The sequence below is a fragment of the Streptomyces sp. KM273126 genome (assembly GCF_004337435.2).
Classification (GTDB): Bacteria; Actinomycetota; Actinomycetes; order Streptomycetales; family Streptomycetaceae; genus Streptomyces; species Streptomyces acidicola.
Genome location: NZ_SJXB02000001.1, coordinates 2,529,148 through 2,585,774, shown reverse-complemented (window position 1 = coordinate 2,585,774; position 56,627 = coordinate 2,529,148). Strand labels below are relative to the sequence as shown.

Annotated in this window: 53 protein-coding genes and 1 pseudogene (2 of these 54 only partly in view); 24 read left to right on the top strand and 30 right to left on the bottom strand. The window is 70.5% G+C overall.

The genetic code is table 11. The features are described from left to right. Nucleotides 1-478 carry the 5' portion of an ATP-binding protein gene (locus E0500_RS11110; RefSeq protein WP_131567441.1) on the bottom strand. 62 nt of this gene lie to the left of the window's left edge, so only the first 478 of its 540 coding nucleotides appear in the window; its start codon is at nt 476-478; its stop codon lies beyond the left edge, outside the window. 187 nt (nt 479-665) lie between these two features. Here E0500_RS11110 and E0500_RS11105 point away from each other — a divergent pair, with 187 nt between their 5' ends. The 5 genes from E0500_RS11105 (at nt 666) to E0500_RS11090 (ending at nt 3,923) form a co-directional block, all read left to right on the top strand. Continuing rightward, nucleotides 666-1,580 carry a helix-turn-helix transcriptional regulator gene (locus E0500_RS11105; protein ID WP_131567438.1) on the top strand — a complete coding sequence of 305 codons (915 nt, stop codon included), beginning with the start codon at nt 666-668 and terminating at the stop codon, nt 1,578-1,580. Beyond that, nucleotides 1,543-1,674 (top strand): DUF397 domain-containing protein, encoded by a 132-nt coding sequence (locus tag E0500_RS43715; RefSeq protein WP_309505023.1) that lies wholly within the window; start codon nt 1,543-1,545, stop codon nt 1,672-1,674. Before E0500_RS11105 ends, E0500_RS43715 begins: the two co-directional genes overlap by 38 nt. Before the next feature lie 96 nt (nt 1,675-1,770). Beyond that, nucleotides 1,771-1,989 carry a DUF397 domain-containing protein gene (locus E0500_RS11100; protein ID WP_165935108.1) on the top strand — a complete coding sequence of 73 codons (219 nt, stop codon included), beginning with the start codon at nt 1,771-1,773 and terminating at the stop codon, nt 1,987-1,989. A 281-nt stretch (nt 1,990-2,270) separates the two neighbouring features. Beyond that, on the top strand, nt 2,271-3,176 hold the full coding sequence (locus E0500_RS11095; protein WP_131570395.1) for a hypothetical protein: 906 nt from the start codon (nt 2,271-2,273) through the stop codon (nt 3,174-3,176). A 21-nt stretch (nt 3,177-3,197) separates the two neighbouring features. Next, nucleotides 3,198-3,923: a DUF433 domain-containing protein gene (locus tag E0500_RS11090; RefSeq protein ID WP_131570393.1), complete on the top strand. Its 726-nt coding sequence runs from the start codon at nt 3,198-3,200 to the stop codon at nt 3,921-3,923. Nucleotides 3,924-3,980: 57 nt separating this feature from the next. Here the strand turns inward: E0500_RS11090 and E0500_RS11085 are convergent. Both E0500_RS11085 and E0500_RS45380 read right to left on the bottom strand, forming a co-directional pair. Continuing rightward, a pseudogene (locus tag E0500_RS11085) lies at nt 3,981-4,319 on the bottom strand (substrate-binding domain-containing protein); the annotation flags it as partial. Next, nucleotides 4,235-4,426 (bottom strand): LacI family DNA-binding transcriptional regulator, encoded by a 192-nt coding sequence (locus E0500_RS45380; RefSeq protein WP_131570389.1) that lies wholly within the window; start codon nt 4,424-4,426, stop codon nt 4,235-4,237. The gene E0500_RS45380 and the pseudogene E0500_RS11085, both read right to left, overlap by 85 nt. 228 nt (nt 4,427-4,654) lie before the next feature. Between E0500_RS45380 and E0500_RS11075 the strand changes: the two genes are divergently transcribed. After that, the gene (locus tag E0500_RS11075; RefSeq protein WP_258572742.1) at nt 4,655-6,556 is read left to right on the top strand and encodes a hypothetical protein; all 1,902 of its coding nucleotides are present in this window, start codon (nt 4,655-4,657) and stop codon (nt 6,554-6,556) included. Nucleotides 6,557-6,733: 177 nt separating this feature from the next. Here the strand turns inward: E0500_RS11075 and E0500_RS11070 are convergent, their stop codons facing one another. The 5 genes from E0500_RS11070 to kdpF all read right to left on the bottom strand — a co-directional run bounded on the left by E0500_RS11070 (nt 6,734) and on the right by kdpF (nt 12,156). Further along, on the bottom strand, nt 6,734-7,417 hold the full coding sequence (locus tag E0500_RS11070) for a response regulator (protein WP_131570399.1): 684 nt from the start codon (nt 7,415-7,417) through the stop codon (nt 6,734-6,736). Nucleotides 7,418-7,482: 65 nt separating this feature from the next. Then, nucleotides 7,483-8,151: a potassium-transporting ATPase subunit C gene (locus E0500_RS11065; RefSeq protein WP_131570387.1), complete on the bottom strand. Its 669-nt coding sequence runs from the start codon at nt 8,149-8,151 to the stop codon at nt 7,483-7,485. 5 nt (nt 8,152-8,156) lie between these two features. After that, on the bottom strand, nt 8,157-10,259 hold the full coding sequence (kdpB, locus tag E0500_RS11060) for a potassium-transporting ATPase subunit KdpB (protein ID WP_131570397.1): 2,103 nt from the start codon (nt 10,257-10,259) through the stop codon (nt 8,157-8,159). 119 nt (nt 10,260-10,378) lie between these two features. Further along, nucleotides 10,379-12,058 carry a potassium-transporting ATPase subunit KdpA gene (kdpA, locus tag E0500_RS11055; protein ID WP_131570385.1) on the bottom strand — a complete coding sequence of 560 codons (1,680 nt, stop codon included), beginning with the start codon at nt 12,056-12,058 and terminating at the stop codon, nt 10,379-10,381. A gap of 8 nt (nt 12,059-12,066) precedes the next feature. After that, on the bottom strand, nt 12,067-12,156 hold the full coding sequence (gene kdpF / locus E0500_RS11050) for a K(+)-transporting ATPase subunit F (RefSeq protein ID WP_016434100.1): 90 nt from the start codon (nt 12,154-12,156) through the stop codon (nt 12,067-12,069). A gap of 636 nt (nt 12,157-12,792) precedes the next feature. On the opposite strand from kdpF, the gene E0500_RS11045 reads away from it, so the two are divergent. Then, the gene (locus E0500_RS11045) at nt 12,793-13,011 is read left to right on the top strand and encodes a hypothetical protein (RefSeq protein WP_131570383.1); all 219 of its coding nucleotides are present in this window, start codon (nt 12,793-12,795) and stop codon (nt 13,009-13,011) included. A gap of 128 nt (nt 13,012-13,139) precedes the next feature. Here E0500_RS11045 and E0500_RS43710 read toward each other — a convergent pair whose 3' ends face one another. From E0500_RS43710 to E0500_RS11025, 5 genes are all read right to left on the bottom strand, one after another. Then, nucleotides 13,140-13,262 carry a hypothetical protein gene (locus E0500_RS43710; protein WP_258572739.1) on the bottom strand — a complete coding sequence of 41 codons (123 nt, stop codon included), beginning with the start codon at nt 13,260-13,262 and terminating at the stop codon, nt 13,140-13,142. A 59-nt stretch (nt 13,263-13,321) separates the two neighbouring features. Next, nucleotides 13,322-13,627 carry a hypothetical protein gene (locus tag E0500_RS11040; RefSeq protein WP_131570381.1) on the bottom strand — a complete coding sequence of 102 codons (306 nt, stop codon included), beginning with the start codon at nt 13,625-13,627 and terminating at the stop codon, nt 13,322-13,324. A 94-nt stretch (nt 13,628-13,721) separates the two neighbouring features. Then, entirely contained in the window at nt 13,722-14,333 is a 612-nt protein-coding gene (locus E0500_RS11035; protein ID WP_181586955.1) for a hypothetical protein, read from the bottom strand. Between the two features lie 86 nt (nt 14,334-14,419). Beyond that, nucleotides 14,420-15,424, bottom strand: a complete 1,005-nt coding sequence (locus E0500_RS11030; RefSeq protein ID WP_131570596.1) for a M56 family metallopeptidase — start codon at nt 15,422-15,424, stop codon at nt 14,420-14,422. Between the two features lie 8 nt (nt 15,425-15,432). Further along, nucleotides 15,433-15,858, bottom strand: coding sequence for a BlaI/MecI/CopY family transcriptional regulator (locus E0500_RS11025; protein ID WP_131570598.1), 426 nt, complete (start codon nt 15,856-15,858; stop codon nt 15,433-15,435). A gap of 201 nt (nt 15,859-16,059) precedes the next feature. Between E0500_RS11025 and E0500_RS11020 the strand changes: the two genes are divergently transcribed. Next, a complete protein-coding gene (locus E0500_RS11020; RefSeq protein ID WP_309505022.1) occupies nt 16,060-16,854 on the top strand; it encodes a GNAT family N-acetyltransferase in 795 nt (264 codons plus the stop codon). After that, nucleotides 16,851-17,642 (top strand): M15 family metallopeptidase, encoded by a 792-nt coding sequence (locus E0500_RS11015; protein WP_309505021.1) that lies wholly within the window; start codon nt 16,851-16,853, stop codon nt 17,640-17,642. The genes E0500_RS11020 and E0500_RS11015 overlap by 4 nt, the downstream gene beginning before the upstream one ends. Nucleotides 17,643-17,666: 24 nt before the next feature. Here the strand turns inward: E0500_RS11015 and E0500_RS11010 are convergent, their stop codons facing one another. Continuing rightward, on the bottom strand, nt 17,667-18,026 hold the full coding sequence (locus tag E0500_RS11010) for a metalloregulator ArsR/SmtB family transcription factor (RefSeq protein ID WP_131570602.1): 360 nt from the start codon (nt 18,024-18,026) through the stop codon (nt 17,667-17,669). 224 nt (nt 18,027-18,250) lie between these two features. Between E0500_RS11010 and E0500_RS11005 the strand changes: the two genes are divergently transcribed. Then, nucleotides 18,251-19,615 carry an MFS transporter gene (locus tag E0500_RS11005; RefSeq protein ID WP_131570604.1) on the top strand — a complete coding sequence of 455 codons (1,365 nt, stop codon included), beginning with the start codon at nt 18,251-18,253 and terminating at the stop codon, nt 19,613-19,615. 62 nt (nt 19,616-19,677) lie between these two features. Here the strand turns inward: E0500_RS11005 and E0500_RS11000 are convergent, their stop codons facing one another. Further along, on the bottom strand, nt 19,678-20,898 hold the full coding sequence (locus E0500_RS11000) for an FAD-dependent oxidoreductase (RefSeq protein WP_131570606.1): 1,221 nt from the start codon (nt 20,896-20,898) through the stop codon (nt 19,678-19,680). Between the two features lie 229 nt (nt 20,899-21,127). After that, complete coding sequence (locus E0500_RS10995) at nt 21,128-21,697, bottom strand: hypothetical protein (RefSeq protein ID WP_131570608.1); 570 nt, start codon at nt 21,695-21,697, stop codon at nt 21,128-21,130. 223 nt (nt 21,698-21,920) lie between these two features. Between E0500_RS10995 and E0500_RS10990 the strand changes: the two genes are divergently transcribed. Further along, entirely contained in the window at nt 21,921-22,124 is a 204-nt protein-coding gene (locus tag E0500_RS10990; protein WP_131570610.1) for an antitoxin, read from the top strand. Between the two features lie 75 nt (nt 22,125-22,199). Here E0500_RS10990 and E0500_RS10985 read toward each other — a convergent pair whose 3' ends face one another. Further along, nucleotides 22,200-23,603: an aminotransferase class I/II-fold pyridoxal phosphate-dependent enzyme gene (locus E0500_RS10985; RefSeq protein WP_131570612.1), complete on the bottom strand. Its 1,404-nt coding sequence runs from the start codon at nt 23,601-23,603 to the stop codon at nt 22,200-22,202. Nucleotides 23,604-23,837: 234 nt separating this feature from the next. On the opposite strand from E0500_RS10985, the gene E0500_RS10980 reads away from it, so the two are divergent. The 6 genes from E0500_RS10980 to E0500_RS10950 all read left to right on the top strand — a co-directional run bounded on the left by E0500_RS10980 (nt 23,838) and on the right by E0500_RS10950 (nt 29,237). Beyond that, nucleotides 23,838-24,848, top strand: a complete 1,011-nt coding sequence (locus E0500_RS10980) for a hypothetical protein (protein WP_309505020.1) — start codon at nt 23,838-23,840, stop codon at nt 24,846-24,848. 262 nt (nt 24,849-25,110) lie between these two features. Continuing rightward, nucleotides 25,111-25,944 (top strand): nitrilase-related carbon-nitrogen hydrolase, encoded by an 834-nt coding sequence (locus E0500_RS10975; RefSeq protein WP_131563708.1) that lies wholly within the window; start codon nt 25,111-25,113, stop codon nt 25,942-25,944. 1 nt (nt 25,945) lies between these two features. Next, a complete protein-coding gene (locus E0500_RS10970) occupies nt 25,946-26,890 on the top strand; it encodes an ABC transporter substrate-binding protein (RefSeq protein ID WP_258572738.1) in 945 nt (314 codons plus the stop codon). 48 nt (nt 26,891-26,938) lie between these two features. Beyond that, nucleotides 26,939-28,033 carry an amino acid ABC transporter permease gene (locus tag E0500_RS10960; protein ID WP_309505019.1) on the top strand — a complete coding sequence of 365 codons (1,095 nt, stop codon included), beginning with the start codon at nt 26,939-26,941 and terminating at the stop codon, nt 28,031-28,033. Between the two features lie 116 nt (nt 28,034-28,149). Continuing rightward, nucleotides 28,150-28,902 carry an amino acid ABC transporter ATP-binding protein gene (locus E0500_RS10955; RefSeq protein ID WP_131563729.1) on the top strand — a complete coding sequence of 251 codons (753 nt, stop codon included), beginning with the start codon at nt 28,150-28,152 and terminating at the stop codon, nt 28,900-28,902. Between the two features lie 101 nt (nt 28,903-29,003). Beyond that, the gene (locus E0500_RS10950) at nt 29,004-29,237 is read left to right on the top strand and encodes a hypothetical protein (RefSeq protein ID WP_181586954.1); all 234 of its coding nucleotides are present in this window, start codon (nt 29,004-29,006) and stop codon (nt 29,235-29,237) included. 86 nt (nt 29,238-29,323) lie between these two features. Here the strand turns inward: E0500_RS10950 and tatA are convergent, their stop codons facing one another. Then, the gene (tatA, locus tag E0500_RS10945; protein WP_131563709.1) at nt 29,324-29,608 is read right to left on the bottom strand and encodes a Sec-independent protein translocase subunit TatA; all 285 of its coding nucleotides are present in this window, start codon (nt 29,606-29,608) and stop codon (nt 29,324-29,326) included. 155 nt (nt 29,609-29,763) lie between these two features. Here tatA and E0500_RS10940 point away from each other — a divergent pair, with 155 nt between their 5' ends. Continuing rightward, nucleotides 29,764-31,347, top strand: coding sequence for an LCP family protein (locus tag E0500_RS10940; protein WP_131563710.1), 1,584 nt, complete (start codon nt 29,764-29,766; stop codon nt 31,345-31,347). A gap of 83 nt (nt 31,348-31,430) precedes the next feature. On the opposite strand, the gene mgtA is transcribed toward E0500_RS10940, so the two are convergent. From mgtA to E0500_RS44920, 3 genes are all read right to left on the bottom strand, one after another. Then, a complete protein-coding gene (mgtA, locus tag E0500_RS10935; RefSeq protein ID WP_181587228.1) occupies nt 31,431-34,178 on the bottom strand; it encodes a magnesium-translocating P-type ATPase in 2,748 nt (915 codons plus the stop codon). Between the two features lie 31 nt (nt 34,179-34,209). Continuing rightward, nucleotides 34,210-34,572 carry a metalloregulator ArsR/SmtB family transcription factor gene (locus E0500_RS10930; protein WP_131563712.1) on the bottom strand — a complete coding sequence of 121 codons (363 nt, stop codon included), beginning with the start codon at nt 34,570-34,572 and terminating at the stop codon, nt 34,210-34,212. 132 nt (nt 34,573-34,704) lie between these two features. After that, entirely contained in the window at nt 34,705-35,814 is a 1,110-nt protein-coding gene (locus tag E0500_RS44920) for a TerD family protein (RefSeq protein ID WP_131563713.1), read from the bottom strand. Nucleotides 35,815-36,056: 242 nt separating this feature from the next. On the opposite strand from E0500_RS44920, the gene E0500_RS10920 reads away from it, so the two are divergent. Continuing rightward, entirely contained in the window at nt 36,057-36,323 is a 267-nt protein-coding gene (locus E0500_RS10920; RefSeq protein ID WP_131563714.1) for a GlsB/YeaQ/YmgE family stress response membrane protein, read from the top strand. A gap of 665 nt (nt 36,324-36,988) precedes the next feature. Next, nucleotides 36,989-41,152: an AAA family ATPase gene (locus tag E0500_RS10915; RefSeq protein WP_131563715.1), complete on the top strand. Its 4,164-nt coding sequence runs from the start codon at nt 36,989-36,991 to the stop codon at nt 41,150-41,152. A 166-nt stretch (nt 41,153-41,318) separates the two neighbouring features. Here the strand turns inward: E0500_RS10915 and E0500_RS10910 are convergent, their stop codons facing one another. Beyond that, a complete protein-coding gene (locus E0500_RS10910; RefSeq protein ID WP_131563716.1) occupies nt 41,319-42,116 on the bottom strand; it encodes a glycosyltransferase in 798 nt (265 codons plus the stop codon). Between the two features lie 154 nt (nt 42,117-42,270). Here E0500_RS10910 and E0500_RS10905 point away from each other — a divergent pair, with 154 nt between their 5' ends. Continuing rightward, the gene (locus tag E0500_RS10905; protein WP_131563717.1) at nt 42,271-42,894 is read left to right on the top strand and encodes a UTRA domain-containing protein; all 624 of its coding nucleotides are present in this window, start codon (nt 42,271-42,273) and stop codon (nt 42,892-42,894) included. A gap of 56 nt (nt 42,895-42,950) precedes the next feature. Here E0500_RS10905 and E0500_RS10900 read toward each other — a convergent pair whose 3' ends face one another. The 3 genes from E0500_RS10900 to E0500_RS10890 form a co-directional block, all read right to left on the bottom strand. After that, the gene (locus tag E0500_RS10900) at nt 42,951-44,207 is read right to left on the bottom strand and encodes an amidohydrolase family protein (RefSeq protein WP_131563718.1); all 1,257 of its coding nucleotides are present in this window, start codon (nt 44,205-44,207) and stop codon (nt 42,951-42,953) included. A 214-nt stretch (nt 44,208-44,421) separates the two neighbouring features. Further along, complete coding sequence (locus E0500_RS10895) at nt 44,422-47,211, bottom strand: FG-GAP-like repeat-containing protein (RefSeq protein ID WP_131563719.1); 2,790 nt, start codon at nt 47,209-47,211, stop codon at nt 44,422-44,424. Between the two features lie 246 nt (nt 47,212-47,457). After that, a complete protein-coding gene (locus E0500_RS10890) occupies nt 47,458-49,281 on the bottom strand; it encodes a prolyl oligopeptidase family serine peptidase (protein ID WP_181586953.1) in 1,824 nt (607 codons plus the stop codon). A gap of 116 nt (nt 49,282-49,397) precedes the next feature. Between E0500_RS10890 and E0500_RS10885 the strand changes: the two genes are divergently transcribed. After that, nucleotides 49,398-49,823: a nuclear transport factor 2 family protein gene (locus E0500_RS10885; protein ID WP_399118942.1), complete on the top strand. Its 426-nt coding sequence runs from the start codon at nt 49,398-49,400 to the stop codon at nt 49,821-49,823. A gap of 86 nt (nt 49,824-49,909) precedes the next feature. After that, nucleotides 49,910-50,719 carry an SURF1 family protein gene (locus E0500_RS10880; protein ID WP_131563720.1) on the top strand — a complete coding sequence of 270 codons (810 nt, stop codon included), beginning with the start codon at nt 49,910-49,912 and terminating at the stop codon, nt 50,717-50,719. Here the strand turns inward: E0500_RS10880 and E0500_RS10875 are convergent. After that, nucleotides 50,716-51,444, bottom strand: coding sequence for a hypothetical protein (locus tag E0500_RS10875; protein WP_131563721.1), 729 nt, complete (start codon nt 51,442-51,444; stop codon nt 50,716-50,718). The genes E0500_RS10880 and E0500_RS10875 overlap by 4 nt on opposite strands. A 186-nt stretch (nt 51,445-51,630) precedes the next feature. Between E0500_RS10875 and E0500_RS10870 the strand changes: the two genes are divergently transcribed. Continuing rightward, nucleotides 51,631-52,350, top strand: a complete 720-nt coding sequence (locus E0500_RS10870; protein WP_131563722.1) for an SDR family oxidoreductase — start codon at nt 51,631-51,633, stop codon at nt 52,348-52,350. Between the two features lie 62 nt (nt 52,351-52,412). Here the strand turns inward: E0500_RS10870 and E0500_RS10865 are convergent, their stop codons facing one another. The 4 genes from E0500_RS10865 to E0500_RS10850 all read right to left on the bottom strand — a co-directional run. Then, nucleotides 52,413-53,681 carry a hypothetical protein gene (locus E0500_RS10865; RefSeq protein WP_258572735.1) on the bottom strand — a complete coding sequence of 423 codons (1,269 nt, stop codon included), beginning with the start codon at nt 53,679-53,681 and terminating at the stop codon, nt 52,413-52,415. Beyond that, nucleotides 53,678-54,253 carry a SigE family RNA polymerase sigma factor gene (locus E0500_RS10860; protein ID WP_131563733.1) on the bottom strand — a complete coding sequence of 192 codons (576 nt, stop codon included), beginning with the start codon at nt 54,251-54,253 and terminating at the stop codon, nt 53,678-53,680. The genes E0500_RS10865 and E0500_RS10860 overlap by 4 nt, the downstream gene beginning before the upstream one ends. Before the next feature lie 403 nt (nt 54,254-54,656). Next, nucleotides 54,657-55,733 carry an aspartate-semialdehyde dehydrogenase gene (locus tag E0500_RS10855; protein ID WP_131563723.1) on the bottom strand — a complete coding sequence of 359 codons (1,077 nt, stop codon included), beginning with the start codon at nt 55,731-55,733 and terminating at the stop codon, nt 54,657-54,659. Further along, nucleotides 55,733-56,627: the 3' portion of an aspartate kinase gene (locus E0500_RS10850; RefSeq protein WP_131563724.1), read on the bottom strand. Its footprint extends 398 nt past the window's final position; 895 of the gene's 1,293 nt are visible here — the last part of the coding sequence; its start codon lies off the right edge, out of view; its stop codon occupies nt 55,733-55,735. The genes E0500_RS10855 and E0500_RS10850 overlap by 1 nt, the downstream gene beginning before the upstream one ends.

Here is a 56,627-nt window from a genome sequence, read left to right as displayed (position 1 = left end):
TCTTGCCCACGGGATGCCGTGGCGTCGAGCCCCAGCGCTCAGCCAGGACGTCCACCAGGAGCAGGCCGCGGCCCGACTCGCCGTCGGGGTACGACGAGGGTGGGGCGGCGGGTGGTCGCTTCGCGGCAGCTGCGTCGGCGACCTCGATCCGGATCAGGTCCAACGCCTCGTCGAGGGCGAGCCGGAGACCGAAGTCACGTCCCGGAACGCGGCCGTGCTGCACGGCGTTCGCTGCGAGTTCCGCGACGACGAGGGCGACCGTGCACGACACGTCCGACGCCGGCGGGTAACCCCACTCCTCCATGCACCGCACGGCCAAGCGCCGGGCGAGCCGCGCGCCTCGCGGCGAGGAAGCGAACTGCGCGGTGAGCGGCGGGCGTTCGGCGGCTTCTCCGTCGAGCAGGACGGCTTCCGCCACGGGAGCTTCGGCGACGCTCCTTCGCGGTTCTTCGTCCGAGGTGGTCGTTCCTGTCAGCACAGCGTTTCCGTTTCCGTTCTTCTTGCCTGTCGAGCCCTGAGTCGTCCCGCGATGTAGTCGAGTCATCACGTTCCGCACTTAAGGTTCGACTCACAGCCCTACGCTCGGAAGGTGACGCAGCCTTACCTTTTGGTTCGTAAGGGACGGAAGTGACGCCTTGGCCAACGGAATTGATCCCAGTACGTCGATGGCGGCGCTGTTCGGCGCGCGCGTACGCAGGCTCCGTACCGCCGCCGGGCTGACCCAGGCCCAACTCGGCGCGAAAACACACGTGGTGAGCACCCGGATCACGCAGATCGAGCGTGCCTCCGGGGCGAAGCCGACGCTGGAGCTGGCACGTGCGCTGGACGCCGCGCTGGGTGCGGACGATCTGCTGGTGGAGCTGTGGCCGTACGTGTACCGGGAGGCATTTCCGGACTGGTCGCGGAAGTTCATGGGGTACTCGGAGCGGGCGGTGTCCATCAGGCAGTACGCGGCCCATGTAGTGCCGGGTCTCTTGCAGACGGAGGACTATGCGCGAGCGGTTCTCAGTCTGGACGCGCTACTCGACAGCGAGGAGCAATTGGAGGAGCGGGTCACTGCCCGCATGGGACGACAGGCACGACTGGGTTCGGCCGACCGGCCCGAGCTGTGGGTGATCCTGGATGAGGCGGTGCTGAGACGACCGATCGGCGGTCACGCTGTGATGCGACGGCAGTTGGAGCGGCTGCTCGACGCGGCAACGGAGCGTCACATCACGGTGCAGGTACTGCCGTTCGACCAGGGCGAGCATGAAGCGATGGGCGGATCGCTGACGATCCTGACCCTCCCGGAGGGCTCCGAAGTGGCCTACACAGAAGGAGCGGACTACGGCCAACTCATCGAGGAACCGACCAACGTCGGTCGCTACAAGGTGATTTACGATCGGCTGCGGGCGGCAGCCCTGCCCCCGCTCATGTCCCTCGACATGATCCGGTCCGCGATGGAGGGCAACTACCGTGGCACGAATGTCCCGTCCCGATCTGAACGGCGCCGCCTGGCGCAAGAGCAGCTACAGCAATCAGGCGGGGGGCGACTGCGTCGAGGTGGCCGACGGGTTCCGGGGCGTCGTCCCCATCCGTGACAGCAAGGTCCCTCACGCCCCCGCTCTGTCTTTCGAGGCCCGCTCCTGGGAGGCGTTCATAGGCGAGTTGAAGGCCGGGCACCACCGTCCCTGAGGCGGCCGGGCCCCGGCCGCCGTTCGACTTCCGGGCCCTTGTCCGCGAGGGTCCGGCGGGCCACTGACCTCCCCAGAGAACCCGAGGACAACCACCGTGGAGCGAATCTCCCGTCCCGATCTGAACGGCGCCGCCTGGCGCAAGAGCAGCTACAGCAATCAGGAGGGCGGCAACTGCGTGGAGGTGGCCGACAGGTTCCCCGGCGTCGTGCCCGTCCGTGACAGTAAAGTCCCGCACGGTCCCGCTCTGTCCTTCGAGGCCCGCTCCTGGGCAGCCTTCATAGGTGAGTTGAAGGCCGGTCAACACCGCGTCTGAGCCAGCCAGGTCCCGGCCGCGTTCCGTCTTCCGGGCCCGCCGGTTCCTCGTCCGCAAGGGCCCGGCGGGCCACTGACCTCCCCAAAGAACCGGGGGAAAGAACTACCCGCCCACCCACCCTCCCTGGCCGTGAAGCCCCCGTCACCCGTCCGGGTGACCAGCTTGCAGGCGGGGGATACGGACGGTTACGTTCGCCGCGACAACCGCAAGCAGATACGGCCCCCGGCCGGGACTGGCATCCCGAACGAGGGCCTGACCGATCAGGAAGCGAACCCTTCCCGATGGCTGACTCGCAGTCTAACGCGCGCCTGCGCGCCGACGCCGGGACTCCGACCTCCGGCGTGATCCACGTACGCACCCGGCTCACCGCCGACTTCACCGTGATCTCCAACGCCCTCGCGCAGCGACGCGGCAGTGCCGTCACGGTCGGCGTCGCGGCGTACATCTCCTCTCTGCCCGACGGCTCACCCGTGAGCATCGCCGCCCTGTGCGAACACTTCAGCGAGGGGGAGATCCTGATCTCGCGAGCGCTCAGGGAGCTCGAAGCAGCCGGATATCTGGAGCGGCGCCGCGAGCGCCTGTCCACCGGGCAGATCCGTACCCGGACGTACTTCTACGACGTACCCGACGGCGGCCCGGACCTGGACGGGCCGCCGGAACCCAAGCCGCCGAGGCCTCCGCGTTCACGGAGGCGGCCCGTAGGCGAGGAAGCCGTGCCCCCTGCGACAGTCACCACTGACGCGATGCCCACGCCCGCCCGGGAGCAGACGGAGAAACCGGCGGTGGCCCGCCAGGCGCTCTCCGACGCCGACCCGCAGGCAGTCGCCGTTCTGACCTCACTCCGCCGGATCGATGCCCGCCTCGTTCTCTCCGAGCAGGAGGCCGTGCGGCTGGCGCCAGCCGTCGCCCAGTGGCTCGCCGCCGGTGTCGCGCCCTCCCAGGTCACCGCGCTGCTCACCGCACGGCTCCCCGACCACTTCCTGACCCGTCCAGCGGGCATCCTCGCCTTCCGCCTCCGGGAAACGCCCCTGCCCGCGCCGCCTCCGCACCCGCTCCCCGATGACGCGACGCGCCCCGTGGTGCTGCCCTTCCAGACCTGCGACGGCTGTGAGCGGGCCTTCCGCGCTCCGGAACCCGGGCGCTGTCGTGGCTGCCGATCGGGGAACCGTCTCCGAGCGGCCAGCTGAGGCGATGGGTGAGTGTGGGGCATGGTCGACAGGTTCAAGGACGGACTTCTGACTCCGACGGAAACAGCCTCCTGTCTGGAGATTCCGCAGTCGACTCTCACCTCGTGGCTGAAGGGCAAGGCCGCCGGAGCACCACTGGTCCACCAAGTCGAGCCCGTACGGAAGGGGCAGCCCTCAGTACCCTTCATCGCGGTGGCCGAGGCGCACGTCCTCCGTTCCCTGCGGTCCCTGGGGTTCCGCATGAGCGAGATCAGGGAAGCCGCTGCCGCCGTACGGGACGCCTTCGACACCCCCTACGGCCTCGTGTCGAAGCGGATCGCGACGGACGGCGTGGACATCTTCGTCGAACACGGCCTCGGGGATGTGCGCAGGGCCCGAGACGGTCAGGCCCCCGTCCAGGAAGTCGTCTCCGACTATCTTCGCTACCTGACCTGGGCGCCTGACGACGACTTCCCCTCCGGCCTGCGGCTGAGGCAGTACCCGGAATCCGTTCCCGTCGTGATCGATCCGAGGTTCGGTCACGGTCGTCCCGTGGTGGCCGCCAATCGCGTCGCGGTCAACGCGATCACTGACCTGCGAGAGGCCGGGGAGAGCATCGAGGCCATCGCGTACGACTTCGACATGACGCCTGAGCACGTCGACGCGCTGTGCCGTGCAGTGGTACGCCTTGCCGCCCGAGCCATTGAGAAAGGCGGTCCAGCGGCCTACGCCGTGCGACATGACCGTATCGAGCGCACATGGCCCTGACGGGCGGGCACGGGGGCGAGGCCGCGCAGGTGCCCGGCTTGGGCGAGGGCGGGACCGTCACGGTTCCACGTGGTGGCGGACCGAGTCGCGTACGACGATGTGGGTGCCCAGGAGGACGTGCTGGGCGGCGTTGGGCGGATCGGGGTTGAGAGCCAGGCGCACGGCGGTGCGGCCCAGTTCCTCGTGTGGGACGTGAACGGTTGTCAGGTCGATGTCCGCGGCCGGAGGAAGGTCGTCGAATCCGACCATCGAGACGTCGTCGGGGATGCGCAGGCCGCACTCGCGCAGTGCGTCGCGTGCGCCGACGGCGATCAGTTCGTTGACCGCGAACACGGCGGTGAAGCGTACGGCGCGCATGACCTTGGCGCGGGTGGCGGGGCGCTGGGGTAGGTGCCGGAGAGGATCCGGGAGACGGTGGCGACCGAGACGCCGGCGTGTTGGGCCACGTCGCGGATCGCCGTCAGGCGGGGCTGCCCATCGTCGGGCGCGGTCCGGCGAGGCATTGGGCCTCCTGCGCCCCCACCCCTATGTAAACGTTTCCGCTCGGTGGTCGCGTATACGGCCAGGTACGTCAACAGGGAGCTCCGACAGCCTTGACGCGTACCTAGCACGGTGCTTCCATCGCAGATGTGTAAACGGTTTAACTCTTCGGGATTTCCGGCCTGGGTCGAGGGCGGGTGCCGGTCCAACCACACCGCCGCGCACCGCAATCACAAGGAGGAAGACTTGTCATGCCCATGAAGAATTGGCGGGCCGCCCACCGTCCGGCCGTCACCATCCCGGCACTTCTGGCCGTCTGCGCCGCACTCGCCGTCGGCCCCGCAAGCCCAGCCTCACCCACCGCAACCATCGCCACGACAACCACGGCCACAGACGGCGATACGGCAGTACAAGCCGCCCGCGTCATGGAGAACCTCGGTCGTGGCGTGGTGGCCGTGCGCTCCAGCGGTACCCAGGTCCTGGTGTCCTGGCGGCTCCTGGGGCTCGACCCGGAGGGCATCGGCTTCAACGTGTACCGGTCCACTGGTGGCGGCGCGTACGTCAAGCTCAACGCCGCCGTCCTGACGGGCGGGACCAACTACGCGGACTCCACCGCCGACTTGACGAGGACCAACAGCTACCGGGTGGCCCCGGTCGTCGGCGGGCAGGAGCAGGCGCCGAGCGAGGCCTTCACGTTGACGGCCAATCACGCCACGGAGCCCGTGGTGCGGGTGCCGTTACGTTCCGGTGGTCCGGTGAAGTTCGTCTGGGTCGGGGACCTCGACGGTGACGGTGAGTACGACTACGTGGTGGACCGGCAGACCTCTCCCCAGACGCTTGAGGCCTACAGCAGCGACGGCGACTTCCTCTGGGAGGTCGACATGGGGCCGAACAGTCAGAACCAGGACAACATCGAGCCGGGGTCGTCCGCGATCGACCTGGGCCACTGGGACGGTGTCACGGTCTACGACTTCGACAGCGACGGCCGCGCGGAGGTCGCCGTACGGATCGCCGACGGAGTCACCTTCGGCGACGGCACGACCTGGACGCACGAGGACGACTCTCGGCAGTGGATGGCCGTCCTGGACGGCCGGACCGGAGCGCTCCGCAACTGGTCGGCCGTGCCGACGACTTACCTGGGCGACGGTCCGATGGGCGCGCGCCTCGGCGTGGCGTACCTCAACGGGACCACGCCGAGCCTGGTCGCCTACATGAAGAACCGGCGCGACGACGGGTCCTTCAACCTGATGATGGCCGCCTGGAAGTACGACGGCGATTCGCTGGACCGCCAGTGGACATGGCAGCGCGGCAGCCAGAACGCGCCCGACGGGCACAACACCCGCGCCATCGACGTCAACGGCGACGGGACCGACGAGGTGGCCGAGATCGGGTTCGTGCTGAACGGAGACGGGTCCCTGCGCTACTCGATGGGGCCCAAGGGCATCAACCACGGCGACCGTTTCCACATCGCGGACATGGACCCCAGCCGTCCCGGCCTGGAGGGCTACGGCGTCCAGCAGGACAACCCGAGCGGTCTGCTGGAGTACTACTACGACGCCACGAACGGCACCGTCATCTGGGAGCACAAGGGTGACGGCCCCGCCGACGTCGGACGCGGCATGGCCGGAGACGTCGACCCGCGCTTCCCCGGCATGGAGGTCTGGTCCTTCTCGGGCCTGTACAACGCGCCCACGAACAAGCTCGCCGAGCCGAACGCGTCGCTGCGTCCCTGGCCCCAGCTGGGCCTGTGGTGGGACGGCGATCTCACCATGGAGCTGCTCAACGACGGCAAGATCGAGAAGTGGGACCCGGCCCGCCCGACGTCGAGCGGCAGCCTGCCCCGGCTGGTCAGCACCTGGAACTACGGCGCGGTCAACGCCTCGCAGGGCGTGCAGCCCACCTTCGTCGGTGACATCCTCGGCGACTGGCGCGAGGAGGCCGTGTACACCAACGCCTCCTACAACGAGTTGATCATCTTCACCACGAACCAGCCCACGACCACCCGGCTGTACACGCCGGCGCACAACCCCGCCTACCGCAACGCCATGACGTTCAAGGGGTACATGCAGTCCCACCACCCCGACTACTTCCTCGGAGCCGGCATGGCCCGGCCTCCTCGGCCCAACATCGCCTACGCGGCGGGCGGTTCGTAAGGCGTCGGTCGACAGCTCCGCGCCCAGACCGTCCTGCCCAAGGGTGCCGGTGGGCTACAGGCCCGCGTCGCGGCTGCGGACGTCCTCCAGGACTCACAGCGGGGACCGGTAATCCGGAGTCGGCCGCGTGCCTCGTGCCTCGTGCCGCCTGCCGCCCGCCGCCTGCCGCCCGCCGCGTCAACCCTCGAAGCGGTAGCCCATGCCGGGCTCGGTGATCAGATGGCGCGGGTGGGAGGGGTCCGTCTCCAGTTTGCGGCGCAACTGGGCCATGTAGACCCGCAGGTAGTTGGTCTTGCCGCTCTGCGAGACGCCCCAGACCTCCCGGAGGAGCTCCTTCTGGGTGACGAGCCGGCCGGGGCTGGTGATCAGGATCTCCAGCAAGTGCCACTCGGTCGGGGTCAGCCGCACGTCCCGCCCGCCCCGGACGACCCTCTTGGCGAGCAGGTCGACGGTGAAGTCGTCCGTCTCCACCAGGGTCGTTTCCGGGGCGAGCGGCGTGTCCTCGGTGCGGCGGACGGCGGCCCGCAGCCGGGCCAGCAACTCATCCATGCTGAACGGCTTGGTGATGTAGTCGTCGGCGCCCGCGTCGAGCGCCGCCACCTTCTCGTCGGACGCCTGGCGGGCCGAGAGGACGAGGATCGGTACGCGGGTCCAGCCGCGGAGTGCCCTGATGACGTCGACGCCGTCCATGTCGGGCAGGCCGAGGTCGAGCATCACCACGTCGGGCTGACGGGCGGCCGCCAGTCTGAGGGCCGTGGCCCCGTCGGGGGCGGCGTCCACTCCGTACCGGCGGGCCTGCATGTTGATCACGAGAGCCCGTACGAGATGCGGGTCGTCCTCCACCACCAGCACCCAGGTCATCGATCGTGCCTTTCCGTCGCGTAAGGCCCGTACGGCGCGTACGGCCCGTACGGCCCGTACGGCCATCACTTCCTCGCTGCGAGGTCCTTGAGCGCGATGTTGAGTTCGAGGACGTTCACGCGCGGTTCGCCCATGAAGCCGAGGGTGCGGCCGTCGGTGTGCTCGTCCACCAGTTTCTGGACCTGCGCGAGCGGCAGGTCGTTCTTCTCGGCGACCCGGTGGACCTGGAGGTCGGCGTAGGCCGGGGAGATGTTCGGGTCCAGTCCGGAACCGGAGGACGTGACGGCGTCGGCGGGGACGGCGGACGGCTTGACCGTGTAGCCGGGCACCGAGTTGTCCTTGACGAGCGCGGCCTTGGCGTCCTTCACCTGCTGGACTAGGACCTTGCTGTCGGCGGCGAGGTTGGTGGCGCCGGAGAGGATGAGCTTGTACTGGGTGTTGACGCTGTTGGCGCCAAGTCCGTTCTGCGGACGGCCCTGGAACCACTTCAGGTCCGGCTCCGGGGTCTCCTGACCCCTCTTCAGCGGCAGGTTGTACGCCTGCCCGATCAGGGACGAGCCGACGACCTTGCCGTCCGCCTTGATCTCGGAACCGTTCGCCTTGCCGGGGAACAGCCCCTGGGCGATACCGGTGACGACCAGCGGATAGATGACGCCGGTCACCAGGGTCAGCACGAGCAGGGCGCGCATGCCCGCTCCGAGCAGCCGGGCGGTGTTGGTGACGGAGTTGTTCATGGCGGTCAGCCGATTCCTGGGATGAGGGAGATGAGCAGGTCGATGATCTTGATGCCGATGAACGGGGCGATCAGCCCGCCGAGGCCGTAGATCGTGAGGTTGCGCCGCAGCATCCTGTCCGCGCTCACCGGCCGGTACCGCACGCCCCTCAGGGACAGCGGCACCAGCGCGACGATGATCAGCGCGTTGAAGATGACGGCCGACAGGATCGCGGAGTCGGGCGAGGACAGGCCCATGATGTTCAGCTTGTCCAGGCCCGGGTAGACCGCCGCGAACAGCGCCGGGATGATCGCGAAGTACTTCGCGACGTCGTTGGCGATCGAGAACGTCGTGAGCGCGCCCCGGGTGATGAGGAGTTGCTTGCCGATCTCGACGATCTCGATCAGCTTCGTCGGGTTGGAGTCCAGGTCCACCATGTTCCCGGCCTCCTTGGCGGCCGAGGTACCGGTGTTCATGGCCACGCCGACGTCCGCCTGCGCGAGGGCCGGGGCGTCGTTCGTACCGTCACCGGTCATCGCGACCAGCTTGCCGCCCGCCTGCTCGCGCTTGATCAGCGCCATCTTGTCCTCGGGCGTGGCCTCCGCCAGGAAGTCGTCGACCCCGGCCTCGTCCGCGATCGCCCTCGCGGTCAGCGGGTTGTCTCCCGTGATCATGACGGTCTTGATGCCCATGCGGCGCAGTTCGGCGAACCGCTCCCGCATACCGTCCTTCACCACGTCCTTGAGATGGATCACTCCCAGGACGCGGGCGCCCTGCTCGTCGTCCACCGCGACCAGCAGCGGAGTGCCGCCCGCCTCGGAGATCCGGTTGGCGACGGTGTCGGCGTCCTCGGCGAGGGTGCCGCCCTGTTCCCGGACCCAGGCGATGACGGAACCGGCCGCGCCCTTGCGGATCCTGCGCCCGTCGAGGTCCACGCCCGACATCCGGGTCTGGGCGGTGAACGCGATCCACTCGGCACCGTCCAGCTCGCCCTGGTGGCGTTCGCGCAGCCCGTACTTCTCCTTGGCGAGGACGACGACGGAGCGGCCCTCGGGGGTCTCGTCGGCCAGCGAGGAGAGCTGGGCGGCGTCGGCGACCTCGGCCTCGGTGGTCCCGCTCACCGGCACGAACTCGGCGGCCTGCCGGTTGCCGAGCGTGATCGTGCCGGTCTTGTCGAGCAGCAGCGTCGAGACGTCACCGGCCGCCTCGACCGCCCGCCCGGACATGGCCAGCACGTTGCGCTGCACCAGCCGGTCCATGCCCGCGATGCCGATCGCCGACAGCAGCGCGCCGATCGTGGTCGGGATCAGACAGACCAGCAGCGCCACCAGCACGACCATCGTCAGACGCGTGCCCGCGTAGTCCGCGAACGGCGGCAGCGTCGCCACCGCCAGCAGGAACACGATGGTCAGCGACGCCAGCAGGATGTTCAGCGCGATCTCGTTCGGCGTCTTCTGCCGGGCCGCGCCCTCGACCAGGCTGATCATCCGGTCGATGAACGTCTCGCCCGGTTTCGTCGTGATCCTGATGACGATCCGGTCGGAGAGCACCTTCGTCCCGCCGGTGACGGCGCTGCGGTCGCCGCCCGACTCGCGGATGACCGGCGCCGACTCCCCCGTGATGGCCGACTCGTCCACGGACGCGACGCCCTCGACGACGTCACCGTCGCCGGGGATGATGTCGCCCGCCTCGCACACCACCAGGTCGCCGATCCTCAGAGCGGTGCCCGGGACCTGTTCCTCGGAGGCGTCCGCGAGCAGCCGGCGCGCGACCGTGTCGGTCTTGGCCTTGCGCAGTGTGTCGGCCTGCGCCTTGCCTCGGCCCTCGGCGACCGCCTCCGCCAGGTTGGCGAAGATGACGGTCAGCCAGAGCCAGGCACTGATGGCCCAGCCGAACCAGTTGCCGGGATCGGTGAAGGAGAAGACGGTGGTCAGGACCGAGCCGATCCACACCACGAACATCACGGGTGACTTGACCATCACCCGCGGGTCGAGTTTGCGGCACGCGTCCGGCAGGGACTTGACGAGCTGTCCGGGGTCGAACAGGCCCGCGCCGACACGGCCTTCGGCGGCCTTGTGCCCGGTGGGTACGTCGCTGTGCGGCGCCCGGGTCGGGGTGGCTGTGGACATCGAGTCCTCTTGGTTCGTCATGTCTTGGCTCGTCGCGTCTTGGTTCGTCGCGTCTCGGTTCGTCGCGTCTCGGTTCGCTATGTCTTGGTTTGTTATGTCTTGGTTCGTTACGTCGGTGTTCATGACGCCAGCCCCTCGGCCAGCGGTCCGAGCGCGAGGGCCGGGAAGTAGGTCAGACCGGTGATGATCAGGATGGCGCCCACCAGCAGGCCGGTGAACAGCGGCTTTTCCGTGCGTAGGGTGCCCGCGGTGACGGGCACCGGCTTCTGCTCGGCGAGCGAACCCGCGAGCGCCAGCACGAAGACCATCGGCAGGAAGCGGCCGAGCATCATCGCGAGCCCGGTCATCGTGTTGAACCAGTCGGTGTTCGCGTTCAGGCCCGCGAAGGCCGAACCGTTGTTGTTCGAGGCGGACGTGAAGGCGTACAGCACCTCGGAGAACCCGTGCGCGCCGGAGTTGAGCATCGAGTGCGGCGGCGTCGGCAGGGCCATGGAGACCGACGTGAAGATCAGGACCAGCGCCGGAGTGATGAGGATGTAGCAGGCCGCCAGCTTGATCTCGCGGGTGCCGATCTTCTTGCCCAGGTACTCGGGTGTGCGGCCGACCATCAGTCCGGCGATGAACACCGCGATGACCGCCATGATCAGGATGCCGTACAGACCGGAGCCGGTACCGCCGGGCGCGATCTCGCCCAGCATCATGCCCAGCATCGTGATGCCGCCGCCGAGGCCCGTGAACGAGGAGTGGAAGGAGTCCACCGCGCCCGTCGAGGTCAGCGTGGTCGACACCGCGAAGATCGACGACGCACCGACGCCGAACCGCACCTCCTTGCCCTCCATCGCGCCGCCCGCGATCTGCAACGCCGGGCCGTGGTGGGAGAACTCGGTCCACATCATCAGGGCGACGAAGCCGACCCAGATGGTGGCCATGGTGGCGAGGATCGCGTACCCCTGCTTCACGCTGCCGACCATGACGCCGAACGTGCGGGTCAGCGAGAACGGGATCACCAGCAGCAGGAAGATCTCGAACAGGTTCGTGAACGGGGTCGGGTTCTCGAAGGGGTGGGCGCTGTTGGCGTTGAAGTAGCCGCCGCCGTTGGTGCCCAGCTCCTTGATGGCCTCCTGCGAGGCGACAGCGCCGCCGTTCCACTGCTGGGAGGCCCCCATGCTGTGCCCATTAAAGAATTGGCCGACCTCGTGGATGCCGGAGAAGTTCTGGATCACGCCGCAGGCCACCAGCACCACGGCGGCGATCGCCGCACCCGGCACCAGGATGCGGGTGACCCCGCGCACCAGGTCGGACCAGAAGTTGCCCAGCTCACCGGTGCGGGAGCGGGCGAAGCCGCGCACCAGGGCGACCGCGACGGCGATGCCGACGGCCGCGGAGACGAAGTTCTGCACGGCCAGACCGGCGGTCTGCACGACGTGGCCCATGGCCTGCTCGCCGTAGTACGACTGCCAGTTGGTGTTCGTCACGAAGGACGCGGCGGTGTTGAACGCCTGTGCCGGCTCGATCGAGGAGAACCCGAGCGAACCGGGCAGGACGCCCTGGACCCGCTGCAGCAGGTAGAGGAAGAGGACTCCCATGGCCGAGAAGGCGAGGACGCCGCGCAGGTAGGCGGGCCAGCGCATCTCGGTGTCGGGGTTGGCACCGATGCCCCGGTAGATCCACTTCTCGACGCGCCAGTGCTTGTCGGAGGAGTAGACCTTGGCCATGTAGTTGCCGAGGGGAACGTAGACGAGCGCCAGCGCCGCCACGAGGGCGAGCAGCTGGAGTACGCCTGCGAGTACGGGACTCATGGGCGCTCTCAGAACCTCTCCGGGAAGATCAGGGCGAGGACGAGATAGCCCAGCAGGGCGACGGCCACGACCAGGCCGACGATGTTCTCGGCGGTCACAGCTTCGTCACCCCCTTGGCGACGAAGGCCACCAGCGCGAACACCGCGAGAGTGGTGACAACGAAGGCCACGTCGGCCATCGCGAGCTCCTAGATGGGATTCGATGCGATTCGCATGAGATTCAATGGGATTCGATAGGATTCGATGGGATTCGGAAAGCATTCGCGTGCGAACCGGACGCCTGACGGATCGGACAATTAGAGGAAACCCCGACCGGTGGCCGGATTCGAGCGTCGTTGACGGGCCTCTTACGGCCACGCCCGCCCCCTTGACGGACCTCTTACGGCGCCTGTGACCACGGCGACAGGAAGCGACCGACTCGACAGGGCGAGGGCAGGCATGCCGGGAAGTCGAACCAACCCTCGATGGCCGACGGGTGCGGGACGCACCGCACACTCCCCGTCACCGTAAAAGACCGGCAAAGCGCCCAGGTCAAGAGCGTAGTCGGCCGCTATGGGCGGCTCTTTTCGGACTTTCCCGCGACGGCTGCCGAGACACGGCGTGGACCGGTCCCGGCAGCCCTATGCTTCTACGTGCTTGTAGAAAGAAAGCGTGGCTCCCCTGGGTGCAGTGCTCCCGGGAGTCGCACGCTTTCGCCTGCTCGCACGACGAGACTCGCACCACGAAAGAGGGCCGATGGCTGAGATAGACCTGAGCAAGGTGCTCGACAAGGCATGGGCGGACAAGAGCCTGCCCGAGATCCTGGCCGCGCCGGTCAGCGCGCTGAAGGGGGTCTCGGACCGCCAGGGCGATCTGCTGGAGGAGGCGTTCCGGGTCAAGACCGTCGCCGACCTGGCCGACCTGAAGTTCGCCCGCTGGGCACAGGCGCTGGCCGCCCTCGACGCGGCCAAGTAGTCGCAGGCCACCACCACGTGGTGCCGTGGCCCCGCACGGGCACACGGCACCACCCTCGGCAATCGCCTGCCCGTTGGAGACACGACGGGCACGACGCACGACGGGCACGACGGGCACGACGGGCACCCTCAGGACGGCCGCCGTTCCGGCCCCGGCTTCGGCCCCGGTATCGGCTCCGTGAGCTCGGCGAGGAGAGCGGCAGCGAGCGGCAACGCCCGCACCCGGGCGGGCAGACGGTCGAAGGTCCTCACGCCGCCACCGTACGAACCGGAACACCGGGCCGCATACGACAGCGGGAGTAGGCCGGGCCCTAACCCGTCCCTTCGTGTTCCTTCCCGTGTTCCTTCCTGTGCCCCTCCCCGTTCTTCTCCCCCTGCTCCTCCCGGTGTTCCTCCCGGAGTTTCCCCCCCTCCTGTCGGGCTTCGCGTCGGCTCGACCACAGCGAGGAGGCCAGCATCCCCACCGCGATCAGGCCCACCAGCAGGCCGAGGACCACCTGGGTCGAGGTGAGGAACTCGATGAGCGGGTTGTCGTGGGAGGGCTGTTGGGGGGTGTACGGCTCGTCGGCGACGATTTCGGTAAATGCGATATCGGTAAATGCGAATACTTTAGACACTACGGACACTCCGGTGTCGATGCAGGCATGAAGGCACACCGCGGCCGGGCGCGGCGGTGTACGGGATGACGTGGTGCTGTGGAGTGCCGTGCGGTTACGGCGCGCAGGGCTGGGCGCGGTGCAGCAGGACCGTCAGGGCGTGCCGGGGTGGGAGCGATACGGCGGGCAGGGGTGGGCGCGTCGGGCGTGGCCGGGGCGTACCCGTCAGTCCCAGGACGAGGCCGATGCCGTACAGCAGCCACGTCCACCAGCCGCCCACCGCCCCGGCGACGGCGCCGGCGACTGCGTGGGCCAGGCGTTCGGGAAGGTCTGAGGCGCTGCGGAAGAAACAGACCAGGGCGAGGCCGGCGAGGAAGTTCAACGCGGCCATGACCAGCGGGTCGTGGTGCCAGGCCGACGGCAGCCGCAGGTGGTCGTCGAGTGCCGTGGCCGGGATCTCGCTACCGGTCAGCTCCAGGTAGCCGGGCAACAGGGCCTGCACGGCGGCCAGGGCGACCGCGCTCCAGCGGGGCGCCCCCTCACGCAGAACGGCGTACGCGCATACGGCGAGCACTGCCGCCGCGAGCGCCACCGCCGGCCAGGACACCCTGGAGTCCGTCGTCGCGTGGTGGAGTCCGGTGGCCAGCACGGTGGCCGCCAGGGCATGACCGGCCGCGCGGACGGCGGTTCCGCCCACGGTGTGCTTCGATACGAGCCAGGCCGACATGTCCTCACCATGGTGCCGCACCACGAGCCCAACCACGGTACGTATACGCCGATTCGGGGCGGCCGGCAGGCCCTTCGGGGGCGCCTTCAGTGACCCGACGAAGCCGGATGCGCCGTGTCCGCGAGGAGCGCGGCCGGAGCCATCGCCACCGCCACGGGCAGCGCCGGAACGGCGAGCGTCGCCGCCAGGGCCAGCGCCGGAACGAGTCGGCTCGCGGGTCGCGGCGAGGCATGGATCAGGCGGCGTATGCGCTCTGCGGGGTTCGAGCCGGTCATGGCGGACAGTCCCGGTGCGCCGGGGCCGGTGTCGGGGGCCGTGGACATCTCCAGCAGGGCCTTGGCGACCGTACGCCGGCCGTGGTGGCGTACCGCCTGGTCGTCGGCGGCCATCTCGGCGAGGCGTCGTACGTGGTCCGCGTAGCCGCGCAGCGGTCCGGTCCAGCCGAGTGCGGCCGTGAGGACGTCGGCGGCGAGGATCGATCGGTGGTGGTGCAGCCGCAGATGGGCGCGTTCGTGTTCCAGGGTGGCGGCGAGTTCGTCGCCGGACAGCATCTCCAGGGCGGCGCTGGTCACGACGATGCGGGAGCCGCCGCGCGGACCGGGGATGCAGAAGGCCGCCGGTGCGTCGTGGGTGAGCACGCGGACCGTGGGGCCGGTGCTGCGGTCGTACCCGGCATGCGCGCCGAGCGGGCCGTGCGCAGCCTGTGCGTCGGCGGTCAGGCGGTGCCGGTCTCGGACGCGGCGCAGCCGCAGGGTGCGACGCAGGGTGAAGGTGGACAGTGTCACGCCGCCGAGCAACAGGACGAGCAGCGCCGCCTCGGCGATTCCGGCGGCCAGCCAGGCGCCCCCGTAGACGGCGTGGACCTGGTGTTTGTCGGCGTTGAAGAGCCACACCATGCCGTGCTCCCACAGATCATGGGCGGTCAGGACGAGGGCGGCGGCCAGCGTGATGAGCAGCCCCACCGCGCAGGCGTGCCAGGTGCGCAGGGCGGCCTGCGGGAAGCGGGTCGTCCAGCGGGCACGGGCGAGCAGGCGGGGAGCCGGCCCGGCGAGCAGGGCGGCATGGGCGAGCAGCACGGCGATGACGAGCACGGCGGGGCTCAGCGCTCCGCCCCCGGTCGTGCGCCCGGCCCCTGTTCCGCCGTGCCCGGGTCACTCGCCTCGTCCGTGGCCGGCAACGCGTCGAGCGCCTCCCGCAGCGCCGCCGCCTCGGCGGCACCGAGCCGTCCGGCGAACCGCAGCAGCGCCCCCGCACGGTCGGCCGAGGAGTCGAGGGCCTGTTCCATGAGCCCGGCCGCGTAGTCCTCCGCCGAGCGCAGCGCGCTGTAGCGGTAGGACCGGCTCTGCTTGGCCCGCTCCAGCCAGCCCTTCGTGCGCAGGCGTTCGGTCACCGTCATGACCGTGGTGTACGCCAACTGCCGCCCCTCACCGTTGAGGACGTCGGTGATCCCCTGGATGTTGAGCGGCTCCTCGCCGGCCCACACCACCCGCATGATGTCGGCTTCCAGCTCGCCGAACGGCCGCATCGGCCTCGCCCCGCCTTTCTCACTCCGGCTTTCCCGCTCCGGCTCTCTCACTACGGCTCTCTCACTACGGATCCGCGGCCCTCTCGTCCGGATCCCTGGCGCACCACATTCCGCCGCTCTGACGGTACCCGCAGTCCTGCTCCCCCTCCACACAACTCCTACCCACTGTAGAACTTCTACGCCATGTAGTAGTTTGCTGCCGTGGACGTCGACCAAGGCGCCTCCGCGCCCCTTCCCCCTGCCCTGCCCACCCCCGACCCCTCCGGTTCCGTCGGCCGCATACCCCCACCGCGCGCCCCCGGCCAGGGCCTTCGCCCCGGCTGCGCGGTCCGGCCGATGGAGCCGGAGGACCTTCACTTCGTGGTCACCGAGCACCGCACCCACTTCCCGGACGGCTTCTTCGCCCGGCTCGGAGGGCGCTTCCTGGCGGCCTACACCGGCACGTATCTGACGAGCCCGGCAGCGCGGGCGTACATCGTCGAGGCCGACGGGCTACCCGTCGGCTTCCTCGTCGGCGTGACCGACCCGGCCGCACACCGCCACCACGTCATACGCGCCCACGGCCGAGGACTCGCGCTGCGCGCCTGCGCGGCGCTCTTCGTACGGCCGGGGCTCGCCCTGCACTTCACGCGGACACGCCTCGCCCGGTACGCCCGCAAGTTGCTCCCGGGACGCCGCCGACAGGCCGAGGAGACGACGGCTGCCGCACCGCGCGAGGGCATCACGGCCGTCCTGGCCCATGTGGTGGTGCTCCGCCGGGTGCGCTCGCTGGGCCTCGGCTCCACACTCGTCGACCGTTTCACGCGGGACGCCGCAGCCGCCGGGTGCGCCCGGGTGAGCCTGGTGACGGCGGCCGGAGAGAGCGGCGCGGGCCCCTACTACGAGCGGCTCGGCTGGCGGCACACGGGCGAGACCCTCACCCCCGAAGGCCGCCCGTACGCGACGTACGAATACCCACTCGACCGACACCCAAGGGACCGAGGAACAGCGCAGTGACCCACCCCAACCGCAGGCTGTCGGTAAACCGCAGGATGCCGGTGAACCGCAGACTGCTGGTGCCCGCCCTCATGGCGTCCTTCCTCGCCACGGCCTGCACCACCTCCGCGGACAGCGACTCGTCCGCGGCGTCGACCAGCCCGCAGGCGTCGGCGAGCCCGACCCCCAGCCCCACTCCGTCCGCGGACGCGGCGGTGAGAGCTGTTCCCGCCGCACAGTGGCAGAGGATTCAGGACGCCGGAATGGTCGGCAAGGGTTGCCCGATCACCTCCCCCGACCAGCTGCGCCGCGTGGAGATCAACCACCACGGCTTCGACGGGAAGATCCGCCGCGGGGTGCTGGTTGTCAACGCGGACACCGCGGACAGCGTCGCCCGGATCTTCACCAGGCTCTTCGACGAGAAGTTCCCCATCCGCCGGATGAAGCCCCTGGAGGAGTACGGCGGCGACAACACCGCCAGCCTGGCCGCCGACAACACGGCCGCCTTCAACTGCCGCCGCCCGGACCAGATCAACGCCCCCGCCCTGGAGTCCCCGCACGCCAACGGCCGTGCCGTGGACATCAACCCGCTGGAGAATCCCTGGAAGGACCTGCGCTGCAAGTGCTGGAAGCCCAGGGCCGAGTACAACGCGCGCACGGAGGGCAAGGGCAAGATCCTCGAAGGCGGCACGGTCTGGCGGACCTTCGTCGACGAGAGCTGGATCTGGCAGGACATCGACGTGCCCGACTACATGCACTTCGACACCGGCTACCCGTCCAAGCCGTATGCCGGGCCCGACGCCTCCTGAGAAGTCAGTCAGTTGACCACTGGGTCAGTCGTGCGGAGCCTGCCCGCTCACCCGGTGGTCCGCGTGGCTGAGCGCTTCCAGGACCAGGCGCCGCAGGTGACCGTCGCTGAGGCGGTAGTGGATGTGCCGGCCCTCGCGACGGGTGTCGACGAGCCCGGCGAGCCGCAGCTTCGCGAGGTGCTGGCTGACCGCCGTGCGCGACGCCTGGCACTGCTCGGCGAGAGAACCGACATCCGACTCGCCCTGCGCGAGCAGCCACAGCAGATGCAGCCGGGTGGCGTCGGAGAGCATCGCGAACACCCCCGTCGCCTCGGCGAGCCGCGCGCTGTCCGGAGCACGCAGATGCGCACTGGCTGCAGGTGATATCGCGTGGCGCTCAGGCATGAGGCCAGCCTAGAGCCAAGGGGTGCGGTGGCGGGGCAGGCCGTATCGGCATCAGCGAGCCACGACGCGGCGCCACGACTGCACCACAGACGCGCCACAACGCACCACAACGCACCACCAACGCACCAGGGATGCACCACAAGCCATCATGTGCACAGGTGCGCACATGATGGCTACACTCGTGGAGCCGACCGGCCCAACCGCCCTGCCAGGGAGCCGCCCGCATGTTCGCCGTCCTGCGCGACCGCACCTACCGCCACCTCTTCGCCGCCCAGGTCATCGCCCTGGTCGGCACCGGACTGGCCACCGTCGCGCTCGGCCTGCTGGCGTACGACATCGCGGGCGCGGACGCCGGTTCGGTGCTCGGTACCGCGCTCGCCATCAAGATGGCGGCGTACGTGGCGATCGCCCCGGCCGTCGGCGCGGTGGCCGACCGGCTGCCACGCCGGACACTCATGGTGACGGCAGACCTGGTCCGCGCCGGGGTGGCGCTGTTCCTGCCGTTCGTCGACCAGGTCTGGCAGGTGTACGTGCTGGTGTTCCTGCTCCAGTCCGCGTCAGCCGTGTTCACGCCGACGTTCCAGGCCGCCATCCTCGATGTGCTGCCCGAGGAACGTGACTACACGCGGGCGCTGTCGATGTCGCGGCTCGCGTACGACCTGGAGAGCCTGTTCTCCCCCGTGCTGGCGGCGGCACTGCTGTCGCTCATCACGTACAACTGGCTGTTCACCGGGACCATGCTCGGCTTTCTCGCCTCGGCCGCGCTGGTGGTCTCCGCCGTTCTGCCCAAGCCGGCCGCCTCTGCCGCCCTCTCTCCCGCCCCGCCCGCCGGCGGCGCCCGCGCCAGGGCCACCGCGGGCACCCGCCTCTTCCTCGCCGTCCCGGAGCTGCGGGCGCTGCTCGCCCTGAACCTCGCGGTGGCGGCGGCCGGAGCGATGGTGACCGTCAACTCCGTCGTCTACGTGCGTGAGTTCCTGGGGCTGTCGCAGGGCGCGGTGCCGTTGGCGCTCGGCGCGTACGGTGCGGGGTCGATGATCGTGGCGCTGCTCCTGCCCCGGGTCCTGGACAGGGTGCCGGACCGGGCCGTGATGCTGCCGGGGGCGCTGCTGCTCACCGTCGTCTTCGCAGGGCTCGGGGTCGTCACGTCCGCGCCGAGCGGGGGTTGGCGCCGGCCCGCGCTGCTGGGTGTCTGGGCGGCGTTCGGTGCGGCGTGCTCGATGGTGCTGACACCGACGGGGCGGCTCATCCGCCGCTCGGCGCCGCCCGAGGAGCGTACGGCGGCGTTCGCCGCGCAGTTCTCGCTGTCGCACGGCTGCTGGCTGGTGACGTATCCGCTGGCCGGATGGCTGGGTTCGGCGGCCGGGCTCTCGTGGGCGGTACTCGCCCTGGGCTTGATCGCGCTGGCCGCCTCGCTGCTGGCGGCAGGGCTGTGGCGGTCGGGGCCCTCGGGGTCCTCGGGGCCCGCACACGTGCACGTGCACGCGGACCTTCCCGCCGGTCACCCTCACCTGGTGGGCGCCCGGCGGGTGTCGACGGGCTGGCGGCACCGTCACGTCCGGCTCGCCGACGGCCTGCACGCCCACCCGTAGCAACGGCACCCGTAGCGACGGCGTAGCACCGGCACCCGTAGCGCCGGCTGACTCCGGCCCGCCTACGCGGCCGAGGCGCAGTACGCCTCCACAGCCGAGGCCAGCCGCGGCGACGCGAACCGTGTCCCGCACACGAACCGCAGCACCGGCCCGAACGACCCGGCCGCCGGCAGTCCGGTGAAGTACAGCCCCGGCACCGACGACCCCAGCCCCGCGCCGAGGCGGGGGAATCCGCCCGTGCGCAGCAGTCCCGCGCGCAGTTCGGGAGAGAGGAAGTCGAGGGCCTCCAGGTGGACGCGATAGCCGGTGCCGACCATGACGTGATCGGCTTCCAGCCGGTACGAGGTCACCGTCCGAGTCATCGACGAGACCAGCACCCCGTCGCCGCTGACGACCGCCCCCGTGATGTGCTGCCCGGCCAGCACCGGGAAGCGGTGCTCCACCCGCGGCCTGAGCCACCAGGCACCGCACGGCCCGAGAACCTCCCTCACCAGCCACAGCCGCGCGGTCGCGGGCAGGTACCGGAAGGCGGCGGCCCGGTGCACGAAGCCGTACAGCGCCCAGGACCGGCCGACCGGGGTGTCCGGCTGCCAGTGCGGGCCGGGCCTGGGCGGCGCCCCGAAGTTCAGCCCGCGCCCCCGGACCAGCATCCGCACCTGAGCCCCCGCCTCATGCAGCAGCGCGGCGTTCTCCTGCGCCGACTGCCCGGCACCGACCACGAGCACCCGCCGCCCCGCGAAGCCGGTGAGGTCGGTGTGGTGCGAGGTGTGCGACACGGGGCCGCGGGCGGACGGCCCGTCGGGCACGACGTCCGCCAACGCCTCCGGTACATGGGCGAACCCGGTCAGGCCACTGGCGACCACGACGGCCGACGCGGTCAGTTCCTCGCCCGAGGCGAGCTTGAGCCTGAACCCTCCGCCTGCCTGCCGGTCCACCGTCCGGACCCGTACGTCCTCGACCCCGGGCACCAACTGCCGCATGAACCACAGGCCGTAGCGCACGAAGAGTTCGACGGGCACCTGCTCGTGCTCGCCGAGCCGCCCCTCACCGGCCGCCCGGGCGTAGGCGTCGAGTGTGAACCCCGGTTGCGGAGCGGACAGCGACGACGCACTCGGCGGGGACTTGAGCAGCATCCCCGCGGGCATGTTCTCGCTCCAGCTCGCCATGGGCGCGCCGAAGACCCTCACGGACAGGCCGCGCGAACGCAGATGCGCGGCGGTGGACAGGCCGTACGGGCCCGCCCCGATCACAACGACATCGACTGGTGCAGTGGTGTGAGACACGTGGATTCCCCCCTGACACGGCGCTCTCGTGGAGCCCGCGTCCCGGCATGGCTGAGCAGAAACAGGAGCAGGGCAGGGCAGGGCAGAGCAGGGCTGAACAGGACAGGGCTGAACAGGACAGGACAGTGATGCGCACCGAAGACCGCCGGACAGCAGCCCAGCGCCCCGACCGCGAGGCGCGGCGCAACGCGCCGACACCCGCTACGGACGGGAGGACGGAAGACGGACGTCAGACCGCGAGCGACAGGGAGAAGAGTGGCGGGCCACGCCGGACGAGCGCGTCGGCCAGGAAGGCCACGGCGCCAGGGGCCCGGTCCTCGCCGTGGCCCGCGCGCTGCTCGGCGTCGGCGACCACGGTCAGATCGACAGGAGCGCAGACCGGCGTGAACAGCCGTCTCAGCAGGGCACGCCCCGCCGCACACAGCACACGCCGGCGGCAGGTGTCCATGCCGTGGAGCAGCAGCGCGCCCAGCACCGTCAGCAACACGTGCGCGACCACGACCGGCCAGCCAGCGTGAACGGAGGACGGCCAGGCCTCCTGCGCCGGGACCTGGATCGCGTCATCGGCCCGTACGAACCAGTAGCCCACGCCTGCCTGCGCGACGGCCGCGAGCACCAACTGCCGTACCAGTGGCTTGTCGTGCCCCGCACCCGGGAGAGCGACACCGAAGAGAATCAGGGCGGCGAGCACTCGTACGCCCCACGACGGGCCCGAGTCGAACGCCAGATGATGGACCGTGCCCGCAACCGCCGTGCCCAGTACGGAGAACAGCCCGGCCCGGACAACCGCGACCGGCACCACACGCGACCTCCTGCCGCGGCGGCGCACACGAGACACATCCCCCGAACTCCCCATTACCCACCCATGATGGGGCGACTTCGTGCCCGTGTCAGCACCGCACCGCCGAAACCGGTTGCGCGCCCCGGCTCACCACACTCCGAGTGCGCCAAGTGCCCTCTTGCCAGGTGACGTTGGCGTCGTGAGATCATTTCCGCAGATCTCTGCGGAGGAGGACACCACCATGTTCGATGCCTTGAAGAACCTCAAGGACAAGGCGGCGGAGATCGCCGAGGCCCACGGTGACGCCATCGACAACGGGCTGGAAAAGGTCGGCGACTTCATCGACGACAAGACCGACGGCAAGTACAGCGACAAGATCGACACCGGCGTGGACAAGGCGCAGGACCTGGTCGAGCGCCTGGGCGAGAAGAAGCAGTCGGACTGACAACCACCGCGATCCACGCGCAGTTCACGGTCGCCGCGCCATCGAGAAACACCCGGCGTCCAGGACGACGTGCGTTCAGTGCAGGCGATCCGCCGTAGCCGTGGCCGCCAGGGCGAGGAGGGACGCCGTTTCGTCGAGGGCGGCGGGGTCGTCGGAGAGTCTGCTGGTGGCGACCCGTAGGTGAGGCTCGGCGTAGGAGACGCAGTAGCGGGTGCCCGGTGACACCGTGACACCTCGGGCGGCCATCGTGACCAGCGCGGACGTCTCGTCGGCCACCGGCACCCACAGCATGAGGCCGTCCTGGTTGCGGGTGCGTACGCCGTGCCCGTCCAGGCGGTCGGCCAGTGCCGTTCTGCGCTTGCCGTACCGGTCGGCGGCCTCCCGTACGCAGCGCGTGGCCGCCTCGTCCGCGAGCAGGTGGGCCAGCGCGTCCTGGAGGATGCGGCTGGTCCAGCCGGTGCCGAACGTGCGCAGGACCCGGGCGCGTTCGACCAGTTCCCCCGGCCCGCCGACCACGCCGAGGCGCAGATCGGGGCCGTACGCCTTGGAGTACGAGCGCACCAGCGCGGTGCGGTGCGGCAGATGGACACCGATGCTGGCGCCGGGGGTCGTGGCGAGCGGGCCGATGCCGTCGTCCTCGACCACGGTGACGTTCGGCGCGCTCTCCAGTAGGGCGGCAAGCGCGGCGGCCCGCCGCTCGGTGAGCGTCCAGCCGCAGGGGACCTGCGCCCGGGACTGATGCAGAAACAGTGCGGGGCGCTGGTCCAGGGCCTGGGACAGCGCATCCGGGAGCGGTCCCTCGTCGTCGCACGCGACCGGGACGACAGTCGCGTCCAGGGCGTCCAGGATGTCGAGCAACCGCGCCGCCGTGGGATCCTCCACGACGACCCGGTCACCGGGCACGATCAGCGCCTGGCACAGCACCTGCACCCCTTCGTAGCCGCCGCCGACGGCCAGCCACGCCTCGGGCGTGAACGGCCAGGTGCCGCGTACGGCGTCCAGCAGGGCGTCGGTGATGGGTGTACGGGAGTAGTCGTTGAGCTTGGGTGTCCGGGCGCCCGCGAGCAGTGCCTCGCCGAGGGGTGGCAGCAACGCGGGGTCCGGGGCGGCGACGGCGAGGTCGAGGGTGAGGTGGGCGCCGAAGTCGCCGACGCGCTCGTAGCGAACCGGGTGCGGTACCGACGGCGGGCCGCTGACCACGCTCCCGCGCCGCCCGAGTGTGGTGATCATTCGGTGCCGGCGCAGTACTGCCCATGCCTCCGCGACGGTGCTGGGACTGACGTCGAGCGCACCGGCGAGGGCCCGCACGGTGGGCAGTGCGCTGCCGGGCGCCAGATCTCCCGACCGGATGAGGTCGGTCATGGTGACCGCGATGCCCCGGGCGCTGGGGTCCTCTATGCGTGCCGCCAGCCGGGCCGTGGGCCACGTTCCCTGCCCGCCTCCAGCCTTGCCCCTGCCTCCGCCATCGGTCCCGGCCATGCTGTTTCCCCCGCTCACCTGGCCGTTCTCCCGCACCGGCCCTCGGTCGCCGTATTGAGACCCCGCAGGTTACGACACGGAAAAACTATGTTCAGTAACAAAACGCATCTTGTTTGCGTTCTGTTCTGAACAATAGCCTGCCGCACATCGCATGGCCGAAAGAGAGCTATGCACCCCATGCAAGAACTTGTACGACTCTGTACGAGCTTGCACGAACCGCTAGGAGTGCGCGCCGTGTCACGTCCGTCCCTCCCCACTGTCCGTCTGGGCCTGCGCGACTGGGACCATCTGGTACCGCTGATGTCCGGACGGGTGCGGGTGCCGGGCTTCGACATACGGATCGACGCGCGGGAGATCACTCCGGACGTGCTCGCCGAGCCGGGCCTCGACGGCGGCGAGACCTCGTTCAGTCGCTATGTGCAGGCTCGTGCGGCGGGCGACGACCGGCTGGTGGGTCTGCCCGCGTTCGTGATGCGCGGCTTCCGCCACCGCTGTGTGCTGGTGCGGACCGACAGTCCACTGCGTTCGCTGGACCAGCTCACCGGCACCCGTATCGGCCTCACCGGCTGGCCCGACTCCGGCAACACCTGGACCCGGGCGCTGATCCGTGCCGCGGGCGTGGACCTGTCCGGCATCACCTGGCGGGTCGGCCCGCTGGCCGCCGGCGAGACCGGCAAGGAACGGCTCGGGGACCGCCCGCTGCCGTCGAACGTCTCGGCCATGCCGGAGGGCGAGTCGCTGGTCGGGGAACTGGCCGCCGGACGCCTGGACGCGATCCTCACCCCCTTCATGCCGTCGGAGTTCTTCACCTCGGCAAGCCGCTTCCGGCACCTGCTGGACGACCACCCGGCCGCCGAGCGCGCCTACTGGTCGGCCACCGGGTTCGTCCCCGGAATCCACCTGGTGACGCTGAAGAAGGAGGTCGTCGAGGCCCACCCCGAGTTGCCCGCCGCCCTCCTGGCGGGCCTGGAGGAGTCCAAGCACCACTGGATCGGCCGCCGCAGGCTTCTCACCGACACCACACCCTGGCTGCTGCACGCGCTGACCGAGTCGGCCACGCTGTTCGGCCAGGACTGGATGCCGTACGGTACGGCGAGCAACGCGGCGATGACCGCCGCGTTCTGCGAGGAGCTGTACGCGCAGGGCATCTGGCCCGATCCGATCGACCCGGCCGTCGTCTTCCCGGAGCCCTTCCCGGAACCCGTCGCCCCTGGACCGTCGGCCTCCGCCACAGCCGCCGCCTGAAGCCCCGGGCCCGCCATTCCTCACCCCTTCCCCGCTCCCTGACCCTCCGCCCTTCCCCTTTCCCCGCTCCCTAGCCCTCCCTCTGATCCGCATCTCCCCGACCCACTCCCCTCCCTCACCTTCCCCAGCGCCCCTCCCTCACCGTTCCCCAGCTCCCCTCCCTCACCGCCTCCCCTTACCTTCCCCTGACCGTTTTACCCCTCTCTGATCCACTTCCTCCCTGCTCGATCCACCTGCCGACCCACCCTGGAGCAACCCGCTCATGCGCATCGCCGTAGGACAGTTCGCCGCCAGTCCCGACTGGAAGGACAACCTGACCGCCTGTATCGACCTCGCCGCCGAGGCGGACCAGGGCGGCGCCGATCTGCTCGTTCTCCCCGAGGGCGTACTGGCCCGTTTCACCGAGGACCGCCACCGTATCCGCGAGGTGGCCCAGCCGCTGGGCGGCCCGTTCGTCACCGAGCTGGCCGCGGCCACCGCACGGAGCGCCACCTCCATCGTGGTCGGCATCCACGAACCGTCCGACGACGGCCGGGTCTTCAACACGCTGGTGGTGCTGCGCGCGGGCGAACTGATCGCCCGCTACCGCAAGATCCACCTCTACGACGCCTTCGGCGACCAGGAGTCCGCCAACGTCCGCCCCGCCGACGAACCGCCCGTGGTGGTCGAGGTGGCCGGCACCAAGGTCGGCCTCATGACCTGCTACGACGTACGCTTCCCGGAACTGGCGCGGCTGCTGACCGACGCCGGCGCCGAGGTGCTGGTGCTCCCGGCGGCCTGGGTGCGCGGCCCGGCCAAGGAGCGCCACTGGGAGGTCATGGTCACCGCGCGGGCCCTGGAGAACACCTGCTGGGTCGCGGCCAGCGGCGAGTGCGGCCCGCGCAACATCGGCAACAGCCTCATCGTCGACCCGCTCGGCACCGTCCGCTCCCGGCTCGCCGCCGCGCCGGGGCTGGCCTGGGCCGAGGCAGACCCGGGCGTCACCGCAGCCGCCCGTGGCACCCTCCCCGTCCTCGCCAACCGACGGTTCGCCGTCGACCCCACCGTCCGTCCCCTCGGCAGCCTTCCCCTCGGCGACCTTCCCCTCGGAGCCTGACATGCGCAACATGTTCACCAGACGTATCGCCCTCACCGTCGGTGCCCTCTCCTGCACCGCCCTGCTGGCCGCGTGCGGCGGCAACCCGCCGCAGGCCGGAACCGGCGGGAAGGACTCTTCCGCCGCCACCGGCTCCGGAGCCAAGGTCACCATGGACAAGGCGCTGCACGACCAGCTGCCCGACAAGGTGGTCAAGGCCGGAAAGCTGATCTCGGTCAACAACGGCTCCTTCCCGCCGTACGAGATCGCCGGCTCGGACGGTCACAACCTCACCGGTGCCTCCGCCGACCTGTCGACCGCGCTCGGCCAGCTGCTCGGCGTCACCATCGAGCACGTCACGGCGGACGGGCTGCCGAGCGAGCTGACGGGCATCAAGGCCGGACGGTACGACTTCGCCGTCGGCCCGATCGGTGACTTCAAGGACCGGCAGGGCGCCAACGACTTCGTGGACTGGGTGCGCGAGTTCGTCGTCTTCGCCGTGCCCAAGGACAACCCGAAGAAGATCACGTCCCTCGACACCGCCTGCGGCCGGAAGATCGCGGTCATGGCCGGCGGCTCCGCCGAGGGCGTCATCAAGACCCAGTCCCAGACGTGTGAGAAGGACGGCAAGCCCGCCGTCCAGGTGCAGTCGTACAAGGACCAGCCGTCCTCGATCCTCGCCGTCAAGTCCGGCCGCGCCAACGCCTTCTTCTCCTCACAGGCGCCGCTCACGTACTTCGTGCAGCAGTCGAAGGGCGAGCTCGAACTGTCCGGCACCGGGCAGTCCAACGGGTTCGACACCCTCTACCAGGGCGCCGTCGTCCCCAAGAACGGTGAGCTGCGCGACGTGCTGCTCAAGGCGTTCCAGAAGCTCATGGACGACGGCACCTACGGCCAGATCATGAAGAAGTGGGGCCTTGAGGACAACGAGCTGAAGCAGGCGGGCATCAACCTCGCCAAGTCCTAGGCACCCGGCGCCGGACCACTCATGAAAGCGAAAGGAGGTGAGCCGTCCATGGCCACCCCACCACCCTCCCCGGTCTCCGGGACCGACACCGACAGCGACACCAACACCGACACCGACACCCCGGCGGTCGCCATCGGGGTACGGCCGAAGGGCGCCGAAGGCCCCGAGGAGCCCAAGGGTTCGCACGACGCGGGCGACGCGGGCGACGTGGACGTGGCCCACGCCGTCCCCGTACGGCATCCGCTGCGCTGGCTGTCCGTGGCGGTCCTGGCCGTGCTCGCCGCACAGCTGGGGCACTTCCTGGCCACCAACCCGAACTTCGAATGGGGCACGGTCGGCGACTACTTCGGCGCACAGGTCTTCGGCCAGGGCATCGCCACCACCGTCAAACTCACCTTGGTGGCCATGGCGATCGGCATCGTGGGCGGGGTGTTCGTCGCGGTAGGGCGCATGTCGGAGAACCGGGTGCTCAGCTCGGTCTGCGGGGCGTACGTCTGGTTCTTCCGCGGCATCCCCGTGCTGGTGCAGCTCATCTTCTGGTACAACCTCTCGGCGCTGCTGCCCCGGATCTCCGTCGGCATCCCCTTCGGCCCCGAGTTCGTCAGCACCCAGACCAACTCACTGATCAGCCCGTGGCTCGCGGCCATCCTCGGCCTCGGTCTCAACGAGGCCGCCTACATGGCGGAGATCGTGCGCGGCGGTCTGCTCGGCGTCGACCACGGCCAGACCGAGGCCGCCTCGGCACTCGGCATGGGCCGGGCGCGGATCCTGCGCCGGATCGTACTGCCGCAGGCCATGCGCTTCATCGTGCCGCCCACCGGCAGCCAGGTCATCAACATGCTCAAGGCCACCTCGCTGGTGAGCGTGATCGCCCTGGCCGATCTGCTGTACACCGCGCAGTCGATCTACAACCGCACCTTCGAGACCATCCCGCTGCTCATCGTGGCCTGCCTCTGGTACCTGGTCATGACCTCGGTGCTGTACATCGGGCAGTCGTTCATCGAACGCCACTACGCCCGTGGCAGCAGCCGGAACGCACCGCAGAGCTTCTGGGACTTCGCGCTCTTCCGGCGGCGTACGCCACGTGCACCGCTCGCAGCGTCCGAAACCGCGTCGGCGCCCGTATCGGAGACCTCCTCATGACGACCAGGACCACAGGCACGGGCACGGGCACGGCCACAGGCAGGGGCACGGCCATGGGCACGGGCACGGGCACGACCACGAAGGCGACGGATGTCGCCCCGGCCGCAGGGACGCCGATGGTGCGGGCGCACCAGGTGCACAAGCGGTTCGGGCATCTGGAAGTACTCAAGGGCATCGACCTGGAGGTGGGCTCCGGGGAGGTCGTCGTGCTGCTCGGCCCGTCCGGCTCGGGCAAGTCGACGTTCCTGCGCTGTGTCAACAACCTGGAGCAGATCGACTCGGGCTCCATCCACGTCGAGAGCGAACTGATCGGTTTTCGCCGGTCCGGCTCCCGGGTCCACCATCTGCGCCCGCGTGAGGCGACCCGGCAGCGGCGGGACATCGGCATGGTGTTCCAGCACTTCAACCTGTTCCCGCACCAGACCGTCCTGGCCAACATCATGGAGGCCCCCGTCGGGGTGCTCCGGGTCGCCAGGCCCGAGGCACGAAAGACGGCGCTGCGGCTGCTGGCGCAGGTGGGTCTGGCCGACAAGGCGGACGCCTATCCCCGGCAGCTCTCCGGGGGACAGCAGCAGCGGGTGGCCATCGCCCGCGCCCTGGCGATGCGGCCCAAGCTGATGCTCTTCGACGAGCCGACCAGCGCGCTCGACCCCGAGCTGGTGGGCGAGGTCCTCGCCACCATGCGGGACCTGGCCCGGGGCGGCCTCACCATGCTGGTGGTCACGCATGAGATCGGCTTCGCCCGGGAGGTCGCCGACCGTGTGGTCTTCATGGACGGTGGCCGCATCGTGGAGAGCGGCACCCCCGAACAGGTCCTGGATCACCCGGCGAACCCTCGCACACGGGCGTTCCTGAGCCGGTTCCTGTGATGGGGCCGGTTCCTGTGATGGGGCCGGATCGCGGGCACTCCGGTCGGACCGTGACCCGCCTCACGATCCATGAACAGTTGCGCAACCTTTAAACTGTCGCCATGGAGAAGACCCTTGACGTGACGGGACGGGAAACCGCGGTGCTCGACGGAGGGCCCGCGGACGGACTGCGGATGACGGTCTCCGACCGGCCGCGCGTGATCCAGGTGACGTACCCCTGCCAGACGGAGGCCGCACCGCACGGCGTGCGCGCGGAAGGGGTGTACGTCTACCGCCGCGACTACGGCGTGACCAGCGAACCGCTGCGGTACGGCTACGACATCGCCAGCCCCTGAGGTGCGGGACGGGCGGCGGCACTCAAAGGGCGTGATCACCCCCGGCGGCCGAGCGGGGGGTGATCAGCGGACGTGATCGTCGCCGGTCACGGGCGGGCCAGGTCGTCCCCCGCGGTCGTGCGGGCCGTCACCGTCTCCCCGGGCGCGGCGGCGCCGGCGGCCCGGGGCCCGGGCTTGGCGGACCCGGCGGACACACCCCCCGTCGAGCCCGCGGGTTCGTCCCCCTTCATGGCCTTGGCCTCGCTCTTGAGGATGCGCATCGATCTGCCCAGCCCACGGGCGGCCTCGGGCAGCTTCTTCGAGCCGAACAGAACGATGATCACGATCGCCACGATCAGCAGGTGCCAGGGCTCAAGTCCGTTGCGGAGCATCCCACCCACCCCTCCTCTTCACCGGCCGGCGATACGCACCGGGCGGCGCGCAGCGTCTGGCATCATTGCACCATTGCTATATTGCGCAACTGTACAACTCATGGGATGAGGTCAGTTCGTCCCTTCCGTACGAGTCGGACGGACGAGGCGCGCCGATGACCACCACCAGCGAGCAGACCACTCCCTCGCGCCGTCGGCGCCGGGCGGAGCCGCCCCGCCGCGGCAGGGAGCGCGGTGGTGGCCGCGCGGCACAGCGCCGCAAGCGCGGCCCGCTGCGGACGGCACTGCTCGTCGCGCTGGCCCTGGCGGTGCTCGGCACGGCCGGCCTGGGCTGGATCTACCTGAAGCTGAACGGCGACATCGACACCTTCGACGGGGACGGCCTGTCCAGGAACCGCCCCGACGCCGGCTCGTCCAAGGGCGAGAACGTCCTGGTCATCGGCTCGGACGCGCGAACCGGCGGCAACAGCGCGCTGGGCGGCGGCAGCAAGGACGACGTCGGCCGCTCCGACACCGCGTTCCTGCTGCACATCTACGCCGACCGCAAGCACGCGATCGCGGTGTCCGTCCCGCGCGACACCCTGGTCACCATCCCGCCCTGCAAACTGCCCGACGGCACCTGGACCCCGACCCAGCCCAACACCATGTTCAACGCGGCCTTCTCGGTCGGGCAGACCGCGAAGGGCAACCCGGCCTGCACCCAGAACACGGTGGAGGAGCTCACCGGACTGCGCGTCGACCACACCGTCGTCGTCGACTTCAAGGGCTTCGCGGCGCTGACGGACGTGGTCGGCGGGGTGGAGGTGTGCGTCCCGGGCGACATCTACCAGGGGGACCTCAATCCGAACCGCACCACCAAGGGCGAGCTGATCTTCAAGGAGGGCGAGCAGAACGTGTCCGGCCAGAAGGCCCTGGACTACGTCCGCCTCCGGCACGGCATCGGCGACGGCTCCGACATAGGCCGGATCAAACGCCAGCAGGCCTTCGTCTCCAGCCTCCTCAAGAAGATCAAGAGCGACGGGCTCACCCCGACCAAGCTGCTGCCGCTCGCCACCGCAGCCACCGAGTCCATGACCGTCGACCCCGGACTCGGCTCGGCGGACAAGCTGATCTCCTTCGCCATGTCGCTGAAGGACATCGATCTGCACAACACCAAGTTCGTGACCATCCCCTGGCGCTACGAGGGTTCGCGCGTCGCGGTGGTCGAGCCGGACGCCTCCGACCTGTGGGCCGCACTGAAGGCCGACCGCACCATCGACGGCAAGGACGCCAGCGGAAAGAAGGGCAAGGACAGCGCCCCCGCGGCGTCCGCCGCCGCGTCACCGACGCCGGCCGAGAACGTCTCCGGGAACGGTGCCGAAGTCGCCGTCTACAACGGCACCACCACCGGCGGCCTGGCCTCCGAGGCCGCCGCCACGCTCACCGAGCACGGCTTCACCGTCACCGGCACCGCCAACGCGAGCAGCCAGCAGCACGCCACCACGGTCATCCAGTACGGGCCGGGCCTGCGGAGCCGGGCCGAGACGGTCGCCGAGCTCTTCCCCGGCGCCCGCCTGGAGGCCATCGACGGCTCGGTCGTCAACGTGGTCGTCGGCGCCTCCTACACCGGTGCCGGTGCCTCCTCGGCCGGTGCCTCCGCCCCGGCGTCGCCGGGCGCCGTCCCCGGCTCGGTGGCCGACGGCGCCCGATCGGCGGACGACGACCTGTGCTCCGACCTGACGTACGGATCCGGCGGCTGACCGGTCGCCGTGCCGATCACGACTCACCACGCCACGCTCAGCCTCGTCGTGCCTCGTCGTGCCTCGTCGTGCCTCGTCGTGCCTCACCACGCCGCCGCGCCGCGTTCCGCCCGCCGTCGCTCGTAGCGCGTCCTGGCCGCCAGGAGCCCGACGGCGTACAGCGCGAGAACGGCGGTGAGCATCAGGTAGTACGCCGCCGGAAGCGGGGTCAGACCGAGCAGCGGCCCGAGCGGTGACGGCGGCAGCAGCAGCCCGATGGCGGCCAGCGCGCCCGCGGCCCAGACGACCGGGCCCGGCCCACGCCCCTCGGCGGTGACGAGGGTCCCCCCTGCTCGCGCGAAGCCGAGGGCTCGGGGGAGGCCGATCCGCAGCAGCAGCATCACCAGGGCCTGGGTGAGCAGGTTCTCGGTGAACCAGCCGGAGTGGAACACCGCCTCGTCGTCGCCCGTGCCCGGACCGTGCAGCGCGAGCGCGAGGGCGCCGAACGTGGCCAGGTCGGCGACGGCGTTGAGCATGCCGAAACCGGTGATGAAGCGCAGCAGGTCGCGTGGGCGCAACGCCGTCGGGCGGCGCAGCACCGAGGGGTCCGGGCGGTCGTAGGCGAAGGCGAGCTGGGCCGCGTCGAAGCACAGGTTCTGGAGCAGGACCTGGGCCGGGAGCATCGGCAGGAACGGCAGGAGCAGGCCCGCGCCGAGCATGGCGATGACGTTGCCGAGGTTCGAGGACAGCGTGGCGCGCAGGTACGTGGCGATGTTGCCGCTCGCGTGCCGGCCCGCGCCGATGGCGTGGGCGATCGAGGTGAGGTCCTTCTCGGCGAGCACCACGTCGGCGCCCTCACGGACCACGTCGGCGGCGTCGCGCGGGGCGATGCCGACGTCGGCGGCACGCAGGGCGGGCAGATCGTTGACGCCGTCGCCGAGGAAGCCCACGGTGTGCCCGGCGGTGCGCAGCACGGTGGTGATGCGGGCCTTGTGTTCGGGGGTGCAGCGGGCGAAGACGGTCGTACGGCGGGCCAGTGCGGCGAGTTCGGTGTCGGTGAGGCCGTCGATGCGGTCGGCGGTGAGCAGGGCGTCCTCGGCGACGGGGATGCCGAGGTCGCGACAGGCGCGGGCGGCGGTGCCGGGGTGGTCACCGGTGAGGATCTTGACGGTGACGCCCTGGTCGGTGAGGACGTTCAGCGCGTCGGCGGCGGTGGGTGCGAGGGCGTCCCGCAGGGTGACCAGGCCGCGGAAGGTGAGGCCGCGTTCGTCGGCCGGGGTGTAGGCGCGGGCGCGCGCCGGGCGTTCGGCGGTGGCCACCGCCAGGACGCGCAGGCCGCCCTCGGCCTGCCGGGCGGCGAGGCCGCGCAGCCGTTCGCGCTCGTCCTCGGCGAGTGCGCAGCGCTCGATGACGGCTTCGACGTCTCCCTTGACCACCAGGGTGTGTACGCCGAGACGGCCGGGGGTGCGGACGACGGCGGTGGCGAGGCGGCGGACCGGGTCGAACGGGATGGCCGCCGTCCCGTCGTACGCCATGAGCTCGCCCTCGTCGGCCGCGTCCAGTATCGCCTCGTCGAGGGCGTCGGGCTCGGGAAGGTCGGCGAGTTGCAGGGTCCACCAGGCGTTCACGGCGGCCCAGTGCAGGACCTCGGGATCGTCCTGGCCGTCCGGGCCGAGCGCGCGGTCGACGACCGGGCGGTCCTGGGTGAGGGTGCCGGTCTTGTCCAGGCACAGCACGTCGACGGCGCCGACGTCGTGCAGCACGGGCAGCCGTTTGACGATCACACCGTGGGCGCGGGCCAGCAGCGAGGCCCCGCGGGCCAGGCAGGTGGTGACGAGGACCGGCAGCATCTCCGGCGTCAGCCCGACCGCCACGGCGACGGCGAACGGCAGCGTCTCCAGGCCGCGCCCGCGCAGCGCCGCGTTGGCCATGAGGACCAGCGGCGGGGTGATCAGCATGAACCGGATCAGAATCCAGGAGATGCCGTGCACGGAACGGTCGAAGGCGCTCGCCTCCGGTCGGCCGGTGCCGCTGCCGTGGGCGGTGGCGAACCGGGTGTGCGCGCCGGTCGCGGTGACGATCGCGGTGGCGCTGCCGGAGGCGACGCTGCTGCCCTGGAAGCACAGCTGCGGCTCCTCGAACAGTCCGCTCCCGGAACCGAGGCTGCCGGAACCGGGAGGGACGTCGTCGGCGTTCTTCCCGGCCGGAGCCGACTCTCCCGTCAGCGCGGCCTGGTGCACGGCCAGGCCGCTCGCGCGCAGCAGTCGTACGTCTGCCGGGACCATGTCGCCGGGACCGAGGCGGACCACGTCGCCGGGTACGAGCTCGCTCACGGGGACCTCGCGGGCCGTCGGCGCCACGTCCTCGTCGTCCGCGCGCCGCAGCACGGTGGCGGTGGTGGCGACCAGCTCGCGCAGCCCGGCCATGGAACGGTCGGCCCGGTGTTCCCCGGACGCGCGCAGCACGCAGCTGACCACGACGAGGAAGAGGATCACCAGGGCCGTCCCCCAGGCGAAGACGGCTGCCGACACCAGTCCGAGGCACCCCAGCACCGCGGTGAACGGGTCCCGCAGACTGCGGACGAACAGCCGCGGCCAGGAGGCTTCCCGCCGGGCCGGCACCGTGTTCTCGCCCAGGCGGGCCAGCCGCTCCTCGGCCTGCGCCTCGGTCAGACCGCGCGGACCGCTGTCCAGCCGGCGCAACACCTCCAGCACGGTCGGCACCGCGGGTCCCGGACGAGTCCCCGCACCACCGGTACCGGCGACAGCGGCGGTACCGGCGCCTCCCTGGCCGCCGCCGGGCGCCGGTACGCCCACGGCCACAGGTGCCGATACGGCCACAGGGCCGGACATCCCGGCGTCCCGCCCCGCGGCCTCGGTGGTCTCAGCCACCGGTCTCGTACAGTCGGCGTACCGACGAGGAGGCATGCTGCGAGCGCGCGGTCAGCTGCCCGACCATCACCCGCACCACGGTCACGATGTCGGGATCGTCGACGTAGTAGACCTGCCGTCGGCCCTCACGGCGTGAGCGCACCAGCCCAGCGAGCTTCAGCTTCGCCAGGTGCTGGCTGACCGCGGGCAGCGCACCGCCCACCCGGTCGGCGAGGTGCGTGACATCGCTCTCCCCCTGGGACAGCGCCCACATCAGGTGCAGCCGTGCCGACGAGGCGAGCAGACCGAACGACGCGGCCGCCTCCGCCAGAACCTCGGCGGACGGATCGTCGAAGCCACCAGCGTCTGCCGCCACAGTCCTCTCCCGTCCCGTCCTGATCACCCTGATCACTGTCAACGCACGCGCGCTGTCCCAGTGTAGGTGGCGGTTCCGGCGCCTCTGCCCGCAGTCGGCCCGGGGGTTCGGGGTGCCTCGTCTACTACTCCTCTACTCCTCCTCGTAGTAGTTGTTGACCACCACTTCCGGCTCGTCGTCGCTGAACGCCTCGTTCAGCAGCGCGCCACCGACCAGACCGGCCGCACCGGCGCCGATGAGCGCGCCAGTGCCGAAGCGGCGCCCGCCGTCCTGCTGCTGGTGGTCGTGCTGGTGGTCTCCGTACGGCTGTCCGTACCCCTGCTGCGGATACCCCTGCGGATACCCCTGCTGGGGCGGCGTGTAGTACGGCGGCGCGGTGGTCTGCACCCGCTGCGCGCAACCGGCGCACGTCTGGGTCGGCCGGGGCACGCCCCACTGCGGGGACCACATCACCGTCGTCATGCCGGGGCCGTGGCTGGGGTCGAAGAAGCAGGTCACGGGGGAACTCCCTGTGGGTTGGGGTGATGCGGCAAACGTGGGGGCGGGCGAGGAGACGATCGTCGGTGTCGGCACGACGGGTGCGGTCGCGGGTGCGGGCGTGGGTGACGGCGCGGGCGGCATGTACGAGGCGGTGCTCACCTTCGGCGAGGCGGCGGGCGCCGGGCTCGGCGCCGTCTCACGCAGGACGTCCACGCCGTAGTCGGCGGCGATGCCCGCGAGCCCGGAGGCGTAGCCCTGGCCGACAGCGCGGAACTTCCACTCCGCGCCGTGCCGGTACAGCTCGCCGAAGACCAGCGCCGTCTCGCTCGACAGGCCGCCGGACGCGAGGTCGAAGCGGGCCAGTTCGGCGTTGCCCTCACGGTCGAGGACGCGGATGTGGGCGCGGTGCACCTGTCCGAAGCTCTGGCCACGGGACGCGCCCTCGTAGAGGGACACGGGGAAGACGATCTTCACCACGTTGCCCGGGACCCGGGCGAGGTCGACGTGGATCTGTTGGTCGTCGCCGCCGACGGGGCTTCCGCCGCCGGAGTGGCGGACCGACCCGTCCGGGCTGGTCAGGTTGTTGAAGAAGACGAAGTGCTCGTCGGACAGCACCTTCCCCGACTGGTCGCAGAGCAGCGCGCTGGCATCCAGGTCGTAGCCGGTGTTCGCCTGCCAGCCCAGCCCGACCGTCACGGCAGTCAGGCCCGGGGCCTGCTTGCTCAGCGACACGTTGCCGCCCTTGGTCAGGGACACGCTCATGCAGGTCCTCCGCAACCGCTCACGCTTCCCGCGATCGTCGTGCTCAACGCGACCTCAGCCCCTTCCAGTTCCCGGCTTGCGCAATGTCATAAGCATGTGACAGAACCTCAACGGCTCGTCGTCAGCAGCCGGCAGCCCTCGCCACAACTCCAAAGCTATTCATAGACTTGCGCAATCAGGCAACTCATAGTGTCGGTTTCCGGCGAACCCCGCCCGGCCCGACCTGACTGGAGGACCACGACGTGGGCATCATCAGCTGGATCATCCTCGGCCTGCTCGCCGGAGCCATCGCCAAGATCCTGCTGCCCGGCCGCGACCCGGGTGGACTGATCGGCACCACCCTCATCGGCATCGCGGGCGCCTTCATCGGCGGCTGGCTCTCCGCCCGCTTCCTCGACCGCCCGGTGGAGAACGAGTTCTTCGACCTCTACACCTGGGGCGCGGCGATCGGCGGTTCCCTGGTGCTGCTCATCGGCTACCGCCTGCTGTTCGGCGACTCCCGCGACTGACCGGCACACCGGCACACCGGCACCGACCCATATCGGCCACAGGTGAGCGGCGACCGAGGGCGACAAGTCCTGGAATATCCGGCGGCGTGCTCACCGTAGAAGAAGTAGAAGAAACCGAGAGCCGGGCAGGCACTCACCGGCGGCCACTGGCACGCACCAGCTGCACGCCCTCGCTCCACGAACAGGCGGCCGCACTGACCGGCGCACCGGCCAGTGCGGCCGCCGCGCCCTTCCCCGTCACCGCGTCGTTCGGCGCCGGTCCCTCCCCTCGTGGGGACCGGTGCCGAACTGTATGGGCCTCGATCCGCGTCGCGCCGACTGGTGCGGATCGAGAACAGGCGGATCCGTGGTCGACGCGATCGCGGTCCGCAGGGGACCGACTCCACGGATCTCCCTGGCTCACACGGCGAGACCGACGCCGTCGTCCCGTGACTCCGACAGAAGATGGCCGAGAACAAGCGGCGTCATGTTGTGTCTCCGAGCGTGAGCTGATGGCCTGTCCGGGCGCCGCGCGATTGGTTCGTTCCTGCGTCGTGATCCTTCCAGCTGTGGCTCCCCCGGAGGAGGTTCCGGTATCGGTGCCATGACTTAGCCGCAGGTCAGCCGTATAAAGTGAGTTTTCCGGTCCGGATGCCCAGGCGCGGGGCAATGAGGAGAAGTGAGGAGTGGAGACCTTGAGTTCCGACTCGGGGGCGCGCACGGCCTTCGCGGAACGTCTCGCACTGCTCTACAAGGAGGCCGGTAACCCTCCGCTCAAGAGCGTGGCCGAGGCGGTCGTCCGGCTTCAGCGGGTCGACGAACGAGGGCGCCCCGTACGGGTGTCCGCTCAGCGGATCAGCGACTGGCGACGGGCCAAGAACGTGCCCGCCCACTTCACCGCCCTCGCGGCGGTACTGCACATCCTGATCCCCCAGGCACGGCGCCAGCAGCCCGCACCCGTCTCCCCTGGCCTGTACGACCTGACCCAGTGGCAGCGCCTGTGGGAGCGCGCGCTCGCCGACCCGGTGGGGGACCCCTCCGCGACCTCCACGGAGGAGGGGGAGAGCGAAGAGGGAAGAAAGGGCGAGAGGGGAGGCAAGGGAAGCAAGGGAGATAAAGGGGAGAGCGGGAAGGAACCGGCATCGCGTCCAACTCCGGTCGTTCCGGGGGTGGTGTGCCCGTACCGGGGGCTGGCTTCGTACCGTCAGCAGGACGCCCGTTGGTTCTTCGGCCGGGAGCGGAGCACGGACGCCCTCGTGGCCCAGCTTCGCGCGGCGGAGGAGCCCGGCGGCCTGATCATGCTCGTCGGCGCCTCGGGGGCGGGGAAGTCGTCCCTGCTGAACGCCGGTTTGGTTCCCGCATTGCAGAGCGGCGCGCTGGACGAGGACGCCGAAGACGACGGCAGGGCACGGCACGTTCTCCAACTCGTGCCGGGAGCCGACCCTCTTGGGGAGCTGACCCGCCGGATCCCTGAACTCGCCCCCCTGGCCTCTGCGTCGGAGCCGTCCACGGCACTGCAGCCCGGTACGCCCCAGTTCGCCCGCGCCGTCCGGAAAGCCGTCACCGCATGGGCGCACCGGGACGCCCGCTCCGCCGCGCGCCCGGTCGTCATCGTGGACCAGTTCGAGGAGGCGTTCACCCTCTGCTCCGACGAGGCGACCCGGCGCACCTTCGTCCAGATCCTCCACGCCGCCTGCACACCAGCCGAATCGAATGAACCAAGCACACCAGACGAACCGGAATCCACGCCCCCCGTCCTCGTAGTCCTCGGCATACGAGCCGACTTCTACGAGCAGTGCCTCGGATACCCCGAACTGGCCGACGCGTTGCAGCACCGGCACATGGTGCTCGGGCCGCTCACCACCGCGGAGTTGCGCGAGGCGGTGACCGGGCCGGCCAAGGCCGTGGGGCTGGAGCTCGAACCGGGCCTTGCGGAGCTGATCGTCCGGGAGGTGAGCGCCGACGGTCCGCGCGGTGGGGGCACCTCCCGCGCCTTTCGGGCTGTGGGGGAGCACGACGCGGGGGTGCTGCCGCTGCTCTCCCACGCTCTGCTCGCCACCTGGCAGCGGCGGAAGGCGGGACGGCTGACGCTGACCGGCTACCGCGCGGCGGGCGGCATCCAGGGAGCCGTGGCGGCGACCGCCGAGCGGGCCTGGTCCGGGCTCGACCCGGCGGCGCGTACGGCCACGAGGCTGCTCCTGCTCAGGCTGGTTCGGCTGGGCGAGGACACCCCGGCCACCCGCAGGCGGGGCACCCGGCGCCAGTTGGCTCAGGAGTCGGCGAACCCGGGCAAGACGGAGGAGTCGCTCGAAGCGCTGGTGCGCGCCCGGCTGGTGACGCTCGACGCGGAGACCGTGGAGATCACCCACGAAGCGCTGCTCCACGCCTGGCCGCGGCTGCGCGACTGGATCGACGAGGACCGCAACGGCAACCTGCTGCGGCAGCGGCTGGAGGAGGACGGCAGGGCCTGGGAGGGCTCGAACCGCGACTCGTCGCTGCTCTACCGGGGTTCGCGGCTGGAGCAGGCCCACACCTGGGCGACCTCCGCCAGGGATGCGGGAGACACGTTCCTGACCCGCAGCGCGGTGGAGTTCCTGGCCGCGTCGGTGAGGCTGCGCAGGCGCACGGTGTGGATCGGCCGGAGCGCGGTGTCGGCCCTGGTCGCCCTGGCGGTCCTGGCCGTCGGCGCGGCGGTCGTCGCGTGGCAGCAGCGCAACGAAGCGGTGTTCGAGCAGGTGATGGCCGAGGCCGACCGCGCCCAGTCCAAGGACCCGTCGCTGTCCGCCCAGCTCTCCCTGGTGGCCCACCGTCTGCGCCCGGACGACGCGGACGCCGGCAACCGGCTGATCTCGATCGTGAACGCGCCGCTGGCCACGCCCCTGCTCGGCCACAACGGCGCCGTCTATCTCACCTCGTTCAGCCCGAACGGCAGGACCCTCGCCACCGCCAGCTACGACCGGACCGTCCGCCTGTGGGACGTGAGCGACCGGGGCCGTCCCAGGAAGCTCGGCAAGCCCCTCACCGACCACACGAGTTGGGTGAGCAGCGCGGTCTTCAGCCCGGACGGCCACACCCTCGCCAGCGCGGGCGACGACGGCACGATCCGGTTGTGGAACGTACGGAACCCCCGCCGCCCGACCCGGCTCGGTGAGCCCCTGACCGGCCACAAGGGCACGATCTACCTGATCGCCTTCAGCCCGGACGGACGCACCCTGGCCTCCGTCGGCGAGGACCGCACCGTACGCCTGTGGAACGTGGCCGACCCCGGCAGGCCGAAGCCGCTCGACACGCTGACCGGCCACACCGCCGCCGTACGCTCCGTCGCGTTCAGCCCGGACGGACGCATGCTGGCGACGGGAGGCGACGACGACACCGTCCGGCTGTGGGACGTGACCGACCCCGCACACACCACACCCATCGGCTCGCCCCTCACAGGCCACACGGACCTGGTCCACTCCGTGGCCTTCCGCCCCGACGGACGCACCCTCGCCAGCGGCAGCGCGGACGACACCGTCCGGCTGTGGGACGTGACCGACCCGGCACGCGCCACACCGATCGGCTCGCCCCTCACCGGCCACACCGGTCCCATCTGGTCCGTGGCCTTCAGTCCGAACGGGGAGCAGCTCGCCGCCGCCAGCGCGGACAGCACGGCGAGCCTGTGGAACGTGAGCGATCCGGAGTACCCGTCGCGGGTCGGCGAGCCTCTCGCGGGCAGCAGCGGCGAGATGTACGCCCTGGGCTTCAGCCCCGACGGCCGGACCCTCGCCACGGGAAGCGGCGACAGCAAGGTCCGGCTGTGGTCGATACCTGGGTCGGACATGATCGGCCGCAGCGGGGAGTTCCGCCCGGACGGGCGGGTGCTCGCCACGGCCGCACGCGACGGCGGCGTCCGGCTGTGGGACGTGAGGGCTCCCGGCAGGCCCGTGCCGCTGAGCAGACCGTTCATGCGTGCGGAAGGCGGCCAGGAGATGGTGTTCTCCCCCGACGGCCGCACCCTCGCGGTGCTCACGGGAGACCGGACGGTGTACCTGTGGAACGTCACCGACCCGGCCCAGCCGGTCGCCCACGGGCCGCCCATCGCACTGCGGACACGGTTCATGGGCCCCGACTCGCTGGCGTTCAGCCCGGACGGGCGCACGCTGGCCACCGCCTACTCCGACCGCACCTTCCAGTTGTGGGACGTCGGCGACCCGTCCCGCGTCGTGCCGTACGGCGCACCGCTCACCGGCCACAAGGGCTACATCAACTCCCTGGCCTTCAGTCCGGACGGCCACACGCTCGCCAGCGGCAGCGCGGACGGCACCATCCGGCTGTGGAACGTGACCGACCCGTCACGCACGACGCCGATCGACTCACCGCTCAGATGGCACGCCGGACCCGTCAACGCGCTCGCCTACAGTCCGGACGGCCGTACGCTGGCCAGTGGCGGCGACGACGACACGGTCCGGCTCTGGAACGTCACGGACCCCGCCGAGGCGACCCGGCTGGGCTCCCCCCTCACCGGCCACACCGAAGCGGTGGTGTCGCTGACGTACAGCCCGGACGGGCACACACTGGCGAGCGGCGGCAACGACAACACGGTCCGGCTGTGGGACGTCACCGACCCCGCCGAGGCCGCTCCCATAGGCCGGTCGATGAGCCCGAACGCCAGGACAGGTAATTTCCTTTCATTCAATCCCAAAAGCCACATGCTCGGCATATCCAGCGGAACCGATACCGTCCGACTGTGGAATCTGGACGCCGACGACGCCATTCGCCGTATTTGCGCGACCACACGGGGCGTTCTGACACCGGAGAAATGGCACGAGTACCTACCCCGGTTGTCGTACGAGCCCCCATGCGACCAGTAACGGAGCGTGAGCTTTCTGTTGCCACCACGGCGAACGACGTCAAGTGATCCCGATCACAAGTCCTCGGTACAGTCGGGCGGTGGGCTCCCGTCGGACCAGCAGCCTTGTTACGCTTGTTCATAGCCCGATCGCTGGTGCATCCCCCGTCGCCAGCGATCGGGCCCTTTCATGTCCGGCACCTCCCAACTGCCGTGTCTGGCTGGGCAGTTGTAGAACCGGTCGCGAGGCCGGACCATGCGCGAAGGGCATTGGCGTGCTCCTGGATCAAGGACATCCGGGCCTCCCATTCCGCCCCGGCCCGGTGATTCGGGTGCGTGGTGATCTGCCCCGGATGCTTGCGGTACACGAGGCCGGTGTCGCCGATGAACCATCCGTCCGCCAGAGCGTCGAGTCCGAGCAGCAGGCCCGTGTCACCGGAGGCCGGCAGGGCCATCCAGCCGCCCAGCAGCGCCAGGAGAGGGCGCCGAACACACAGCGTGGCGGGATGGGTCCGGGGCCGGCGGTGCTCGGCCCAGAATCCGTACGCGGTGCCTCGCGGGAGCCGGCCGGGCTCCGGATCGCCGTCGAAGGAGACGGTGCTGCCGTCCTCAAGGAGGTCGACCGCCCGGGACGTGGTCCAGCCCACCGCAGGGTGCTCCTCCAGCACGGCGATGTCGCGCCCGAGAGCTCCGGCGGCGAGTTGGTCGTCGGCGTCCAGGTTCTTCACGTACACACCAGTTGACCGGGCGAACGCCAAGGTCCGCGCCACGTGGGGGCCGCCTTGCCGAGACGCCGAGATCCGGATGCGCGGATCGTTCTCCGGGAGATACGCGGAGGCATGGACGTCACTTCCGTCCTCCTGCACACACCACTCCCATGACCACCCGTCAGGAAGGTTCTGGGAGCGCAGAGATGTGTACGCCTCCGAGAGGAACCTCGCTCCCTGTCCATGGACCGGCGTGACGATCGAGATGATCTTGTTCATGAGGGCCTTTCCGGGGTCACCGTCCCCGTCAGTATTCCTACGGGCCCGCACTCGATTCCTACGGGCTCACGCTCGGACGGCAGGACGTCCGCGGGAGTCGTACGCTGATGCTGGTAGGCGCAGGACAGGCTCCATGAGGGATCGGTGAGCACCCGTGCCGAAGCCGTACGAAGTGATCGGGGACGGCTTCCGTCGCCCCCGCACACCGGCGGTCCGCGACAACAGCCGCCACCAGTGGGAGAAGAACCGGGCGCGCAGGCCGAAGCCCGAGCGGGCCGGGAGCGGAGCCACGGAACGCGATACCGGCCTCGGCACCGGCGACCTCGTCTTCTCCGCGAAGTACCGCGAGACCGGGGCGCCCCGGGAACTGGCGGAGTTGTTCGGCGTCCCGGAGGGCACGGCACTCGTCGAGCGCACCTACCGGACACGATGCGCCACCGAGAGCGCCCCCTTCGGCCTCGTGACCTCCTATCTCGTCCGCGACATGCTCGCGGGGAACCCCGATCTCCTGGACGACGGCAAGGAGCCGTGGCCCGGCGGCACCCAGAGCCAGCTCTTCACGGTCGGCATCGAGGTGGACCGCATCGAGGAGCGCGTCACGGCCCGCCCGCCGACACCGGAGGAGGCGCGGGTACTGGAGTTACCGCCGGGGACGTCGGTGCTCGTGCTCCGCAAGACGTCGTACGACACCCAGGACCGCGCGGTGGACATCACCGACATCACCCTGCCCGGCGACCGCACGGAACTGGTCTTCACCACGTCCCTGGAAAGGTGGTGAGTGGACTATTTCCCCTGCGCCCATTTCCCCCTGGTCGGACTATTTCCCTGGTCAGACTATTTTCCCTGGTCAAAGGCCAGATCCAGCATCCGGATGGCATTCCCCCGCAGCAGCTTGTACGTCACGTCGTCGGGGAGTCCGGCCACGTGCTCAGCCGCCACCTTCTTCGTCTCCGGCCATGTCGAGTCGACGTGGGGGTAGTCCGTCTCGAAGGTCGCGTTGTCCACGCCCACGGTCTCGATCGCCTCGATGCCGTGCTTGTCGCGGAAGAAGCAGCAGAAGATCTGCCGGTAGTAGTACGTCGACGGCGGCTCCGGGATCAGGTCCCTGACCCCGCCCCAGGCACGGTGCTCCTCCCAGACGTCGTCGGCGCGCTCCAGGGCATACGGAATCCAGCCCATCTGCCCCTCGCTGTACGCCAGTTTGAGGCGCGGGAACTTCACGAGGACACCGGAGAAGAGGAAGTCCATCATCGAGGCCATCGCATTGTTGAAGCTCAGCGAGGCCTGCACGGCGGGCGGTGCGTCGGGGGAGGCAGCCGGCATCTGTGAGCTGCTGCCGATGTGCATGTTGACGACCGTCCCGGTCTCCTCGCACGCCGCGAAGAACGGGTCCCAGTAGCCGGAGTGGATAGACGGCAGCCCGAGGTACGTGGGAATCTCACTGAACGTCACCGCCCGTACGCCGCGGGCCGCGTTGCGCCGGATCTCCTCGACGGCCAGCTCGACGTCCCACAGGGGGATGAGGCACAGCGGGATCAGCCGCCCGCCGCTGTCACCGCACCACTCCTCGACCATCCAGTCGTTGTAGGCGCGGACGCACGCGAGGCCGACCTCCTTGTCCTTGGCCTCCGCGAAGGTCTGCCCGCAGAACCGCGGGAACGTCGGGAAGCACAGCGAGGCCTCGACATGGTTGATGTCCATGTCCTCCAGCCGGGCCTTCGGGTCCCAGCAGCCGCGCCGCATCTGCTCGCGGGTGATCCCGTCGAGGGTCATCTCGTCCCGGGAGAAACCGACGGCCGCGATGATGCGCTTGTACGGGAAGAGGGTGCCCTCGTACTCCCACCAGTCGGTGATCGGGCCGTCGGGGTCGGTGGTGATCCGGTACTTCCCGCCGATGTACTGGAGTTCGCCGATCCCGGCGGTGAGGGGCTTCGGCCCCCTGTCCCGGTACTTGGCCGGCAGCCATGTCTCGAAGAGGTGCGCGGGCTCGATCACGTGGTCGTCCACGCTGATCACCCTGGGCAGTTCCCCGGTACCGCCGTCCTCGCCGACCCCCTTGCCGACCTCCCTGCGGACCTCCTTGCCGACCATCCCGTACCCCTCCCTGTGCCGCACCGAGAGTCATCTGACGATCCGTCAGTTTCAAGTTAGGCGCCAGCCCCTCCGGCCGCAAGGGGTGGCCCGGAAGGGGCTCCGGGACAGGGGTCCGGGAACACGGCGACCGGCCAGGGCGTGAACGCCCTGGCCGGTCGCTGTCACGGGAGGCCGGGCCTCCCCGTCTCCCTGTCTCTGTCTCTCTGTCTTCTTACGGCGTCAGGGCCTGGCCCAGGCGGGCGCCCGCGGGCGTGCCCAGGGTGTCGCGGCCGTAGTAGACGCCACCGCTCGTGTTGACGCCCTTGCTGCCGCTGTCGAGCTGGAGGATGGTGCCGTCGTAGTCGTTCTCGCCCTCCACTCCGATGGCGAGATCGGCGCGGCCCCAGCCGGACAGGTCCTGCAGGACGACGGAGGACCCGAACTTGTCGTTCGGCTCCGTCCAGCCGGTGATACCGGTGGTGTCCTGGTGGAACGCCAGTGCACCGGTGCCGGTCAGGCCGGAGGAGGTGCCCTTCAGCAGCAGGGTCGTCCCGGCGTTCGCCTGGTTCGCGCCGCTGCGGGTGATGTCCTTGTTGGGGGCGCCCGCGAGGACGTCCGCGTAGCCGTCGCCGTCGTAGTCGCCCGCCGAGACCGACCAGCCGAGCGCGTCGCCGTCCTGGGCCGTGCCCGGTACTCCGGTGGTGTCCTGGTGGACGGTCTTCATGCCGGTCGTGGTGAAGCCCGTCGAGGTGCCGGGCACCACGGTGACCTGGCCGCCCCGGTACGCGCCGGACTCCGACGTGTACGCCTGGCCGATCACGAGGTCGTCGTAGCCGTTGCCGTTGACGTCGCCCGCGGCGATGGAGCGGCCGCCCTTGACGGACAGGACGCTGACCTTGACGAGGCCGGTGGCGGTGCCCTTGAACCAGGTGACCCGGCCGACTCCGGACTGGTCACGGTAGTTGAGGGCCACGTCCGCGTAGCCGTCGCGGTTGAAGTCGCCGGTCGCGGCGTCGGTGTACGCGACGGACCCGGTGGCCGTGGTCAGCTTGCCGGACTGGGTGGCGCCGCCGGTCAGGCGGACGTTCCAGGAGCCGCCGTTGCCGGTGCCGGCCGAGAAGACGTCGGCCTTGCCGTCGGCGTTGAAGTCGCCGACGGTGACGGCCGTGCCGAGCCGGGCGCCCTTGCTGGTCACACCGGTCGTGGTGTACGAGGTGCCGCTGTTCAGGCCGGGGCCGTACAGGATCGTGACCGCGCCGCGGTCGGCGTTCCCGGACGTGTCGTCCTTGCCGGGTACGCCGATGGCGAGGTCGGCGTACCCGTCGCCGTTGATGTCGCCCCAGGCGGTGGCGGCACCGAACTCGTCACCGGTCTTGGAGTCGCCGGGCACGCCCGGGCTGGACTGGGTGAGCTTCATCTTGGCGCCGGCGACCGGTCCGTCCGTGCCGCCCGGGATGATCACGACGTTGCCGACGTTGCCGGACGCCCTCGGCACACCGGCGACCAGGTCGGTGATGCCGTCACGGTTGAAGTCGGCGGTCGGGACGGCCGAACTGGCGCCGGGGCTCGCCGCGAAGCGGCGGATCTCACCGAGCTTGGAGTACAGGTTCGCGCCGGGGCACTCGGTGGCGTACGCGTCGCGGTGGCCGGAGATGGTGTTGAGGGTGGCCGCCTGGCCGTTCTTCCACACCCCGGTGTCGCCCTTGGCGGTCAGCGTGACCTTGCCCTGCGGGTTGCCGCCGTACTGGCCCAGCTTCCAGGCCGCGAGGCGGGCCACCGACTCCTGGGCGGCCCGGCTGGGCTTGCCCGCCGGGATGCCCTTGGCCGCGTCGCCCTCGAAGTCACCGAGGACGGCGATACCGGTGGAGTAGCTGTTGAAGCCGTACGTGTGCGCGCCGAGCACCGGCAGGTCGACGCCGCCCGCGCGGCCCTCGAAGATCTGGCCGCACTTGTCGACCAGGAAGTTGTAGCCGAGGTCGTTCCAGCCGTTGGCGTCGATGTGGTACGCCATGATGCCTCGCACCAGCGCGGCGGACTGGGCACAGCTGTAGCTGTTCGAGCCGACCGTGTGGTGCACGAAGACCGAGCTGATCTTGTCGATGTACTCGGCCGGGTCGTCGACCTTCGACTCGTCCGCGCCCCAGGCGGCCCGGCTGATGACCGGGGGCTTGGTGACCGTGGACGGCGGAGCGACCGGCTTGGTGGCGCTCGGCGAGGGGGACGCGGACGCCGAGGGCGACGCCGGGGCCGAGTCGCTGGGCGACACGGGGTCCGTGGGCTCGGGAGCGGTGCTGCCCGTCTCGCTCGCCGTGGGGTCGGGCGCGGTGGCCGTCTCCGTGGGCGTGTCGGTGGACGTCGGGGTGGGCGGGTCCGTCGGCGACGGGGTGTCCTCGGCCACGAACGCGGCCGGTTCGATCTCGGTGCCCACCGACTTGGTCTCGGCGGTCGTCACCACGCCCGGGTCGACGAGGTCGACCCTGAGGCCCTTGGGGAGTGCGGCGCTGGTGTTGCCGTTCTTCCGGACGACCTGCACCTCGACACCGTCGGACGGCCCCACCCACAGCGGCTCCGAGGCCCCGCGCATGCCGGGCTCGACGTCCTCCGGCGGGTCCGTGTCGACCTCCAGGTTCTGCCAGTCGCTCCAGTCACCGGTCTCGGCGCTGCGGACGCGTACCTGTGCGGTTCCGTCGACCCGCTTCGATGCGCCGGTCCACGAGACGCCGAGCATGGAGAACGCCTCGGTGTCGGTGCGCGCCAGTTCGCGCTTGCCGCCCGTGCCCTTGAGGGCGACCTCGTGGACCTTCACCGGCCGCTTGGCCCTGCCCTGCGCGCCCGGTTCGTCCGAGGGGCCGGCGATGGCGTAGGTGACCGCGCCCGCGCCCCCCAGGACCACGGCACCCAGCGTCAGCCAGGCTCTTCGTTTCAGGCTCAGCGGTTGGTAGGCATGCGACGTACGGCGACTCAAAAGTCCCCCTATGGAGAAGCCACTTGGGGCACACCCGTCACATGGGTGACCCGCCATACCCAGCGCATACGCCCCCGCAAACATCACAGGCGGGGAGTCTCTGTGACGGATTCTTTGCCCGGGGCAGAGGATTCCCTGGTCAGCGCTCTCCGCCCCGGGCCGGCAACAGCCGGCCCGGGGACAGGACGGTAGGGGCGGGCCCGGGACGGGAGAGGGAGGACGGTAGGGGCGGGAGCAGGACGGGAGGGACGAGGTGGGGCGGGTCGAGAGATCCCCCTCGTCCACCTCGGCAGGTGCCTCTGCCTACCTCGGCAGGTGCCTCTCCGCGAAGTCCAGCTCCAGCCGCACCTGCTTGATCCGTTCGTCGACCACCAGGGAGCCGTGTCCTGCGTCGTACCGGTACACCTCATGCACCGCGCCCCGGGCCTGGAGGCGCCCCACGTAGTTGTCGATCTGGCGGATCGGGCAGCGCGGGTCGTTCACGCCGGCCGAGATGTAGACCGGCGCCTTGACCGCGTCGACGTACGTCAGCGGCGAGGACGCCTCGAAGCGTTCCGGAACCTCCTCGGGGGTGCCGCCCAGCAGCGTGCGGTCCATGGCCTTCAGGGCCTCCATCTCGTCGTGGTACGCCGTGACGTAGTCGGCGACCGGGACCGCGGCGATGCCCAGGGCCCACGCGTCCGGTTGCGTACCGAGCCCGAGCAGCGTCAGGTAGCCGCCCCAGGAGCCGCCCGTGAGGATCAGCCGGGCGGGGTCCGCGAAGCCGGAGGTGACCGCCCACTCCCGTACCGCCGCGATGTCCTCCAGCTCGATGAGGCCGACCCGGTGCTTCAGGGCGTCCGTCCAGGCGCGGCCGTAGCCCGTGGAGCCGCGGTAGTTGATCCGGATGACCGCGTACCCGTGGTCCAGCCACGCGGCCGGGCCCGCCGCGAACGCGTCGCTGTCGTGCCAGGTCGGGCCGCCGTGGATGTCGAAGACCGTCGGGCAGGGGCCCTGTACTCCGGCCGGCCGCTGGACGAGCGCGTGGACGCGGCCACCGGGCCCCTCCACCCACACGTCCTCCACCGACAGCGAGCCCGGGGACGTCAAGCCGGGCGGGTCGAGGACCGCTCCGCCCGAGGTCGAGCGCACGACCGGCGGCTCGGCGGCCGACGACCACAGGTACTCCACGCTGCCGTCGGGGCGGGCCGTCGCCCCCGACACCGTGCCCCTGGGCGTCCGGAGCCGCTCCAGCGCCCGGGTCCCCAGCTCGTAGCGGTACAGCTCGCTGCGGGCCTCGAAGCTGTGCACCACGAGCAGCGCCGAACCGTCCGGGTACCACTCGGCGCTCAGGTCGCCGTCGAGCTGTGCCGCGAGCCCCAGGTCGGTCTCCTCGCCGGACGCGACGTCCCACACCAGCGGCTCCCAGCGGCCGCCCCGCTGATGGCCGATGAGCAGCCGTGTGTCCCCCTCGACCGGCGCGAAGCCCAGCACCTCCAGGCCCAGCTCGACCGTGCCGCCCTTGGTGTCGTCGAGCTCCGCGACCGTCGTGCCGTCCGGCCGGAGCACGCGCAGCGCCGAGTGCATCGCGTCGCCGTGCTCGGTGTGCTCGATCGCGATCAGCGAGCCGTCGTGCGAGAGGTCGCCGACACCGGCCGACTCGCGGTGCCGGTAGATCACCACCGGGTCCGTGCCGGGCCCGGAGAGGTGGATCGTGGAGCCGTCCTCGTCCGTCGAGCGCCCGACGACCGCCGTACGGCCGTCGCGGCCGATGGCCAGCCCCGCCGGGTAGGAGGGTGCGAGGCCCGGCACCGCCTCCTCGTCGGGCCCGCCGTGGAACGGCTGGCGGCGCCACACGCCGTACTCGTCGCCGTCCTTGTCGTCGAACCACCAGATCCACTCGCCGTCCGGTGCGAGCACGCCGTCCGTCGTGCCGTTCGCCCGGTCGGTGACCTGGCGCTGCTCGGCCGTCGCGCGGTCCCACGCGTACAGCTCGTACGTCCCCGTGGCGTTGGAGACGAACAGCGAACGGTGGGGTGCGTCCTCCGCCCAGTCCGGCAGCGACACCCTGGGCGCGCGGAAGCGCTTCTCCCAGTCGGGCATCGACCCGGTCTGCTCCTGCGGGGTGGATCGGTTGGTCTCGGTCATGGCCCCATAGTGCCCGCCCGCCCGGACTTCCGCCGCCAAGGGCCCCCAGCCTGTGGAAAACTTTTCGTCCTCGCAGGTCAGGGTCGATTGTCAGTGGATGGGTGCACACTCGCGACATGACCTCCGACATGACCTCACGGGCGGGCGGTCCGATGCCCGGCGTGCCGAGAACCGATCTGCGCGGGGCCGTCGAGCGGTTCTGGGCCACCGCCGAGGCCCGGGACTGGACCGCGTTCGAGAGCACACTGGCCGAGGACGTGGTGTACACACTGCCGCAGACACGGGAGCGCATCACCGGCCGCGAGCGGTACGTGCGGTTCAACCGCGAGTACCCGGGCGACTGGCACGTACGGACCGAGCGCATCGTCGCCGAATCCGACCAGGTCGTCACATGGATGCACGTCACGACGGGGCCGGCGGAGATGCACGCGGTCTCGTTCTTCACGGGAGACGGATACGGCCGGATAGCCTCCGTCACCGACTTCTGGCCCGAGCCGTACGAGCCGCCGACGGGCCGGGAACACCTGACCGAGCGGTACTGAACGAGCGGTACCGACCGGGCGACACTGAACGAATGGCGCCGACCCCGCGATCCGGCGCCCCGCACCCGCCCCGTACCGTTGGCGGGGTGTACCGGTTCCTGCTGACGCCCCGATGGTGGGGGATCAACGTCTTCGTGCTGCTGGCCATCCCCTTCTGCTTGTTCATGGGGTCATGGCAGCTGGGGCGGTTCGAGGAGCGCATGGACAACCACCGCTCGGCGGGCGAACAGGCCGAGTCGGCGAAGCGCGAGGCGGCCCGGCCGCTGGACGAGCTGCTCCCCGTCGACAAGGAGACGTCCGGCAGACAGACCACCGCGACGGGACAGTACGGCAGGCAGCTGCTGGTGCCCGGCCGCAAGCTGGACGACCGGTCCGGGTACTACGTGCTGACGCTGCTGCGCACCGACGACGGCAGGGCACTGCCCGTCGTACGGGGCTGGCTGCCCGGTGACGCGGACGCCGCCAAGGCGCCCGCCGCCCCCCGGGGCGAGGTCACGGTCACGGGCGCGCTCCAGGCGTCCGAGACTCCGGGCTCGAACGGGGTGAGCACGACCGGCGGGCTGCCCGAGGGCCAGACCGGGGCGATCAGCGCGGCCTCACTGGTGAACCTCGTGCCGTACGACGTGTACGACGCGTGGATCACCCTCACCAAGGGCGACTCGGGCATGAAGGCCGTCCCCGCGGCCGCGCCCCAGGACACGGGCCTGGACCTGAAGGCGTTCCAGAACCTCGGCTACACCGGCGAGTGGTTCGTCTTCGCGGGCTTCGTGGTCTTCATGTGGTTCCGTCTGCTGCGCCGCGAGGTGGAGTTCGTCCGGGACGCGGAGCTGGGTCTGGTCGACGGCGAGGCGCCGGCGCGGGAGGCCGAGCCCGCTCGGGAAACCGCGGCCTCCTAGGCGGAGTGAGTGGCCTCCCGGGCGGAGCGAGTAATCCGAGTGGCTTTCTGAAGGGCTTCGAAGAGGTACGGGTCGTCGAGGCGTGCGTCGTCGAGGCGGTCGCGTACGTCCGTGAGGAGCCAGTCCAGCAGTTCCGGAGCGGCGTGGTACTCGTCGTAGAAGCCCATGTGCAGGTCGACGATCTGGAACTCGAACAACACGTCGTCGATGAAGTCCGTCAGATGGGCGTCGGCGGCCGGGGTGCGGGTGCCGTTCCACATGTCCAGCCAGGGGCGCACTCCGCCGGTGACGACAGTGATGAGGCTGAGGGTGTCCCTCACGGAGACGGGGCTGGGGTGGGTGTGCAGGGTGGCCTCCCACCAGGCCGACCAGACATCGCGCAGGGCACCCGCCAAGGGTGCGTCCCAGGTGCTCCAGCCCGCCTCGATCAGGCGCGTGGCAATGAGGTTCTCGTCGACGTGGAGCCGACCGGTGACGACGGACCGGACGATGCGCGGGGCAAGACGGCGGTAGAGACGCGGGAAGTCGTCCCAGTGGCTGGGTACTTCAGAGGCGACTGAGGACACCATGTCCTCGGCTATCAGGTGCAGCGGCTTGGAGAGTTCGGCAATGCCCCCTTCGCCGTAGCAGTACGTGCACCCCTGGACGGGGAAGGGCTCTTCGGAGGCGAAGGCGCGGTCGAGGGCGTCGAGAGCTGCCGTGAGCTGCCGTTGGGCACGGGACATGGCGACCTGCCGGGGACTCCGTCCGGGTGACCGGCGAAGATCGCAGGCTATCAGGCGGTGTTGTCTGTCGTGCCCCAACCTCCCACCGGGCCGAGCCTGTTGGCATGAGCGCGCTAAACCGATCCGCAGGCGCCGGGAAGTACGGTCCGCCCGGACGATCGCCCACCCGAGAACAGGACATCGCTCATGAGCATCGCCAGCCCCCTGGCCGGCAAGCATGTAGTCGTCATCGGCGGCACCTCCGGCATCGGCCTCGCCATCGCCGAGCGCGCCCTGGCGGCCGGGGCCCAGGTCACCGCAGCCAGCCGCAACCCTCAGCGTGCCGCGGGCAACGTGCCCCCCGGCATAGCGACCGAGCAGGCCGACATCACCTCCGCGGCCTCGATCGAGTCCCTCCTGGACCGTGTCGGCCCCTTCGACCACCTGGCCATGTCGGCGGGCACCACTGCCCTCGGCACCGTGCGGGAACTGGACTCCGCTGCCGCGCGCAAGTTCATGGACACCAAGTTCTGGGGTGCCTACGAGGGGGTACGAGCCGCGGCCGACCGCATCGCGAAGGACGGCTCGATCGTTCTGATCGGAGGCATCGCGAGCCGCAAGCACGGTCCGGGACGCCCGATGATGGCCGCGATCAACGCCGCCCTGGAGGCCTTCGGCAGGGCCAACGCAGTCGACCTGGCCCCGGTGCGGGTCAACGTCATCGCCCCTGGCCTGGTCGAGACCCCCGCCTTCGACGACGTCCCGGAGGACGTGAAGACACGGCTGCTCACCCAGTACATCGCCAGCGTGCCCGTCGCACGCGTCGGCCTGCCCGAGGACATCGCCTCGACCGCGCTGTTCCTGATGACCAACGGCTACGCCACCGGTTCCGTGGTCGACGTCGACGGCGGCGTCCAGCTCACCTGACCCGGTTCGGGAGGACCCGGGCGGCCCGGCCCGGCGCGCTCGGCGCCGGGTCGCGGCTCAGCTCAGGAGCCCGGGAGCAGCCCCGTGCGGTAGACCGTGCCCGCACAGGCGTTGGCCACCGTGGTCGGGGTCGCCGGTGTGCCGACCGCGGTGGTGTGGGACACCACGACGCTGCCGTCGGCGACGCCGTCCGCGATGAAGAGCTGGGGTGCCGTGCCACTGCCCTCGGTCGTGGAGCCGTCGGCGGTGGCAGGGTTGTCGGTGGGCGACGGTTCGGGCGACGGGTCGGGATCGCTGACGGTGGGACACGTCTCCGAAGGCACCCAGGCGAACTTCACCACGTACGCCGCGCCCGGCTGCAGCACCATCTGGGCGGCGGACACGGACGGGTCGGGCAGCCCCGCGGCCGCGTCGCCCGCCACGTGGTCCGCGACGAAGATCTTGGAGGAGTCGGCCGCGCCCTGGGCGGTCACGCTCACGGTGCCGGGACCGGTGACCGCACAGCTGGTGCCGGAGACGTTGGCCACGCGGAAGCTGCCGTACACCGCGCCGCTGGAGTCGGGGGACGCCACGCTCGCCGAGGTACCGCCGAGCTCGGCCGCCGTACAGGTCGGTGTGCTCGCGGGCGAGGCGCTGGGCGCGGGCCCGGTGGCGCCGCCGCCGGTCGCACCCTTGTCCGGGTCGTCCTTGTCCTTGCCGCCGTCCTTGCCGGTCTCCTTGCCGGCGGAACCGCTGGAGCCGTCCGGTGAGCCGGCGCCGCTGCCGCGGCCCTTGTCCTGGGCCGCGCCGCCCTGCGCCTGCGAGCTGTTGGCCACGTTGGACGGGTCGGCGCTGGAGCCGGTGGAGTTCGAGACGTGGACGACGGCCGGGATCGCCGTGCCGACGAAGAGCGCGGCGGCGGCCAGGCCGACGACGGCGTGCCGCTTGCGGGCCCGGCGGGCCGGCACCGCACGCCGCAGGTGCTCCAGGGTGCCGTCCCGTGGCTCGATCTCCAGGACGGCCTGGTGCAGCATCCGGCGCAGCGCCAGTTCGTCGGACCCGAGCCCGTCGGGACCGCCCTCGTCACCCGGGCCGCCATGACCGTCCGAGCCGTCGGCTCCGGAGACGAGGGCCTCCAGCTTCCGGCGGCCCGAGCCGAGTCCCTCGCCGTCCTGGTCCGTGGGACCCTGACCTTGTTCGTCCGGGCCGTGATTCACAGTTCTGTTCCCAGCGTGCGATGCGTGGTCTTCACGCTCGTCGTGTAGTTCGTGCAGTTCATGGTCTTCATACGGTTCGCGCTTGCCCTGCGGTTCACGCTCGTCCTGCGCTTCGCGCTCGTCGTGCTCGCTCATGCCGGTGCCCCCATGGCGACTCTGAGGGCCGCTATGCCGCGCGAGCCGTACGCCTTGACCGAGCCCAGCGATATGCCGAGCGTCTCGGCGACCTGCGCCTCGGTCATGTCGGCGAAGTAGCGCAGGACGAGGACCTCGCGCTGCCGCCGCTGGAGCCCCTTCATCGCCTTGATCAGCGAGTCGCGCTCCAACTGGTCGTACGCGCCCTCCTCCGCGCTCGCCATGTCCGGCATCGGCTTGGTCAGCAGCTTCAGACCGAGGATGCGGCGGCGCAGGGCCGAGCGGGACAGGTTGACGACGGTCTGGCGCAGATACGCCAGCGTCTTCTCCGGGTCGCGCACCCGCTTGCGCGCGGAGTGCACGCGGATGAAGGCCTCCTGGACGACGTCCTCGCAGGACGCGGTGTCGTCGAGGAGGAGCGCCGCGAGACCGAGCAGCGACCGGTAGTGGGCGCGGTAGGTCTCGGTGAGATGGTCGACGGTGGTACCCGCCGCCGTGGTCTCCTCGGCGCCGTCGCGCTGGTTCGGTATGCGGGCGGGCCGCGCTGCGGGCATGGGGGCGATCACCGGCATGCCGCCGGACGTGCCGGACATGCGGGGACGGGCGGCCTTGCGAGGGGGCCGCAGGGCCGTGCCTCTCGCCTGTACCGCGGTGAAGTCGAGTACCTCTGCCACGCTTGTTGGACACGCGTCCCCCCGTGAGGGTTGTACGCGACGGCCGTCACGTTTGTGTCAGGCCGTACCTCCGCCGACGCGTCCGACGGTCTGTCCGACAGCGTGACGGACCGCGTGTCACATGTCCGCATGCGTACCAGCTCTTCCCCTGTGCCCGTGTGTAGTGGCGTCCGGCCCCCCGAAGGGCGTCCGCAAAGACGCTCCCCGCCCCCCGCGCGGTTGCGGGGGACGGGGAGGAAAATCTTCGAACGTCTGAGCGTTTGTATCAAGTGGTCCGGATGTCCGATGTGGCCGGTCGCTCTTACGAGGCGCCGAGCTCGCCCGCCACCAGTTCCGCGATCTGGGCCGTGTTCAGGGCGGAGCCCTTGCGCAGGTTGTCGCCGCAGACGAACAGTTCGAGGGCCGTGGGGTCGTCCAGGGCCCGGCGGACGCGGCCCACCCAGGTCGGGTCGGTGCCCACCGCGTCGGCGGGCGTCGGGAACTCGCCGGCCGCCGGGTCGTCGAAGAGGACGACGCCGGGGGCGGTGGCGAGGATCTCACGCGCCTTGTCGACGGTGACCTCGCCCTCGAAGCGGGCGTGGACGGTCAGCGAGTGCGTCGTCACCACCGGCACCCGCACACACGTCACGGCGACCGGCAGCTCGGGCAGCCCGAGGATCTTGCGGGACTCGTCCCGTACCTTCATCTCCTCCGAGGACCAGCCGTCCTCGCGGAGCGAACCGGCCCAGGGGACGACGTTCAGAGCGACCGGCTCCGGGAACGGGCCCGTGCCGTCGCCCACGGCCCGCCGTACGTCACCGGGGTGCGTCCCCAGCTCCGTACCGGCGACCAGCGACAACTGCCTCCGCAGCGTCTCGACACCCTCCCGCCCCGCGCCGCTGACCGCCTGGTACGACGAGACCACCAGCTCGCGCAGTCCGAACTCGGCGTGCAGCGCGCCCAGCGCCACGATCATGGAGAGGGTCGTGCAGTTGGGGTTGGCGATGATCCCGCGGTGGCGCAGCCGGACGGCGTGCGGATTGACCTCCGGCACCACCAGCGGCACGTCCGGGTCCATCCGGAAGGCGCCCGAGTTGTCCACGACGACCGTGCCGCTGGCCGCGGCGATGGGCGCCCACTGTGCGGAGACCTCGTCCGGTACGTCGAACATGGCGACGTCGACCCCGTCGAAGGCCTCCTCCGTCAGGGCCACCACCTCGACCTCCTCACCGCGCACGGCCAGCTTGCGGCCGGCGGAGCGCGGCGAGGCGATCAGACGGATCTCGCCCCAGATGTCCGCATGCTGGGACAGGATCTGGAGCATGACCGTGCCGACGGCCCCGGTCGCTCCGACGACCGCGAGCGTCGGCCTGCCGGTCCGCCCGGCATCCTCGGACATCAGCGGCCGGTGCCTCCGTACACGACGGCTTCGTCGCTCTCCGAGTCGAGCCCGAAGGCGGTGTGCACGGCGCGCACGGCCCCGGGAACGTCGTCGGCGCGGGTGACCACCGAGATACGGATCTCGGAGGTCGAGATCAGCTCGATGTTCACCCCGGCGTCGGACAGCGCCTCGAAGAAGGAGGCCGTGACGCCCGGGTTGGTCTTCATACCGGCGCCGACCAGCGAGATCTTGCCGATCTGGTCGTCATAGCGCAGCGAGTCGAAGCCGATCGCCGGCTTCGCCTTCTCCAGCGCGTCGATCGCCTTGCGGCCGTCGGTCTTCGGCAGCGTGAAGGAGATGTCCGTGAGGCCCGTCGACGCGGCCGACACGTTCTGCACGACCATGTCGATGTTGAGCTCGGCGTCGGCGATGGCACGGAAGATCGCGGCGGCCTCGCCCGGCTTGTCGGGCACACCGACGACCGTGACCTTGGCCTCGGAGGTGTCGTGCGCGACACCGGAGATGATGGCCTGCTCCACCTTCTGTTCCCCTTGCTGCTGCGTCTTTTGTACGGGTGGCTCGCTGCTGACCCACGTGCCCTGCAGTCCGCTGAAGGACGAGCGGACGTGGATCGGGATGTTGTACCGGCGGGCGTACTCCACGCAGCGGTGGAGCAGCACCTTGGAGCCGGACGCCGCCAGCTCCAGCATGTCCTCGAAGGAGATCCAGTCGATCTTACGGGCCTTCTTCACGACCCGCGGGTCGGCGGTGAAGACACCGTCGACGTCCGTGTAGATCTCGCAGACCTCGGCGTCGAGGGCCGCGGCCAGGGCGACAGCGGTCGTGTCCGAGCCACCGCGGCCGAGGGTCGTGATGTCCTTCTTGTCCTGGCTGACGCCCTGGAACCCGGCG

Bases quoted from the DNA above. Each gene is read 5' to 3' on its own strand.
- E0500_RS11105 (WP_131567438.1), top strand. From the start codon at position 666: ATGGCGGCGCTGTTCGGCGCGCGCGTACGCAGGCTCCGTACCGCCGCC.
- E0500_RS11095 (WP_131570395.1), top strand. From the start codon at position 2,271: ATGGCTGACTCGCAGTCTAACGCGCGCCTGCGCGCCGACGCCGGGACT.
- E0500_RS11090 (WP_131570393.1), top strand. From the start codon at position 3,198: ATGGTCGACAGGTTCAAGGACGGACTTCTGACTCCGACGGAAACAGCC.
- E0500_RS45380 (WP_131570389.1), bottom strand. From the start codon at position 4,426: ATGCCTCGCCGGACCGCGCCCGACGATGGGCAGCCCCGCCTGACGGCG.
- E0500_RS11075 (WP_258572742.1), top strand. From the start codon at position 4,655: ATGCCCATGAAGAATTGGCGGGCCGCCCACCGTCCGGCCGTCACCATC.
- E0500_RS11070 (WP_131570399.1), bottom strand. From the start codon at position 7,417: ATGACCTGGGTGCTGGTGGTGGAGGACGACCCGCATCTCGTACGGGCT.
- E0500_RS11065 (WP_131570387.1), bottom strand. From the start codon at position 8,151: ATGAACAACTCCGTCACCAACACCGCCCGGCTGCTCGGAGCGGGCATG.
- kdpB (WP_131570397.1), bottom strand. From the start codon at position 10,259: ATGTCCACAGCCACCCCGACCCGGGCGCCGCACAGCGACGTACCCACC.
- kdpA (WP_131570385.1), bottom strand. From the start codon at position 12,058: ATGAGTCCCGTACTCGCAGGCGTACTCCAGCTGCTCGCCCTCGTGGCG.
- E0500_RS11045 (WP_131570383.1), top strand. From the start codon at position 12,793: ATGGCTGAGATAGACCTGAGCAAGGTGCTCGACAAGGCATGGGCGGAC.
- E0500_RS11035 (WP_181586955.1), bottom strand. From the start codon at position 14,333: ATGTCGGCCTGGCTCGTATCGAAGCACACCGTGGGCGGAACCGCCGTC.
- E0500_RS11025 (WP_131570598.1), bottom strand. From the start codon at position 15,858: ATGCGGCCGTTCGGCGAGCTGGAAGCCGACATCATGCGGGTGGTGTGG.
- E0500_RS11010 (WP_131570602.1), bottom strand. From the start codon at position 18,026: ATGCCTGAGCGCCACGCGATATCACCTGCAGCCAGTGCGCATCTGCGT.
- E0500_RS11005 (WP_131570604.1), top strand. From the start codon at position 18,251: ATGTTCGCCGTCCTGCGCGACCGCACCTACCGCCACCTCTTCGCCGCC.
- E0500_RS10990 (WP_131570610.1), top strand. From the start codon at position 21,921: ATGTTCGATGCCTTGAAGAACCTCAAGGACAAGGCGGCGGAGATCGCC.
- E0500_RS10985 (WP_131570612.1), bottom strand. From the start codon at position 23,603: ATGGCCGGGACCGATGGCGGAGGCAGGGGCAAGGCTGGAGGCGGGCAG.
- E0500_RS10975 (WP_131563708.1), top strand. From the start codon at position 25,111: ATGCGCATCGCCGTAGGACAGTTCGCCGCCAGTCCCGACTGGAAGGAC.
- E0500_RS10970 (WP_258572738.1), top strand. From the start codon at position 25,946: ATGCGCAACATGTTCACCAGACGTATCGCCCTCACCGTCGGTGCCCTC.
- E0500_RS10960 (WP_309505019.1), top strand. From the start codon at position 26,939: ATGGCCACCCCACCACCCTCCCCGGTCTCCGGGACCGACACCGACAGC.
- E0500_RS10955 (WP_131563729.1), top strand. From the start codon at position 28,150: ATGGTGCGGGCGCACCAGGTGCACAAGCGGTTCGGGCATCTGGAAGTA.
- E0500_RS10950 (WP_181586954.1), top strand. From the start codon at position 29,004: ATGGAGAAGACCCTTGACGTGACGGGACGGGAAACCGCGGTGCTCGAC.
- tatA (WP_131563709.1), bottom strand. From the start codon at position 29,608: ATGCTCCGCAACGGACTTGAGCCCTGGCACCTGCTGATCGTGGCGATC.
- E0500_RS10940 (WP_131563710.1), top strand. From the start codon at position 29,764: ATGACCACCACCAGCGAGCAGACCACTCCCTCGCGCCGTCGGCGCCGG.
- mgtA (WP_181587228.1), bottom strand. From the start codon at position 34,178: ATGTCCGGCCCTGTGGCCGTATCGGCACCTGTGGCCGTGGGCGTACCG.
- E0500_RS44920 (WP_131563713.1), bottom strand. From the start codon at position 35,814: ATGAGCGTGTCCCTGACCAAGGGCGGCAACGTGTCGCTGAGCAAGCAG.
- E0500_RS10910 (WP_131563716.1), bottom strand. From the start codon at position 42,116: ATGAACAAGATCATCTCGATCGTCACGCCGGTCCATGGACAGGGAGCG.
- E0500_RS10900 (WP_131563718.1), bottom strand. From the start codon at position 44,207: ATGGTCGGCAAGGAGGTCCGCAGGGAGGTCGGCAAGGGGGTCGGCGAG.
- E0500_RS10895 (WP_131563719.1), bottom strand. From the start codon at position 47,211: ATGGCGGGTCACCCATGTGACGGGTGTGCCCCAAGTGGCTTCTCCATA.
- E0500_RS10890 (WP_181586953.1), bottom strand. From the start codon at position 49,281: ATGACCGAGACCAACCGATCCACCCCGCAGGAGCAGACCGGGTCGATG.
- E0500_RS10885 (WP_399118942.1), top strand. From the start codon at position 49,398: ATGACCTCCGACATGACCTCACGGGCGGGCGGTCCGATGCCCGGCGTG.
- E0500_RS10875 (WP_131563721.1), bottom strand. From the start codon at position 51,444: ATGTCCCGTGCCCAACGGCAGCTCACGGCAGCTCTCGACGCCCTCGAC.
- E0500_RS10870 (WP_131563722.1), top strand. From the start codon at position 51,631: ATGAGCATCGCCAGCCCCCTGGCCGGCAAGCATGTAGTCGTCATCGGC.
- E0500_RS10865 (WP_258572735.1), bottom strand. From the start codon at position 53,681: ATGAGCGAGCACGACGAGCGCGAAGCGCAGGACGAGCGTGAACCGCAG.
- E0500_RS10860 (WP_131563733.1), bottom strand. From the start codon at position 54,253: ATGCCGGTGATCGCCCCCATGCCCGCAGCGCGGCCCGCCCGCATACCG.
- E0500_RS10855 (WP_131563723.1), bottom strand. From the start codon at position 55,733: ATGTCCGAGGATGCCGGGCGGACCGGCAGGCCGACGCTCGCGGTCGTC.